At 70.2% G+C, this 57,671-nt stretch carries 50 protein-coding genes and 1 pseudogene (2 of these 51 running past the window's edge); 31 read left to right on the forward strand and 20 right to left on the reverse strand.

The window, feature by feature from the left end; all coding sequences use genetic code 11:
- Positions 1-435 carry the 5' portion of a DUF1775 domain-containing protein gene (locus AB0M35_RS13345; RefSeq protein ID WP_363744891.1) on the reverse strand. 351 nt of this gene lie to the left of the window's left edge, so the window shows 435 of its 786 coding nt (coding positions 1-435); the start codon lies at positions 433-435; its stop codon lies beyond the left edge, outside the window.
- A gap of 187 nt (positions 436-622) precedes the next feature.
- On the opposite strand from AB0M35_RS13345, the gene thrS reads away from it, so the two are divergent.
- The gene (gene thrS, locus AB0M35_RS13350) at positions 623-2,623 is read left to right on the forward strand and encodes a threonine--tRNA ligase (RefSeq protein ID WP_363744892.1); all 2,001 of its coding nucleotides are present in this window, start codon (positions 623-625) and stop codon (positions 2,621-2,623) included.
- A 52-nt stretch (positions 2,624-2,675) separates the two neighbouring features.
- Here the strand turns inward: thrS and AB0M35_RS13355 are convergent, their stop codons facing one another.
- Positions 2,676-3,425: a D-Ala-D-Ala carboxypeptidase family metallohydrolase gene (locus AB0M35_RS13355; protein ID WP_363744893.1), complete on the reverse strand. Its 750-nt coding sequence runs from the start codon at positions 3,423-3,425 to the stop codon at positions 2,676-2,678.
- Between the two features lie 213 nt (positions 3,426-3,638).
- Between AB0M35_RS13355 and AB0M35_RS13360 the strand changes: the two genes are divergently transcribed.
- On the forward strand, positions 3,639-4,151 hold the full coding sequence (locus tag AB0M35_RS13360; protein WP_363745225.1) for an HIT domain-containing protein: 513 nt from the start codon (positions 3,639-3,641) through the stop codon (positions 4,149-4,151).
- A gap of 280 nt (positions 4,152-4,431) precedes the next feature.
- Here the strand turns inward: AB0M35_RS13360 and AB0M35_RS13365 are convergent, their stop codons facing one another.
- Entirely contained in the window at positions 4,432-5,205 is a 774-nt protein-coding gene (locus AB0M35_RS13365; protein ID WP_363744895.1) for an EcsC family protein, read from the reverse strand.
- 200 nt (positions 5,206-5,405) lie between these two features.
- Here AB0M35_RS13365 and AB0M35_RS13370 point away from each other — a divergent pair, with 200 nt between their 5' ends.
- Positions 5,406-6,506 (forward strand): aldo/keto reductase, encoded by a 1,101-nt coding sequence (locus tag AB0M35_RS13370; protein ID WP_363744897.1) that lies wholly within the window; start codon positions 5,406-5,408, stop codon positions 6,504-6,506.
- Between the two features lie 31 nt (positions 6,507-6,537).
- On the opposite strand, the gene AB0M35_RS13375 is transcribed toward AB0M35_RS13370, so the two are convergent.
- On the reverse strand, positions 6,538-8,688 hold the full coding sequence (locus tag AB0M35_RS13375) for an elongation factor G-like protein EF-G2 (RefSeq protein WP_363744899.1): 2,151 nt from the start codon (positions 8,686-8,688) through the stop codon (positions 6,538-6,540).
- Positions 8,689-8,931: 243 nt separating this feature from the next.
- Between AB0M35_RS13375 and pgsA the strand changes: the two genes are divergently transcribed.
- The 6 genes from pgsA (at position 8,932) to pdxT (ending at position 13,925) form a co-directional block, all read left to right on the forward strand.
- Positions 8,932-9,564, forward strand: a complete 633-nt coding sequence (gene pgsA / locus AB0M35_RS13380) for a phosphatidylinositol phosphate synthase (protein ID WP_363744901.1) — start codon at positions 8,932-8,934, stop codon at positions 9,562-9,564.
- Between the two features lie 28 nt (positions 9,565-9,592).
- A complete protein-coding gene (locus AB0M35_RS13385) occupies positions 9,593-10,471 on the forward strand; it encodes a phosphatidylinositol mannoside acyltransferase (protein WP_363744903.1) in 879 nt (292 codons plus the stop codon).
- 13 nt (positions 10,472-10,484) lie between these two features.
- Positions 10,485-11,645, forward strand: coding sequence for a glycosyltransferase family 4 protein (locus AB0M35_RS13390; RefSeq protein WP_363744905.1), 1,161 nt, complete (start codon positions 10,485-10,487; stop codon positions 11,643-11,645).
- 26 nt (positions 11,646-11,671) lie between these two features.
- Positions 11,672-12,178 (forward strand): hypothetical protein, encoded by a 507-nt coding sequence (locus AB0M35_RS13395; protein ID WP_363744907.1) that lies wholly within the window; start codon positions 11,672-11,674, stop codon positions 12,176-12,178.
- A gap of 134 nt (positions 12,179-12,312) precedes the next feature.
- On the forward strand, positions 12,313-13,233 hold the full coding sequence (gene pdxS, locus AB0M35_RS13400; protein WP_363744909.1) for a pyridoxal 5'-phosphate synthase lyase subunit PdxS: 921 nt from the start codon (positions 12,313-12,315) through the stop codon (positions 13,231-13,233).
- Positions 13,234-13,307: 74 nt separating this feature from the next.
- Positions 13,308-13,925 carry a pyridoxal 5'-phosphate synthase glutaminase subunit PdxT gene (gene pdxT, locus AB0M35_RS13405; protein WP_363744911.1) on the forward strand — a complete coding sequence of 206 codons (618 nt, stop codon included), beginning with the start codon at positions 13,308-13,310 and terminating at the stop codon, positions 13,923-13,925.
- A gap of 53 nt (positions 13,926-13,978) precedes the next feature.
- Here pdxT and AB0M35_RS13410 read toward each other — a convergent pair whose 3' ends face one another.
- Positions 13,979-15,376: a hypothetical protein gene (locus AB0M35_RS13410; RefSeq protein WP_363744913.1), complete on the reverse strand. Its 1,398-nt coding sequence runs from the start codon at positions 15,374-15,376 to the stop codon at positions 13,979-13,981.
- A gap of 350 nt (positions 15,377-15,726) precedes the next feature.
- Between AB0M35_RS13410 and AB0M35_RS13415 the strand changes: the two genes are divergently transcribed.
- From AB0M35_RS13415 to AB0M35_RS13435, 5 genes and pseudogenes are all read left to right on the forward strand, one after another.
- Positions 15,727-16,476 carry a YebC/PmpR family DNA-binding transcriptional regulator gene (locus tag AB0M35_RS13415; protein WP_363744915.1) on the forward strand — a complete coding sequence of 250 codons (750 nt, stop codon included), beginning with the start codon at positions 15,727-15,729 and terminating at the stop codon, positions 16,474-16,476.
- Between the two features lie 157 nt (positions 16,477-16,633).
- Positions 16,634-17,252, forward strand: a pseudogene (locus AB0M35_RS13420) (helix-turn-helix domain-containing protein).
- Positions 17,245-18,516 carry an MFS transporter gene (locus AB0M35_RS13425; RefSeq protein WP_363744917.1) on the forward strand — a complete coding sequence of 424 codons (1,272 nt, stop codon included), beginning with the start codon at positions 17,245-17,247 and terminating at the stop codon, positions 18,514-18,516. The pseudogene AB0M35_RS13420 and the gene AB0M35_RS13425 overlap by 8 nt, the downstream one beginning before the upstream one ends.
- A 154-nt stretch (positions 18,517-18,670) precedes the next feature.
- Entirely contained in the window at positions 18,671-18,859 is a 189-nt protein-coding gene (locus tag AB0M35_RS13430) for a hypothetical protein (protein WP_363744919.1), read from the forward strand.
- Positions 18,860-18,871: 12 nt separating this feature from the next.
- Positions 18,872-19,492 (forward strand): DUF402 domain-containing protein, encoded by a 621-nt coding sequence (locus AB0M35_RS13435; protein WP_363744921.1) that lies wholly within the window; start codon positions 18,872-18,874, stop codon positions 19,490-19,492.
- Positions 19,493-19,600: 108 nt separating this feature from the next.
- Here AB0M35_RS13435 and AB0M35_RS13440 read toward each other — a convergent pair whose 3' ends face one another.
- From AB0M35_RS13440 to AB0M35_RS13475, 8 genes are all read right to left on the reverse strand, one after another.
- Positions 19,601-20,662 carry an ABC transporter permease gene (locus tag AB0M35_RS13440; protein WP_363744923.1) on the reverse strand — a complete coding sequence of 354 codons (1,062 nt, stop codon included), beginning with the start codon at positions 20,660-20,662 and terminating at the stop codon, positions 19,601-19,603.
- Entirely contained in the window at positions 20,659-21,552 is an 894-nt protein-coding gene (locus tag AB0M35_RS13445) for an ATP-binding cassette domain-containing protein (protein WP_363744925.1), read from the reverse strand. The genes AB0M35_RS13440 and AB0M35_RS13445 overlap by 4 nt, the downstream gene beginning before the upstream one ends.
- 81 nt (positions 21,553-21,633) lie before the next feature.
- Entirely contained in the window at positions 21,634-22,356 is a 723-nt protein-coding gene (locus AB0M35_RS13450) for a response regulator transcription factor (protein ID WP_363744927.1), read from the reverse strand.
- The gene (locus AB0M35_RS13455; protein WP_363744929.1) at positions 22,353-23,636 is read right to left on the reverse strand and encodes a sensor histidine kinase; all 1,284 of its coding nucleotides are present in this window, start codon (positions 23,634-23,636) and stop codon (positions 22,353-22,355) included. The genes AB0M35_RS13450 and AB0M35_RS13455 overlap by 4 nt, the downstream gene beginning before the upstream one ends.
- 137 nt (positions 23,637-23,773) lie before the next feature.
- Positions 23,774-25,810 carry a M48 family metallopeptidase gene (locus AB0M35_RS13460; RefSeq protein ID WP_363744931.1) on the reverse strand — a complete coding sequence of 679 codons (2,037 nt, stop codon included), beginning with the start codon at positions 25,808-25,810 and terminating at the stop codon, positions 23,774-23,776.
- Positions 25,810-26,406 carry a LemA family protein gene (locus tag AB0M35_RS13465; RefSeq protein ID WP_363744933.1) on the reverse strand — a complete coding sequence of 199 codons (597 nt, stop codon included), beginning with the start codon at positions 26,404-26,406 and terminating at the stop codon, positions 25,810-25,812. Before AB0M35_RS13465 ends, AB0M35_RS13460 begins: the two co-directional genes overlap by 1 nt.
- Before the next feature lie 222 nt (positions 26,407-26,628).
- Positions 26,629-27,573 (reverse strand): permease prefix domain 1-containing protein, encoded by a 945-nt coding sequence (locus AB0M35_RS13470; protein ID WP_363744935.1) that lies wholly within the window; start codon positions 27,571-27,573, stop codon positions 26,629-26,631.
- On the reverse strand, positions 27,570-27,911 hold the full coding sequence (locus AB0M35_RS13475) for a PadR family transcriptional regulator (RefSeq protein ID WP_363744937.1): 342 nt from the start codon (positions 27,909-27,911) through the stop codon (positions 27,570-27,572). The genes AB0M35_RS13470 and AB0M35_RS13475 overlap by 4 nt, the downstream gene beginning before the upstream one ends.
- Positions 27,912-28,051: 140 nt before the next feature.
- On the opposite strand from AB0M35_RS13475, the gene AB0M35_RS13480 reads away from it, so the two are divergent.
- Both AB0M35_RS13480 and AB0M35_RS13485 read left to right on the forward strand, forming a co-directional pair.
- Positions 28,052-28,666, forward strand: coding sequence for a TetR family transcriptional regulator (locus AB0M35_RS13480; protein WP_363744938.1), 615 nt, complete (start codon positions 28,052-28,054; stop codon positions 28,664-28,666).
- A gap of 122 nt (positions 28,667-28,788) precedes the next feature.
- Entirely contained in the window at positions 28,789-30,369 is a 1,581-nt protein-coding gene (locus AB0M35_RS13485) for an MDR family MFS transporter (RefSeq protein ID WP_363744940.1), read from the forward strand.
- Between the two features lie 67 nt (positions 30,370-30,436).
- On the opposite strand, the gene AB0M35_RS13490 is transcribed toward AB0M35_RS13485, so the two are convergent.
- Positions 30,437-31,501 (reverse strand): cobalamin-independent methionine synthase II family protein, encoded by a 1,065-nt coding sequence (locus AB0M35_RS13490; protein WP_363744942.1) that lies wholly within the window; start codon positions 31,499-31,501, stop codon positions 30,437-30,439.
- A 226-nt stretch (positions 31,502-31,727) separates the two neighbouring features.
- Between AB0M35_RS13490 and dnaE the strand changes: the two genes are divergently transcribed.
- The gene (dnaE, locus tag AB0M35_RS13495; protein ID WP_363744944.1) at positions 31,728-35,261 is read left to right on the forward strand and encodes a DNA polymerase III subunit alpha; all 3,534 of its coding nucleotides are present in this window, start codon (positions 31,728-31,730) and stop codon (positions 35,259-35,261) included.
- Between the two features lie 202 nt (positions 35,262-35,463).
- On the forward strand, positions 35,464-36,501 hold the full coding sequence (locus tag AB0M35_RS13500) for an aminotransferase class V-fold PLP-dependent enzyme (protein WP_363744946.1): 1,038 nt from the start codon (positions 35,464-35,466) through the stop codon (positions 36,499-36,501).
- A 59-nt stretch (positions 36,502-36,560) separates the two neighbouring features.
- On the opposite strand, the gene AB0M35_RS13505 is transcribed toward AB0M35_RS13500, so the two are convergent.
- The gene (locus AB0M35_RS13505) at positions 36,561-37,424 is read right to left on the reverse strand and encodes an SPFH domain-containing protein (RefSeq protein ID WP_203224423.1); all 864 of its coding nucleotides are present in this window, start codon (positions 37,422-37,424) and stop codon (positions 36,561-36,563) included.
- Positions 37,425-37,662: 238 nt separating this feature from the next.
- Complete coding sequence (locus AB0M35_RS13510; protein WP_363744948.1) at positions 37,663-38,247, reverse strand: hypothetical protein; 585 nt, start codon at positions 38,245-38,247, stop codon at positions 37,663-37,665.
- 728 nt (positions 38,248-38,975) lie between these two features.
- On the opposite strand from AB0M35_RS13510, the gene AB0M35_RS13515 reads away from it, so the two are divergent.
- From AB0M35_RS13515 to AB0M35_RS13525, 3 genes are all read left to right on the forward strand, one after another.
- The gene (locus AB0M35_RS13515; protein ID WP_363744950.1) at positions 38,976-40,538 is read left to right on the forward strand and encodes an MFS transporter; all 1,563 of its coding nucleotides are present in this window, start codon (positions 38,976-38,978) and stop codon (positions 40,536-40,538) included.
- Between the two features lie 19 nt (positions 40,539-40,557).
- Positions 40,558-41,157, forward strand: coding sequence for a TetR/AcrR family transcriptional regulator (locus AB0M35_RS13520; protein WP_363744952.1), 600 nt, complete (start codon positions 40,558-40,560; stop codon positions 41,155-41,157).
- Positions 41,158-41,281: 124 nt separating this feature from the next.
- Entirely contained in the window at positions 41,282-41,995 is a 714-nt protein-coding gene (locus AB0M35_RS13525) for a VTT domain-containing protein (RefSeq protein ID WP_363744954.1), read from the forward strand.
- Between the two features lie 52 nt (positions 41,996-42,047).
- Here the strand turns inward: AB0M35_RS13525 and AB0M35_RS13530 are convergent, their stop codons facing one another.
- Entirely contained in the window at positions 42,048-43,967 is a 1,920-nt protein-coding gene (locus AB0M35_RS13530) for a helix-turn-helix domain-containing protein (RefSeq protein WP_363744956.1), read from the reverse strand.
- Positions 43,968-43,981: 14 nt separating this feature from the next.
- Complete coding sequence (locus AB0M35_RS13535) at positions 43,982-44,764, reverse strand: 3-hydroxybutyrate dehydrogenase (protein WP_363744957.1); 783 nt, start codon at positions 44,762-44,764, stop codon at positions 43,982-43,984.
- Positions 44,765-44,979: 215 nt separating this feature from the next.
- On the opposite strand from AB0M35_RS13535, the gene ruvC reads away from it, so the two are divergent.
- The 8 genes from ruvC (at position 44,980) to AB0M35_RS13575 (ending at position 54,392) form a co-directional block, all read left to right on the forward strand.
- On the forward strand, positions 44,980-45,507 hold the full coding sequence (gene ruvC, locus AB0M35_RS13540; protein WP_327026794.1) for a crossover junction endodeoxyribonuclease RuvC: 528 nt from the start codon (positions 44,980-44,982) through the stop codon (positions 45,505-45,507).
- Positions 45,504-46,106, forward strand: a complete 603-nt coding sequence (gene ruvA, locus AB0M35_RS13545; protein WP_363744959.1) for a Holliday junction branch migration protein RuvA — start codon at positions 45,504-45,506, stop codon at positions 46,104-46,106. The genes ruvC and ruvA overlap by 4 nt, the downstream gene beginning before the upstream one ends.
- 55 nt (positions 46,107-46,161) lie before the next feature.
- The gene (ruvB, locus tag AB0M35_RS13550; protein WP_363744961.1) at positions 46,162-47,232 is read left to right on the forward strand and encodes a Holliday junction branch migration DNA helicase RuvB; all 1,071 of its coding nucleotides are present in this window, start codon (positions 46,162-46,164) and stop codon (positions 47,230-47,232) included.
- 136 nt (positions 47,233-47,368) lie between these two features.
- Positions 47,369-47,707 (forward strand): preprotein translocase subunit YajC, encoded by a 339-nt coding sequence (gene yajC / locus AB0M35_RS13555; RefSeq protein WP_363744963.1) that lies wholly within the window; start codon positions 47,369-47,371, stop codon positions 47,705-47,707.
- 285 nt (positions 47,708-47,992) lie between these two features.
- A complete protein-coding gene (gene secD, locus AB0M35_RS13560; protein WP_363744965.1) occupies positions 47,993-49,870 on the forward strand; it encodes a protein translocase subunit SecD in 1,878 nt (625 codons plus the stop codon).
- Position 49,871: 1 nt separating this feature from the next.
- Positions 49,872-51,074 carry a protein translocase subunit SecF gene (gene secF, locus AB0M35_RS13565; protein WP_363744967.1) on the forward strand — a complete coding sequence of 401 codons (1,203 nt, stop codon included), beginning with the start codon at positions 49,872-49,874 and terminating at the stop codon, positions 51,072-51,074.
- A gap of 104 nt (positions 51,075-51,178) precedes the next feature.
- Positions 51,179-51,745 (forward strand): adenine phosphoribosyltransferase, encoded by a 567-nt coding sequence (locus tag AB0M35_RS13570; RefSeq protein ID WP_363744969.1) that lies wholly within the window; start codon positions 51,179-51,181, stop codon positions 51,743-51,745.
- A 196-nt stretch (positions 51,746-51,941) separates the two neighbouring features.
- Positions 51,942-54,392, forward strand: a complete 2,451-nt coding sequence (locus tag AB0M35_RS13575; protein ID WP_363745227.1) for a bifunctional (p)ppGpp synthetase/guanosine-3',5'-bis(diphosphate) 3'-pyrophosphohydrolase — start codon at positions 51,942-51,944, stop codon at positions 54,390-54,392.
- Between the two features lie 323 nt (positions 54,393-54,715).
- Here AB0M35_RS13575 and AB0M35_RS13580 read toward each other — a convergent pair whose 3' ends face one another.
- On the reverse strand, positions 54,716-55,543 hold the full coding sequence (locus AB0M35_RS13580; RefSeq protein ID WP_363744971.1) for a peptidylprolyl isomerase: 828 nt from the start codon (positions 55,541-55,543) through the stop codon (positions 54,716-54,718).
- 47 nt (positions 55,544-55,590) lie between these two features.
- On the reverse strand, positions 55,591-56,496 hold the full coding sequence (locus AB0M35_RS13585; protein ID WP_363744973.1) for a peptidylprolyl isomerase: 906 nt from the start codon (positions 56,494-56,496) through the stop codon (positions 55,591-55,593).
- 244 nt (positions 56,497-56,740) lie between these two features.
- On the opposite strand from AB0M35_RS13585, the gene AB0M35_RS13590 reads away from it, so the two are divergent.
- Both AB0M35_RS13590 and hisS read left to right on the forward strand, forming a co-directional pair.
- Positions 56,741-57,460 (forward strand): MBL fold metallo-hydrolase, encoded by a 720-nt coding sequence (locus AB0M35_RS13590; RefSeq protein WP_363744975.1) that lies wholly within the window; start codon positions 56,741-56,743, stop codon positions 57,458-57,460.
- Positions 57,461-57,514: 54 nt separating this feature from the next.
- Positions 57,515-57,671: the beginning of a histidine--tRNA ligase gene (gene hisS, locus AB0M35_RS13595; RefSeq protein ID WP_363744977.1), read on the forward strand. It continues 1,172 nt past the right edge of the window; the window shows 157 of its 1,329 coding nt (coding positions 1-157); its start codon is at positions 57,515-57,517; the stop codon falls past the right edge of the window.

Here is a 57,671-nt window from a genome sequence, read left to right on the forward strand (position 1 = left end):
CAACTGCTCGGTCTGGGGCAGCGGGGCCATCGAGAAGACCAGGCGGGCCGGGCCTGCATCCGCCGGGCCCAGGGCGCGGGACCAGGTCAGTGCGGCGGTGACGACGTCGGTGGCCGGGCCGTGCATACCCGCTACCGGCACGTCCAGCTTGCGGGTGGTGATCGCCGGTGCCCACCCCGGCACCGACAGCGGGTAGACCTCGGCGATCGGCGGGTCCACCGGCATCCGGATCTCGATCCGTTCGGTACGCACCCCCGGCCGTTCGTCCGGCACGGTGAACTCCATCTTCACCGAGTTGCCCTGCTGTGCCTCGGTCGGGGTGAAGGTGACCCCGTCGGCCCACGCCGTCGCGGGCCAGAGCAGCACCGTGGCGGTGGCCAGCACGGCCACCAGCCCACCCCGGTGTCGACGACTCCCGCCGCGCGTCATCGCCATCTGGCCCCCATCCGGTGTCGACAGGACCGGAACGAACTCCGGCCACACCTGGTAGTTCGGATGCCGGGCCGGAAAGGTTCAACGCCGGCCGGCGCTCGGGCGGCGGCGGTGGCCGACGGGGCGACCGATAGCATCGCAGTGAGCCGACATCGGCACCTACCGTCACATCTGCTGCGAGGAGTCTCCCGTGTCCGCACCCCGTACCCCCGCCGTGGCCGACCCCGTCGTCGTTGCCGCCGGGACGACGGCGGCCGACGCGGTGGCCGCGGCCGAACTGCCCACCAGCGGGCCGAAGGCGATCGTGGTGGTCCGCGACCCGCAGGGCGTGCTGCGTGACCTGGACTGGCGTCCGTCCGAGGACACCGTCGTCGAGCCGGTCGCCCTCGACTCCCCGGACGGGCTCAACGTGCTGCGGCACTCGACCGCGCACGTGCTCGCCCAGGCGGTGCAGGACGTCTTCCCCGAGGCGAAGCTCGGCATCGGCCCGCCGATCGACAACGGCTTCTACTACGACTTCGCCGTCGACAAGCCGTTCCAGCCCGACGACCTCGCCAAGCTCGAGAAGCGGATGCAGGAGATCGTCAAGTCCGGCCAGCGGTTCCGGCGGCGGCGCTTCGCCAGCCTCGACGAGGCCAAGGCCGAGCTGGCCGCCGAGCCGTTCAAGCTGGAACTCATCGACGTCAAGGGCGAAGGGCTGGACTCCTCCGAGGTGATGGAGGTCGGCGGGGGCGAGCTGACCATCTACGACAACCTGGCCGCCGACTCCGACAAGGTCTGCTGGTCGGACCTGTGCCGGGGCCCGCACCTGCCCAACACCCGGCTGATCGGCGCGTTCAAGCTGATGCGCTCGGCCGCCGCGTACTGGCGGGGCAGTGAGAAGAACCCGCAGTTGCAGCGGGTGTACGGCACCGCCTGGCCGACCCGCGACGCGCTCAAGGCGTACCTGAAGCTGCTGGAGGAGGCGGCTCGGCGCGACCACCGCAAGCTCGGCGCGGACCTCGACCTGTTCAGCTTCCCCGACGAGCTCGGCTCCGGCCTGGCGGTCTTTCACCCCAAGGGCGGCATCATCCGCCGGGAGATGGAGAACTACTCGCGGCTCAAGCACGAGCAGGCCGGGTACGAGTTCGTCAACACCCCGCACATCACCAAGGGACACCTGTACGAGGTCTCCGGGCACCTCGACTGGTACGCCGACGGCATGTTCCCCCCCATGGAGATGGAGGGGGTCAGTTACTACCTCAAGCCGATGAACTGCCCGATGCACGACCTGATCTTCCGCTCCCGTGGTCGCTCCTACCGGGAGCTGCCGCTGCGGATGTTCGAGTTCGGCACGGTCTACCGGTACGAGAAGTCCGGTGTGGTGCACGGCCTGACCCGGGTGCGCGGCATGACCCAGGACGATGCGCACATCTTCTGCACCGAGGAGCAGATGGCCGGCGAGCTGAAGTCGCTGCTGGCCTTCGTGCTCGAACTGCTGCGCGACTACGGCCTGGACGACTTCTACCTGGAGCTGTCCACCCGTAACCCGGAGAAGTCGGTCGGCACCGACGAGAACTGGGAGCGGGCCACCGAGGCACTGCGCTCAGCCGCCGAGGAGTCCGGGCTGGACCTGGTGCCGGACCCGGGCGGCGCGGCCTTCTACGGGCCGAAGATCTCCGTGCAGGTCAAGGACGCCATCGGCCGAACCTGGCAGATGTCCACCATCCAGGTCGACTTCAACCTGCCGGAGCGCTTCGGCCTGGAATACCAGGCCGCCGACGGCACCCGGCAGCGGCCGGTGATGATCCACCGGGCGCTGTTCGGTTCGATCGAGCGGTTCTTCGGGGTGCTCACCGAGCACTACGCGGGCGCGTTCCCGGCCTGGCTGGCCCCGGTGCAGGTGGTCGGCATCCCGATCCGCGACGACCACGCGGACTACCTGCACGGCTTCGTCGCCGCGCTGCGCGCCGAGGGCATCCGGGCCCAGGTCGACTCAGGTGACGATCGGATGCAGAAGAAGATCCGTACCGCCCAGCAGCAGAAGATCCCGTTCATGGTGATCGCCGGGGACGACGACGTGGCCGCCGGCACCGTCTCGTTCCGCTACCGGGACGGCTCGCAGCGCAACGGCGTACCGCTGGCCGAGGCGGTCACCCACGTGCTCGACGTGGTCAAGTCCCGCACCAACACCGGCCCGTCCGCCGCCTGACCCGCCGCGACGGCAGCCCTGCGTTCGGCGGGGCTGCCGTCGCGTGGGTGCGTCAGATCCCGCAGCTCGGTGCCGACCAGGAACGGCTGGGCGTGTTGCCCAGGTGGGTGTGGTCGTTGTGTCCGGGATATCCCGGGCCGAGGATGTTGGTGAACCCGTGGTTGCGGGCCCGCTGGGCGAGCGCGCAGAAGGAGTGCGACCCGACCAGGTCGATTCCGTCGCCGTAGAGGTGCCGGCTGTTGCTGGCGCCGCCGACCGCGCTGTTGCAGGAGTAGCTGCGGAATCCGCTGCTCAAATAGAGCGGGGCGTTGCCCATGGCCCGGCGCATCGCCTGGAGCTTCCACATCGAGACCAGGGCGTTGAACCGGGCGGTGCTCGCCGAGACCGCGCCGCCGGACCAGTCGCTGTTGCACCGGTTCCACTCGGCGTAGCTGAAGCTGACCGGGGTGCAGTCCGGGTCCTGCAACGCGTAGATCTGGTTGAACGTCTGCGGGCCGGCCACCCCGTCGGCGGCCAGGCCGTAGGCCTGCTGGAAGCGGATCACCGCTGACCGGGTGGCGGGGCCGTACGCCCCGTCGAGGGTGAGCACCGCGCCGTAGCCGGGGTAGCCGGAGACGCGGATCTGCAACTGGCGTACGTCCTCGCCGGTCATCCCGGAGGAGAGGGCTCGACCCCAGGTGTAGCAGGCGTCGGCCTGCGCGGGGGTGCCGGTGGCGGTCACCGTCGCCAGGCTCGCCAGCGCGGCCAGTACGCAGGCGGTGAGGGCACTGACCAGACGTCGCCGGACGGTACGTCGTTCCACAGCCACTCCAATCGACGATCTTCGAATTGCGAGGAGTGAAAGTTTCATCGACATAGATGTAATAGTCAAGAAATCCTTGTCGCATTCTGCAAGTGGGCGTCACCCGGTGGCCGCGGTCGCCGGACGTCTGCGGTACGGGGTGGCGGACTGGCTCCGTGCGGTACGTAGGATCGCCGTGTGACTGGGGCGGACGAGCAGCACATCGACAGGGACATGGCAGACGGGCTGGACCGGCTCTGGACCCCCCACCGGATGACGTACATCTCCGGCGAGGACCGGCCCGAGGGTGGCTACGAGAAGCCGTCCGGGTGCCCGTTCTGCCTTGCCCCGGGCCGGCCCCACGACGAGAGCCTGGTGGTCGCCCGGGGCGAGCACGTGTTCGTGGTGCTCAACCTGTATCCGTACAATCCGGGCCACCTGCTGGTCTGCCCGTACCGGCACGTGGCCGACTACACCGACCTGGACGGGCCGGAGACGGTCGAGCTGGCCTCGTTCACCCAGACCGCCATGCGGGTGATCCGTAAGGTCAGCAACGCGCACGGTTTCAACCTCGGGATGAACCAGGGTGGGGTGGCCGGCGCCGGCATCGCCGCTCACCTGCACCAGCACGTGGTGCCACGGTGGGGCGGGGACGCCAACTTCATGCCGGTGATCGGCCGTACCAAGGTCCTGCCGCAACTGCTCGGCGACACCCGCGACCTGCTCGTCCGCGCCTGGCCCAGCTGACCCGACCACCACCTGTCGTCCCGCACAGGCGGGTTCAGGTGAGCTGCTCCAGCGGGCCGGTGCGCGGGTCGGTGAGGGCCCGGAAGTGCGCGACGAGCCGCCCGCGGCGGACCGATGCTCACCTTCGACGCCTCCGCCTGGGCCGGTTTCCTGACCGGGCTCAAGGCCGACTCAGCGGGCTAGCCCGGCCGTCCTGGACCCGCCACCCTCTCCGGTTCCGGCGGTCAGCACGGCAGCCGTCGCTGGTCGGACTGCCCTCCCCCGGAGGACCGGGGTGGCGTCAGATGGATGCCGGGAAGTTCGCCTTGGCTGCCTTACCGACCAGAGCGGTCAGGGTGGCATCCACCCCGGCACCGACGAGGCCACCGGCGATCGGGATGCCCTTGGCCAAGGTGATCACGGACCGCTGCGTCCCGTACTTGGTGAGAAGCGCGAAGCCGACTCGCGCGTTGATCTGTCGGATGGCAGTGACCGGGATCGCCTTAATCATTTGCGCGGTCAGCTTCGTTCCGATCTTGACCCCGACCCCGTGGAGGCTGCTCGCCAGCGTCCCGCCTGCCGTGGTGAGCATGATGATGGTCTGGACGTGCGGGTCCGAGATGTCGTAGCCCCGCAGGTGCGCGATCGACCCGACGAGTCGAGCGTTGATCACCAGTGACCCGGCGATGTTCGCGGGGATCGTGACGGGCATGGCCACGAAACCGCCCAGGCCAGTGACGAACCCGTTCGTCGAAGACGCTGCCACCGACTCCATGATCAGTCGATCGATCACCCGCTCGACTGCTGCTTCCCGCGCCTTACCGTCCAGGGCTTGGCCGTCGGAGTCGATGATCGAGCCCTCTGTGGCCGGGAGGGCCTTGCTGAGCCGGTCCTGCGCGTAGGTGACCGATCCGGTGATCGGGCCGACCCCATCTCGGACGACCTTGACGGTCATGTCCTGGAAGAAGCGAACCATGGCATTGGACTTGTCCTCACCACGTTCGCCCGGGTCGCCTTCGTTTGCTTCCATGATTCTCCGTTTCACTAGCTGGAAGAGTGCGTCGGGCGGGGCCAAGCAAGCCATCGAATAGTCAGCATCGAGCGATCCGCAGCAACGGATGCGTGCCTGGGCGAGTAAAGGTGCAGAGTAGGCGACCGTCCATGGAAGATCTACATAAGACGGATGTCCGACGCCGGCCACTCACCGTGGTCGCACGGGGTGCTTTCCACGGAGGATTGATCCGCGAGGCCCGGTCCCTCGTACGGATGATCGTGATGAATATCTGCCCAGCACCGCCCTCCGGATGGCACGATGCGCCGGTGGCGGAGTCGAGACGGACGCTGGGTCGCAGCGGCATCGGGGTCAGCGCCCTGGGCATGGGCTGCTGGGCGATAGCCGGTCCCTGGGCGGAGGGGCGTACCCCCCTGGGCTGGGGGGCGGTCGACGACGCCGAATCGGTACGGGCGATCCGCCGGGCCCTGGACCTGAGGGTGACCCTCTTCGACACCGCGGACACCTACGGTGCCGGGCACGGCGAGCGCCTCCTCGGGCGGGCCCTGGCCCGGCGGCGGGACGCAGCCGTCATCGCCACCAAGTGGGGCTACACCTTCGACGAGCAGACCCGGCAGGCCACCGGTACGGACGCCTCACCGGCCTACCTGCACCGGGCCGTCCGGGCCTCGCTGCGGCGGCTGGGCACCGACCGGATCGACCTCTACCAACTGCACCTGGCCGACCTGCCGGTGGCCCGGGCCCAGGCCCTGATCGGCACCCTGGAGGAGTTGGTCACCGACGGCCTGATCCGGGCGTACGGCTGGAGCACCGACCGCACCGACCGGGCCGCCGCCTTCGGTGACGCCCCGCACGCTGCCGCCGTGCAGCACGGCCTGTCGGTGCTGCGCGACGCCCCGGAACTGCTCGACCTGTGCGAGAAGTACGACCTGGCCAGCGTCAACCGGGGGCCGCTGGGCATGGGGCTGCTGACCGGCAAGTACCACCCCGCCTCGACCCTGCCCCACGACGACATCCGGGGCATGACCTCAGGCTGGTTGGAGTGGTTCCGGGGTGGCCGTCCCGCCCCGGAGTGGCTGCGCCGGGTGGAGGCCGTCCGGGAGGCGTTGACGGCCGACGGCCGTACCCTGGCCCAGGGGGCGCTGGGTTGGATCTGGGCCCGCAGCGACCGGACCATCCCGATCCCGGGCTGCCGCACGGTGGCCCAGGTGGAGGAGAACGCCGCCGCGCTGACCCTGGGCCCGCTGGCCCCGGACCACTTCGCCGAGGTCGAACACCGACTGGCCGCCCTGCGCGCCGCCGCCCTGCGGGCGGCCGACCGCCCCTACTGGCCCAGCCCCATGCTCCCCACCGCCCGCCCCTGACCGCGCCGGCCGTCGGGGTGGGCGGCGGGCCTCAGGCGTGCTCCTTGCGGATCTGGTCGGCCAGGTGCTCCGGCATGGCGTCGTAGCGGACGAAGTGGCGGCGGAAGGTGCCGGCCCCGGCGGTCAGCGCACGTAGTTCGACGGCGTAGCGCAGCAACTCCGTGGCGGGCACCTCGGCCCGCACCAGGGTGCGTCCCTCCGACTCCGGGTCCGGCTCCGTGCCGAGCACCCGGGCACGCCGGCCGGACAGGTCACCCAGCACCGTGCCCACGCTGCCGTCAGGCACCCGTACGGTCACCTCGTCGACCGGTTCCAGCAACGCCGGCCGTCCCTTGGTCGCGGCGTCGCGTAGGGCCAGCGCCCCGGCGGTCTGGAACGCCGCATCGGAGGAGTCGACGCTGTGCGCCTTGCCGTCGACCAGCGTCACCCGCAGGTCCACCACCGGGTACCCGGCGAGCAGGCCGCGTTCCAGCTGGGCGCGTACCCCCTTCTCCACCGACGGGATGTAGTTGTGGGGGACCGCCCCGCCGACCACCCGGTCGACGAACTCGAAGCCGGCGCCGCGCGGCAACGGCTCCACCTCGATGTCGCAGACCGCATACTGGCCGTGCCCGCCGGACTGCTTGACGTGCCGGCCGTGTCCGGCGGCCGGCGCCGTCAACGTCTCCCGCAGCGCCACCTTGACCGGCTCGGTGTCCAGCTCGACCCCGCCGGCGCGCAGCCGGTCGAGGATCACGTCGGCGTGCGCCTCGCCCATGCACCACAGCACCAGCTGATGGGTCTGCGGGTTGCGCTCCAGCCGCATCGTCGGGTCACCGGCCACCAGGCGGGCCAGATTGCGGGCCAGGGCGTCCTCGTCGGACCGGGACCGGGCCACGATCGCCACCGGCAGCAGCGGCTCCGGCATCTCCCACGGGGCGATCAGCAGCGGATCCTCCTTGGCGGAGATGGTGTCGCCGGTTTCCGCGCTGCCGGACTTGGTGATCGCACAGATGTCACCCGCCACCGCGACACCGACCTCGCGCAGGGTGGCGCCCAGCGGGCTGTACAGGTGCGCGATCCGCTCGTCGGCGTCGTGATCGGGGTGACCGCGTTCGGCCAGCCCGTGCCCGGCGATGTGCACCGTCTGGTCAGGGCGCAGCGTGCCGGAGAAGACCCGGACCACGCAGACCCGACCGACGTGCCGGTCGATCGTGGTCTTGACCACCTCGGCGACCAGCGGACCGTCCGGATCGCAGGTCAGCGGCGGGCGGGGCGAGCCGTCCACCCCGGTGACCGCCGGAAGCGCGTGCTCCGGCGGCGACGGGAAGCCGGCGGTGAGCACCTCCAGCAGCGCGTCCACCCCGACCCCGGTCGCCGCGCAGACCGGCACCACCGGATAGAAGTGCCCCCGGGCCACGGCCTTCTCCAGGTCCTCGACCAGCAGGTCGGCGTCGATCTCCTCGCCGCCGAGGTAGCGGTCCATCAGGGTCTCGTCCTCGCTCTCGGCGATGATCCCCTCGATGAGTTCGTTGCGGGACTCCGCGATGGCCGGCAGGTGCTCCGGGTCGGGCTCGCGTACCTGCGCCGGCAGGCCGTCGGTGTAGTCGAAGACCCGCCGGGTGATCAGCCCGAGCAGGCCGGCGGTGGAAACCCCGTCGTCGCCGAGCATCGGCAGGTAGAGCGGCAGCACATTGTCGCCGAAGACCCGCTGGCACAGCGCCACCGCCTCGTCGAAGTCGGCACGTGGGTGATCCAGTCGGGCGACGGCGACCGCGCGGGGCATGTCGACGGCGGCGCACTCCTCCCACAGCGCGGCGGTGGCGGCGTCCATCCCGTCCACGGCGGAGACCACGAACAGTGCGGCGTCGGCGGCCCGCAGGCCGGCCCGCAACTCGCCGACGAAGTCGGCGTAGCCGGGCGTGTCCAGCAGGTTGACCTTGATGCCGTCGTGCACCAGCGGCGCGCAGGCCAACGAGACCGAGCGCTGTTGGCGTACGGCCGCCGGGTCGTGGTCGCAGACGGTGTTGCCGTCGGTGACGGAGCCGGCGCGGGCGATCGTGCCGGTCGCCGCGAGCAGCGCCTCGACCAGCGTCGTCTTGCCCGCGCCGGAATGTCCGACGAGCACCACGTTGCGGATCTTCGTCGGATCGGTCACCACCGGTACCCCGGTGGCTTGCTTGTCCTGACTCCTCTGCGCCATCGGGCGCACCTCCCTCAGCCGGTGGTGGTGACGACCGCCGCGCGCGACGGGGATGCGGCCCGGACGGGGCACCGCGGCGATATCCTCCGGTGGCCCGCCCCGAACCGGGCAGTCAACGGGCGGTCGGGTGAGATGGGTCACCCTCCCGACCCGATCCCACACCCGATGGCCGACCGGCACAACCCTGCCTGCTCGGACCGGCGTTGTCGCCGAGGCTGGGCCGACCGTTATCGTGGGACCGCCATGGCGAAGATCTTCCAAGTGTCGGTCCGCGCGGGGATGACCCGCGTCGTCGAACCGATTGCCCGCAGCCTGCTGCGCGCGGGCGTGTCCCCCAACGCGGTCACCGTCGCGGGCACCCTCGGGGTGCTCGTCGGCGCACTCGGCTTCGGCGCCCGCGGCGACCTGGTCGCCGGTGCGCTGATCGTGACGGTCTTCGCGCTCACCGACCTGCTCGACGGGACGATGGCCCGGATGAGCGGCGGGTCGACCCGATTCGGTGCATTCCTCGACTCCAGCATGGATCGGGTCGCCGACAGCGCGGTGTTCGGCGCGGTCGCGTTCTACCTGGCCGGTCAGGGCGACCGCGCGGGCGTGGCCGCCGCGCTGATCTGTCTGGCCGCCGGTGGGCTCGTCTCGTATGTCAAGGCCCGCGCCGAAGGGCTCGGCATGAGCGGCAACGTGGGCATTGCCGAGCGTACCGAGCGGTTGCTGATCGTCGGTGTTGGTGGCCTGCTCACCGGCCTGGGCGTCGAGCCGGCGCTGCCGATCGCGCTGTGGCTGCTCGCCGCGGTGTCGCTGTTCACCGTGGGACAGCGGATGCGGTACGTGTACCGGCAGGCCCAGCAGGTCGACGTGCCGGGTGGCCGCGGGTGAGCGGCACAGCCCGGCGACGGGGGCGCCGGTGAACCTCACCGAACTCGGCTACGTCGCCGGCTGGCGGCTGGTCCGCGCACTGCCCCGCCCGGTCGCCGCGGCGGCGTTCACCGCCGGCGCCGACCGGGCCCACCGTCATCGGGGCGCCGGGGCCACCCGGCTGCGTGCCAACCTGCGCCGGGTGGTCGGCCCCGACCTGCCCGAGGCCGAGCTGGACGACCTGGTCCGCGCCGGTCTGCGCTCGTACGCCCGCTATTGGTTGGAGGCGTTCCGGCTGCCGTCGTTGAGCCGGGAGCAGGTGCTCGCCAATTTCCGGCTGGACGGCACCGAGCTGCTCGCCGCCGACGTGGCAGCCGGGCGGGGCGCGGTGGTGGCGCTGCCGCACGCCGGCAACTGGGACCTGGCCGGTGCCTGGGTGGTCGCCAACGGCTGGCCCCTGTCCACCGTTGCCGAGCGGCTCAAGCCGGAGGCCGTCTACGAGCGGTTCGTGGCCTTCCGGGAGGGCCTGGGCATGGAGATCCTGCCCACCAGCGGTGGCCGGCGACCACCGCTGGACGTGCTGACCGAGCGGCTCGCCGCCGGGGCGGTGGTGCCGCTGCTCGCCGACCGGGACCTGTCCGCCCGGGGCGTGGAGGTGGACTTCTTCGCCGGCCGGACCCGGATGCCGGCCGGTCCGGCCCTGCTGGCGTTGCGTACCGGTGCGCCGCTCTACGTGGCCTCGATGTGGTACGAACCGGATGCGGCGTGCGCCTCGCTCGAGGGGCCGCTGCCACTACCGGGCCCGGAAGAAGGCACGCTGGACAGGCGCGTCCGGTCGCTGACCCAGCTGATCGCCGACAGTCTCGCGGCGGGCATCGCCCGGCATCCGCAAGACTGGCATATGTTGCAGCGGATGTGGCTGGACTGAGGGGACGGGCGCAATGCGGATCGGCATCGTCTGTCCGTACTCCTTCGACGTGCCGGGCGGGGTGCAGAACCACGTCATGGACCTCGCCGAGGCACTGATCGGGCTTGGGCACGAGGTGAGCGTCCTCGCCCCCGCGGACGAGGACTCCCCCCTGCCGTCGTACGTGGTGTCGGCCGGTCGGTCGGTGCCGCTGCCGTACAACGGCTCGGTGGCCCGGATCGCGTTCGGCCCGGTCTCCACCGCCCGGGTACGCCGGTGGATCACCCGCGGCGACTTCGACGTGCTGCACGTGCACGAGCCGCTGACGCTGAGCGTGTCCATGCTCGCCGTGCTCTCCGCCCGAGGGCCGGTGGTAGCGACCTTCCACACCGCGATGACCCGTTCCCGGGTACTCTCCGCAGCTCAGGGGGCTCTCCAGATCGTGCTGGAGCGGATCACCGCCCGGATCGCGGTGAGCGCGCTGGCCCGCAAGGTGCAGGTCGAGCACCTCGACGGCGGTGCGGTGGAGATCCCCAACGGGGTGGCGGTGGCCAAGTTCGCCGGCATCGAGCCGCTGCCCGGCTGGCCGGGGGAGTGCTCGGCGGGTACCGGCGGCACGCTCGGCTTCCTGGGCCGGTTCACCGAGCCGCGCAAGGGCTTCCCGATCCTGCGTGACGCCTTCGTCGAGCTGGCCGCGCGGCGTCCCGGGCTGCGTCTGCTGGTCGCCGGCCCCGGTGACCCGGACGACCTCTTCGACCGCTTTCCACCCGAGCTTCGCGATCGGGTGACCTTCCTCGGCCTGGTGCCCGAGGCGGAGAAGGCCCGGATGCTGCGCAGCGTGCACCTCTACGTGGCGCCGAACACCGGGGGTGAGTCGTTCGGCATGATCCTCACCGAGGCGCTGGCCGCCGGCACCACGGTGGTCGCCAGCGATCTGGACGCCTTCCGGCGGGTGCTGGACAACGGCCGGGCCGGACGGCTGTTTCCCACCGGCGACGCCGGGGCGCTGGGGGAGACCCTCGCCGAACTGCTCGATGATCCGGCGGCCCGGGCGGAACTGACCGCCTGCGGTGACCAGGTGGTGGCGAATTTCGACTGGCCCGTGGTTGCCCGCCGCGTTCTGGAGGTATACGCAGCAGCGATCGAGGCGACCGACGGGCGGGTGATCGACCAGGAGTGGGTGGGGTTGGACTGACCGGGAGGAACGGGAGCAGCACTACGATGCCGGGCATGTGGTGGGTGGTGGGCGCGACGCTGGTCGTCGCCCTGGTGGCGGCGTACCTGATCTGGACCGCCGGCCGGGTCGAGCGGCTGCAGTCCCGCGCGCAGCTCGCGGCCCGCGCCCTCGATGCTCACCTGCTGCGCCGAGCCGCCGCTGCGGCAGTGCTGGCCGAACGCCGCTACGGCGTGGAGCTGTACGCGGCGGCGCGGATCGCGCTCGACGCGGAGCCGGAGGAGCGGGAGGCCGCCGAGAACGACCTGACCCGGCAGCTGCGGGCGGTCCAGCTCGACCCCACCGACCCGGACTGCGAGGCGGTCATCGCGGCCAGCCGGCGACTCGCCCTGGCCCGGCAGGTGCACACCGATCTGGTCCGCGACGCCCGTACGGCGCGCAGTCGACGCCTGGTCCGCCTGTTCCGGATGGGACGCGCGCACACCTGGCCGCGCTACTTCGACATCGACGACCCGACCCTCACGGTGCCCGCCGCCGACGTCTCCACCCGGTGACCCGGGCCGGGCCGCGCCCGAGGTGACGGCGGCCACATGCCAGGCCACCACGGGTCTGATTGGCTGTCGGAACGGTGTCGCGCCGGTCGTAGCATTTCGCTGCCCCGCCCGTGCGCCTCAAGGAGCGACGACCCGTGTCCGAGACGATTTCCCCGAACACCGACGGCAACACCCCGGTCGTCGGCACCGCCCGCGTGAAGCGGGGCATGGCCGAGATGCTCAAGGGCGGCGTGATCATGGACGTGGTCACCCCCGAGCAAGCCAAGATCGCTGAGGACGCCGGCGCGGTCGCGGTGATGGCGCTGGAGCGGGTACCCGCCGACATCCGTGCCCAGGGCGGGGTCTCCCGGATGAGCGATCCGGACATGATCGACGGGATCATCAACGCCGTCTCCATCCCGGTGATGGCCAAGGCCCGCATCGGCCACTTCGTCGAGGCGCAGATCCTTCAGGCGCTCGGCGTCGACTACGTCGACGAGTCGGAGGTGCTCACCCCGGCCGACTACGCCAACCACATCGACAAGTGGGCCTTCACCGTCCCGTTCGTCTGCGGGGCGACCAACCTGGGCGAGGCGCTGCGCCGGATCACCGAGGGCGCCGCGATGATCCGTTCGAAGGGTGAGGCCGGCACCGGGGACGTCTCCAACGCCACCACGCACATGCGCAAGATCCGTCAGGAGATCCGCCGGCTGTCCTCGCTGCCCACCGACGAGCTGTTCGTCGCGGCGAAGGAGTTGCAGGCGCCGTACGAGCTGGTCAAGGAGGTGGCCACCACCGGCAAGCTGCCGGTGGTGCTGTTCACCGCCGGTGGCATCGCCACCCCGGCGGACGCGGCGATGATGATGCAGCTCGGCGCCGAAGGTGTCTTCGTCGGCTCCGGCATCTTCAAGTCCGGCAACCCGGCCCAGCGGGCCGCCGCGATCGTCAAGGCGACCACCTTCCACGACGACCCGGACGTGCTGGCCAAGGTCTCCCGTGGCCTGGGCGAGGCGATGGTCGGCATCAACGTCGACGACATCCCCGTCCCGCACCGCCTGGCCGACCGCGGCTGGTGACGTGCAATGAAGGGCCCCTGTCAACGCCTCCGGTAGAGCAGGGGCCCCTTCTTGACACCTCGGAAGGAGCCCACGTGCCCGCACCCGTGATCGGCGTGCTCGCCCTCCAGGGCGACGTCCGCGAACATCTCACCGCCCTGACCGCTGTGGGCGCGTACGCCTGCCCGGTACGCCGAACCTCGGAACTGGACGCCGTCGACGGCCTGGTCATCCCCGGTGGGGAGTCGACCACGATCAGCAAACTGGTCGACATCTTCGAGCTGCGGGATCCGATCGACAAGCGGATCGCCGCCGGCCTGCCGGTCTACGGCTCCTGCGCCGGCATGATCATGCTGGCTGCGGAGGTCCTCGACGGCCGGCCCGACCAGCGTGGTTTCGACGGCATCGCGATGACCGTCCGGCGTAACGCCTTCGGTCGGCAGGTCGACTCGTTCGAGGCGCCCGTGGAGATCACCGGCATCGACGGGGGCCCGCTGCACGCGGTCTTCATCCGGGCACCCTGGGTGGAGCGGGTCGGTGCTGAGGTCGAGGTGCTCGGTACCGTCGCCGACGCCACGCCGTCCGCTGCGACCGACACCCGGATCGTGGCGGTGCGGCAAGGCAACCTGCTCGCCACGTCGTTCCATCCGGAACTCACCGGCGACCTGCGGCTGCACCGCTACTTCGTACGCATGGTCGCTGCCGTGAGCTGAACTGGTCCGATCGCTGCGGCTGCCCGCCCGCGCCGGCTACCCGCCCGCGCCGGCTACACCCGCAGCGGCCCCGCGCCGCGACGGCCCGCTATGTCGTGGCGGGTATTGCCGTTCGCGACAACCTGCTCCGGCACGGGCGCCGACCGGCGGTGGGTAGCCGCAGTCGATGCCTGGGCGATCTCGTGGCGACCGACCGTGGGTCGGATCAGCAGCAGTGCGATGAGCAGCCACACCACGGTGGTGACCCGGTTCGAGGTCAGGGTCGGCAGCCCCAGCGATCCGGCGACCGCCACGATGACCACGCCGAGGCCGAACCGTGCGGCCGTAGGCTCAGCCCAGCTGCGCGCCCGCAGCCAGCAGACGACGAGCACCGCCATGACGGCGCCCTGTAGGAGCAGCCCGAACACGCCGAGCATCACCAGTGCTTCCACCCAGGAACTGTCGTAGGCGATGCGGATGCCGTCGATGCCGAATCCGAACCACGGGGAGTGGTGGAGCACAAGGTCGGCGGCGTCGGCGAGGGTGGAGTTCTCGCCGAAGCGGGAGGCGGTGTAGAACGACAGCAGGCTGCCACTGCGACCCTGTGGGTTGAATCGGGCGGCGAGGAGCACCCCGCCGATCGGGGTGTCCGGCGATCGGGCCTGGTAGTCGAACACGACCAACACGCCACCGAGGGCGAGCACGGAGCCGAGCCGGCTGCGCCACGATGAATCCCGCCAGGTCTGCCACAGGGCGACCGGTAGCCCGATCAGCAGGAAGATCTTCGACGCCGTGAGCAGGCCGCCGACGGTGAGAATGACGCCGACCACGGCGAGGCGCAACGAGTGGCGGCGCAGCAGGTACACCGCGGCGATCAGCCCGAGGGAGTACATGACGCCGGCTTCGGCCGGCTGGTTGAAGATCCCCGAGTGTCGTCCCATCGTGGCCGCACGTTGGGCGGTGCTGGTCTGGCCACTGCTCCACCACTGCGGTAGCAGCTCGTCCAACGGGCTCGGCCCCAGCAGTGTCAGGTAGGCGATCACCGTGTTCAGCGCCAAGAGGATGACCAGGGTCGCCGCCGCGGCGCGAACGAGTCGGGTGCGGTCGGCCGCACCGGCGACGATGAAATACCCGGCGACGAGTACGGCAATCGGTAGCAGCAGGTTGTCGAGGCCGGCCCACATCCCGACGGGCTCGTATCCGGTGCCGGCGGTGGGGTCGCCCAGGGACGCCAGCACCGCGAGCGTGACATAGGTGGCAGTGAGGGCGACGAGCAGCACGACCAGCGGCGGAATCGAGCCGACAAGGTGGGGATGGGCGAGAATCGCCAGCCCGGCGATGACGATGACAGCGATCTGCTCGGTGCGTACGCCCGGCCCGAGGTAGGGGCCGAAGGCGGCGAGGATGAGCAGGACCACCGCCAGTTCGGAGGTTCGCTGACGTGCGGTGAGCTTCTGGCGGTGGGCCGGCATGTCGCCCCTTGGTCGTCTGGTACCAAATCGAGCTTCAACAAGGTGCACCATTCATACCAACTTCTCCCTCTGTCGATCGGTGGTTTCCGACTTCTGGCCGTCTGCTGGTGCAGCGGGCGACCACGGGAGTTTTGGTCTGCTACGCGATGCGGTGGGTGGTCCGCCGGTCGGTCGGCGTGCGGCGGGTGACGGGCGCCGGTGGTACGTCGGTAGGATTGTCGAGATTCGGCAGGGCCATCTGGCCGCCACGGCTTCCACCAGAGCTGACCGGCACCACCGCGTGCGCGGGTGCGGAGCAGGGCGTGCGCGGTGCGGTCGAGGCAGACGGCGGGTAGCAACGGAGGTAACAGATGTCCGGCCACTCAAAGTGGGCGACGACCAAGCACAAGAAGGCGGTCATCGACGCCAAGCGCGGCAAGATGTTCGCCAAGCTGATCAAGAACGTCGAGGTCGCGGCGCGGACCGGCGGTGGCGACCCCGCCGGCAACCCGACCCTCTACGACGCGATCCAGAAGGCCAAGAAGAACTCGGTCCCCAACGACAACATCGACCGCGCGGTCAAGCGCGGCTCCGGCCTGGAGGCCGGCGGTGCCGACTACCAGACGATCATGTATGAGGGGTACGGCCCGAACGGCGTCGCACTGCTGATCGAGTGCCTGACCGACAACCGCAACCGCGCCGCCACCGAGGTGCGTACCGCGCTGACCCGCAACGGCGGCTCGTTCGCCGACGCCGGTTCGGTGTCGTACATGTTCTCCCGCAAGGGTGTGGTGATCGTGCCGAAGGCCGGCAGCACCGAGGACGACGTGATGATGGCCGTCCTGGATGCGGGGGCCGAGGAGGTCAACGACCTGGGCGAGGCGTTCGAGGTGGTCTCCGAGCCGGGTGACCTGATCGCGGTGCGGACCGCGTTGCAGGACGCCGGCATCGAGTACGAGTCGGCCGAGTCCTCCCTCATCCCCAGCGTCAACGTGCCGCTGGACGAGGAAGGCGCGCGCAAGGTCTTCAAGCTGATCGACGTCCTGGAGGACTGCGACGACGTGCAGAACGTCTACGCCAACTTCGATGTCAGCGACGACGTCATGGAGGCCGTCGGCTGAGCCGACCCCGACACTGACGCGACGTCAGGGCGTGTGCGCGAGCCTCGGGCTTGTGTGCACGCCCTGAGTCGTCCCGGACCCCGGTCGAAACTGATCGGCGCCTTGGATCGAGCCCCAGGTATTGCTAGAGATAGCTTTCTAAAGCATTCTCTACTGTATGACCCAGGAGTTGCCTCAGCGAGCCGTCAAAGTCACCGACCCACGCGCCCTGCGGGCGTACGCGCATCCGCTGCGGATGCGGCTGATCGGGCTGCTTCGCGGCGAAGGCCCGATGACCGCGACGCAGGCCGCCGCTCGGCTCGACGACAACGTGCCGAACTGTTCGTTCCACCTGCGGCAACTCGCCAAGTACGGCTTCGCCGAACGGGTGCCCGGGGCGGACGGTCGGGAACGGCCCTGGCGGGCCACCACGTTGTACACGTCCTGGGACGACGACTCCGACGATCCGGCCATGCGGGCCGCCACGGACCAGATCAACAGCGTGATGGTCGACATCTACCTGCAACGGGCGCAGAACTACCTGGCAATCCGTGCCGACGAGCCCGTCGAGTGGCGGATCGCGGCCGGCTTCGGCGACACGCTGCTGCACGTCACCGCCGCCGAGTTGCGCGAACTCACGGCCAAGGTCGACGCGCTGCTGGCCCGGTACGACGAACGGATCGCCGACCCGGCGAAGCGTCCGCCCGGCTCCCGTCCGGTGACGTTCGTCCAGATGGCGCTACCGCGTGCTGTCGTACCTCCACAAGGGCCGGCGAGCGGGGTCTGACCGTGACTGAACCCCTGGTATTGGCCGACCCGGCATCGCCGCGCCGGCCGCGAATCCCACGCCTGCTGCGGGAGACGGCCTTCCGCCGCTACTGGTCCGCACAGACCGTCTCGCTCTTCGGCGACCAAGTCACCATGCTCGCGGTGCCGCTGCTGGCCCTGCTCGCAGTCGGCGCCGGCCCGGCCGAGATGGGCTACCTGACCGCCGCCTCGCTGCTGCCGAACCTGTTCTTCTCCCTGCCGGCCGGTGCCTGGGTGGACAGGTACCCGCGCCGACGCCAGGTAATGATCATTGCCGACCTCGGCCGGGCGGCTCTGCTGCTGCTCGTACCGCTGCTGTGGTGGGCGGACGCCCTGAACCTGCTGCTGCTCTGCGCCGTGGCCTTTCTGATCGGGTGCCTCTCGGTCTTCTTCGAGGTGGCGCACAGCAGCCTGTTCGCCGCACTGGTCCGCCGACCGGATTACGTGGACGCAAACAGCCTGGTCAACGGCAGCAGAGCCATGTCGCACGTGGCCGGCCCGAGCGTCGGTGGCGTGCTCGTACAGGTGCTCACCGCCCCGGTCGCACTCTTCTCCGGAGTGCTGACCTATCTGGCGTCGGCGGTCTTCCTGGCCGGGACAAGGGTCACCGAGAGTGCCGCGCCGAGCGGCACCGCCCGGGGCATGACGGCGGGCATGCAGTACGTGGCCCGCTCTGCGGTACTGCGGGCGACACTGCTTGGCACCACCACGCTCAACCTGTTCAACTACATGTTCGCGGCGCTTTTCGTGCTGTACGTGACCACCGAACTGGGCATCACACCCGGCATTCTGGGCCTGGTCATCGGGGCCGGCGCCGTCGGCGGACTACTCGGCGCGGCGGTCACCGGCGCGATCAGTCGCCGGATCGGCATCGGCCCCGCCGTGCTCCTCGGCTTCGTCGCCTTCCCGGCCCCACTGGTCCTCGTACCGCTGGCCATGGGACCGGAGCCGGTGGTGCTCGCGCTGCTGTTCACCGCCGAGTTCGTCTCCGCACTGGGCGTGATGGTCCTCGACATCACGGTCGGATCAGTGCAGATCGCGGCCACGCCGGTGGCGATGCTCGCCGTGATATCCGGTTTCAGGCGCACCGTCAACCACGGCATCCGACCGATCGGCGCGCTCATCGGCGGGACGCTCGGCGCCGCGATCGGAGTACGTCCCGCGCTCTGGATCGCCAGTGTCGGTGCCCTGCTCGGGGTGCTCTGGATTGGTTTCTCCCCGCTGCGCAGCATGCGCAAGCTGCCCGAAGAGTGACACCCCACCGCGCTTTCGGTCGGCAGACCGTCAGTCGAAGATGCCGGCCGGTGGCGGGAACCTGCCCTCCCGGGTGTGCCCTGCTCTGTTGTCTACGTCAATAAACTCCGTAGTTGTCTGAGTCGAGTGGGGTTGACGCTGTCATTGTCAACTCATGGAGTTGGTGGGCGTGTCGGAGATCCGGGAGATGCTGGGAAACGTCTCCCGGCAGCGCGCGTCCGTCATCGCCAACCAGCGGAACTTCCCCGAGCCGATCGCCGTGCTGGCGATGGGCAAGGTGTGGCGGAAGTCGGATGTGGAGGCTTGGATCAGGGAGCATCGGCCGGAGTCGGCGCAGGACTGACCAGGGGGAGTAGTGGCGGTCGAACGCTTCAGGCCGGGTGACGTGGTGACCCGGCGGGAGATCCTGCACGGTGAGGTCTGGTTCGCCTGCCCGACGATCTGCGTCGAGGACAGCCCCGATCTGCTGGCGCTCTACCTGCCGCCGGGCGCGGAGTTCGGCTTTCCGGTCGAGGGCAGCTTCCCGTGCGGCCGGCATCCCTGGCAGGTGGCGGGCCACCGGGCCTGGAGCGGGCACGGCAAGCTGATGCTCCAGCGTCCCGGCGAGGCACACGCCGTCGACGTCTTCTGGTCCGGCCCGCAGCGCGCCTTCGCCGGTTGGTACTTCAACCTCCAGGACCCGTTCCGGCGTACGCCCATCGGGGTGGACACCCTCGACCACGAGCTTGACCTGTGGTGGGCGGCGGACGCCGACCGGTACGTCTTCAAGGACGTGGAACTGTTCGCCCAGCGGCTGGTGGAGGGGCGCTATCCCGGCATGGGTGAGGCGATCCGGGCCGAGGGTGACCGGATCGCCGCCCTGCTCGACGCGGGCCAGCGCTGGTGGGACGAATCCTGGGCGACCTGGCGACCCGACCCGGCCTGGCCCGTCCCCCGCCTGCCCGCCAACTGGTCAACCATCCCGTTCCACTGTTGACCGTCTGCGCCGTGTCGGGCAGCAACTTCGGGGAAGTTGCTGCCCGACGTCCGCCCCGACCCAGCACCTTCCGGGAAGTTGCTGCCTCACGGGCCGGGGCGGTGCCGGTCAGCTCAGCGTCTCGCGCTCCCGCCAGGCGGTGCGGATCGAGGTGCGGCCGTTGGTGCGCAGCAGCGAACCTTCGTACACCCGGGAACCGGCGAGCAGGAAGCCGACCGCCGCCACCAGCAGCAGGGCCAGTGAGGCGAACAGTTCCCAGACGGCGGCGTCCCCGTTGAACAACCGCAGCGGCATCGCCGTCGGCGACGAGAACGGTAGGTAGGACAGCACCCGCATGGCACCGGCGTTGTCGTTGAGGAAGATCACCGCGAAGAACGGCAGCATCACCGCGAGTTGCACCGGCATGGACACTCCGCCGATGTCCTCCAGCCGGTTGACCAGCGCGCCGGCCGCCGCCCACATCGAGGCGATCAGCACGAAGCCGAGCAGGAAGAACGGTACGAACCAGCCGATCGCCGGGCCGAGCAGGGAGAGTAGTTGGTTGCTGTCGCCGAACGCCATGCCGGCCACCGCGACGAGGGCGACCAGCCCGATCTGCCCCAGCGCGAGCAGGGTGCCGGCGAGCATCTTGCCGGCCAGCAGTGCGCGGACCGGCACCGCGGCGACGAGGATCTCCACGATCCGGGTCTGCTTCTCCTCGATGATGCTCTGCGCGATCTGCACGCCGAAGGTCTGCGAGGTGATGAAGAAGATGAAGGCGAAGGCGAACGGCACCAGGAAGGCCACCACCGGCTCCACCGCGTCGGGGTTCAACAGCCGCACCGGGGGCGCGCTGCTCAACGCGGACACCACGTCGTTGGGGGCGTCGTTCATGGCCAGCACGACCGGGCCGGCGACCACCGCCGCGTCCGCGTCGCCGTCACGGACCGCCTGCTCGGCGGCGGCGTCGTCGGCCACGACCCGCACCTCCAGCCCCGCCTGGCGCAGCGGGCCGGCGGCCGCCTCGGTCACCGCCACGGTGGACGGCCCACCGGAGAGCATGGGCGGCAGGATGGTCGCCGCCGCGGCGATGAGCAGGAAGAACAGCGTACTGATCAGGAAGGTGCGGTCGCGCAGCTTGACCCGGATCTCCCGGGCGGCGACCAGCCGGGTGGCCTCGAAGGTGTTCACTGGGTGACCTCTCGGAAGATCTCGGCGAGGGACGGGGTGACCGGACGGAACGCGCGCACCGGGCCACGGGCCAGCGCGGCGTGCAGGACCGGCTGCTCGTCGGTGTCGGCGGCGAGGTCGAAGACGGCCCGGGCGCCGTCCAGGTCCACCAGACTGACCCCGGGATGGTCCCGCAGCCACCCGGCGTCGGTGTCCACCACCAGTTCGAAGCGGCGGGTGGCGGACGACGCGCGCAGCTGCTCCCGACTGCCGGCGGCGCGGATCGCACCGTCAGCGATGATCACCAGGTCGTCGCAGAGTCGCTCCACCACGTCCAGTTGGTGACTGGAGAACAGCACCGGGGCGCCGGCGGCGGCCCGCTCCCGCAGCACCGCCAGGATGGTGTCCACGGCCAGCGGGTCCAGCCCGGAGAACGGCTCGTCGAGCACCAGCACCTCAGGGTCGTGCACCAGCGCGGCGGCGATCTGGGCGCGCTGCTGGTTGCCCAGCGACAGCGTCTCCAGCAGGTCGTCGCCCCGCTCGCCGAGTCCGATCCGTTCCAGCAGCGTGTCGGTGGCACGCCGGGCGCCCTCGGCGCTCATCCCGTGCAGTCGACCCAGGTAGACCACCTGTTCGCGGACGCTCATCTTCGGGTAGAGCCCGCGCTCCTCCGGCATGTAGCCGAAGCGTCCCCGGATCGAGCGGTTCAACGGCTGGGCGCCCCAGGTCACCCGACCCGCGTCGGCGGCCAGTACGCCGAGGATGATCCGCATGGTGGTGGTCTTGCCGGCGCCGTTGCCGCCGACGAAGCCGGTCATCCGACCGGCGACGACATCGAAGGACACGTTCTTGAGCACCTGACGGTCGCCGAAACTGCGGTCGATGCCGTCGAGGCGAAGGACTGTGGTCACGCGTCCACGTTAGATCTTTGATGATCGACTGCCGTCCGTCCCGGGACGGAAATCAACGCTCCCCCTCGCGGCGGAGTCCGCTCACCCGCCGGGGCGGACCACCCCCTGCTCGTACGCGAAGACCACCGCCTGTACCCGGTCACGCAGCTCCAGCTTGGCCAGCACCCGGCTGACGTGCGACTTGACGGTCGCCTCGCCGAGGTGCAGCGCGGTGGCGATCTCGGCGTTGCTGGCACCCCCGGCGACCAGGACCAGGACCTCCCGCTCCCGGGGAGTGAGGTCACGCAGAGCCGCCTGCGGATCCGTCCCACCGGTGCTCGGCCCGCCCGGCCGGGCGAAGGTGGCGATCACCCGGCGGGTGATCTCCGGGGCGAGCAGACCGTCGCCTCGGGCCACCACCCGGATCGCCTCGATCAGCGCCTCCGGCGTGCCGTTCTTGAGCAGGAAGCCGCTGGCTCCGGCGCGCAGCGCGGCGAACAGGTAGTCGTCGCGGTCGAAGGTGGTGAGGATCAGTACGGCGGGCCCCGGCTGATCCTGCTCGGCGCGGATCCGTCGGGTCGCCGCCAGCCCGTCGACCTCGGGCATCTCCACGTCCATCAGCACCACGTCCGGGCGTAGGGCCCGGGTCATGCTGACCGCCCGTTCCCCGTTGGCGGCCTCGCCGACCACCTCGATGTCGTCCTCAATCTCCAGGATGACCCGGAAACCGGTACGCACCAGATGGTGGTCGTCGGCCAGCAGTACCCGGATCGGCCGGTCGAGCCCGGACCCGTGCTCGTCGGCGCTGCCCGCAGCGGTGCTCACGCCGATCGTCCTGCCGCCACCGGCAGCGGAAACCGCACCCGTACCCGCCAGCCACCGCTGGTCCGCGTCCCGACCTCCAACTCGCCGCCGTGGGTGGCGGCCCGTTCGCGCATCCCGATCAGGCCCAGCCCGTCGGCGTTCGGCGCTCGGCTGGCCTGGCCGTCGTCGGTCACCTCGACCTCCACCTCCTGTGTCAGATAGCGGATCCGCACGTCGAGCGTCCGTGCTCCGACGGCGTGCTTCAACACGTTGGTGACCGCCTCCTGCACCACCCGGTAAACGGCCTGGGAGACCGACTCGGGCAGTGGCGTCGGGTCACCGTACACCCCGAGGGTGGCGTGCAGGCCGGCCTCGCGCGCCCGGGTGACCACCGCCTCGACCTGCGCGATCCCGGCGGCCTGGTGTTGTGCGTCGGTCGGTTCGCCGTCGCGGGCGCGCAGCACACCGAGCATTCGGCGCAGCTCGTCCACCGCGGTACGGGCGGACTCCTCGATCGAGGCCAGCGCGGTCCGGGCCTTGGCCGGGTCCTTGTCGAAGACCCGACGACAGGCCGCCGCCTGCACGCCCATCACCGACACGTGGTGGGCGACCACGTCGTGCAGCTCACGGGCGATGCGGACCCGTTCGCCGACCACCGCGTGCTCGCGCGCCTCGGCCTGCGACCGGCGTAGGGCTTCGGCCTGCTCGGCCAGCTCGTGCTGCCGGCGGGCGGCGACCCAGGCGATCTCGCCGAAGAAGTACGCGAAACCGAAGAACAGCGCGTTGACCAGGACACCGGTGACGATCGCGGCGAGGATCGGCGGCACCGGCCCGATCGCGTCCGCGAAGGCGTCCGGGGACAGACTGCCGAAATGGATCCCGTAGGAGACCGCCATCCACAGGAACATGGCGACGATCACGCCGATCCGCACCCGGCGGGACAGCCGGCGGTCGCGTCCCCAGGCGCCGAGGGTGAAGATCGCGGCGAACAGCGCCCACTGGGAAAGCTGCCACTCGGGTACGGCCCGCGCCTGCGATCCGATGAACGCGGCGGAGATGAGCAGCGCGGTGACGGTGGGGTAGCGGCGCCGCCAGATCAGCGGCAGCGGCACGGCGACGGTCCAGAGGAGCTGTTCGAGGCCGGACGGTGGCGGCCCGAGCAGGAACGCCCCGGTGCTGTTGGCCAGGGTGAGGCTGAGCAGGGCCAGGACCGTCGCCGCCAGACCCGCGTAGAGGTCCACCCGTTGCTGTTCGGGGGTGGGTCCTGGCCGCCGCCACCCGTCGGCTTGCTCGCTGGTCACGCGGGCCAGGATGCCAGCCCGGCGGCCGGTGTCCCAACCTGCGCCGACGTGATGCTCGCCCGAACGCCCGGACAGGCGAGGCGCTCGACCGCCCGCCTGTCCGGTTCGCGGCTGCGCCGCCGACCCGGTGGGTGCGGTCAACCGATCCCGGCGCCGGCCATCGGTGGCAGCGGGCAGTGCAGCAGGCCGCAGATCGTACGCAGCAGTTCGATCTCGGCCACGGTCATCATCCCGTCGTGGCTGATCACCGCCACCACGGCCGCGACCAGCCGCTCCTTGTCCGCCGGGCGTAGCCCGTCCAACACCGGCCAGGCGGTCTCCAGGGCCAGTACGCCGTTCTCCGGTGGCGCGTACGCCCAGGCGGTGCCGGGCAGCAGGGTGGTGATGCCGGCCTGGAAGGCGCGTTCGGCGTCGGCCCGCTCGGCATGCCCCACCTGGGCGAGCGTGGCCAGCAGGAAGCCCGCCGCGGAGCGGGCGTCGGTGAGCGTCCGCCGGTCGGTGCGCCAGCGGGAGTCCGGCCGCAGTGACTCCTGGATCTCGGCCAGCAGCAGCCGGGAGAGGCAGTACTCGGAGACGTTGATCGCGCCGTCGGCGTGGATCAGCGTGAACACGGCCGCGACGATCGACTCCAGTTCCGCAGCCGACCGGTCGCGCAGGGCCGGGAAGGTCAGCTCGGCCAGCGGCAGCACGAGCATCGGGTGCAGCCCGTCGAGCGCCTGCGCCTGACCGATCGCGGCGTCGGCCAACTCGCGCCCGTGCCGTTCGGCCAGGGCTGCGTACTGGTGCTGCCGGACCTCGGGCTCGGCGCTGAGCAGCAGGCCGAGCAGCAGCGGCACGGCGGTCGCCCGGTCGCGGGCCCGGTCGAGCAGCGGGTCCGGAATCTGGTCGAGCAGGGCCGCGGCGTGCTGGTAGGCGCTCTCGGTGGGCGCGGCCACCCGCCCGAGCACCTCGGTCGGCGCGAGACGTACCCGGGTCCCCGCCACCGGCAACGCCGACGCGCTCGGCCGTACCCCACCGGCCGGGCCGGGTGCTGCCGGGACGGGCGCCGGGTGATCGGGCGCGGCCTGGCCCGGTGCGGGCTGGTTCGGTGTGGGCTGGGGTGGTGCGGACGGGGCCAGGCCCAGTGCGACGTCCTCCTGCCGGCCCGACGGCGGTGCCGCCGCCCACTGCCGGGACAGCCGTTGCAGTTCGGCCGGGTCGAAGGACGGCTCCAGCGCGCGGATCCGGTCGGCCAGCGGCGGGTGGGTGGCGAACCACGAGGTCCGGGCCGCCTCGCCGAAGAGCATGTGGCCCACCTCGTCGCGCTTGGGCGACTTCAGTTCGGAGCCGTCGGACAGGCCACCGATCTTCTTCAGCGCCCCGGCGATGCCCCGGGTCTGCCGGGTGTACTGCACGGCGGAGGCGTCGGCGAGGTACTCGCGTTGCCGGGACACCGAGGCCTGGATGAGCCGTCCGGCGAGCACGCCGACGTAGCCGGCGACCAGCAGCGCCAGCCCCACCAGCACCAGCGGGTTGACCCCACCGCCACCGTTGTTGCCGCGTTGCCGGTTGCCGCCGCTGATCAGCCCGGAGCGGGCCAGACCCCGGCCGATCACGGTCAGGAACAGGATGCCGAACAGCAGGCCCATCAGCCGGATGTTGAGCCGCATGTCCCCGTTGACCACGTGCGCGAACTCGTGGGCGATGACCCCTTGGAGCTCGTCGCGGTTGAGCCGCTGCAACGCGCCCCGGGTCACCGCGACGGCGGCGTCCGACGGGCCCCAGCCGGCGGCGAAGGCGTTGATCGCCGTCTCCTCCGGCAGGACGTAGACCTCGGGCACGGGGACCCCGGAGGCCAGCGCCATCTCCTCGACGACGTTGCGCAGTCGCCGCAGCTCCGGGTCGGTGGTGTTCGGCGGCACCGGCACCCCGCCCAGCTCACGGGCCACCTTCCCGCCACCGCCGCGCAACGCGAGGGTACGCACCAGCGCGGCCAGCCCGATCGCCGCCACGGTCGCCACGGTCACCATGGCCACGAAGCCGGCGAGCTGCCCCGGATCGGCGGCGGTGGCGTTGAACGCGAGGATCGCCGCGACGTTCACCACCACCACGATGCCGATCACGGCCAGTACGAACAGCAGCACCAACCGGGTCGACAGCCGGCGTACCTGGCGCTGCCGTTCGAAGAAGTTCATCAGAAGGAGACCTGCGGGGCCTGGCGCTGCTGCGGGTCGTCCGGCTCGAACAGCGCGGCCGGGCCGAAGGAGAACATCCCCGCGATCAGGCTGGACGGGAAGACCTCACGCTTGTTGTTGTAGGCCATCACCGCGTCGTTGTAGGCCTGCCGGGCGAAGGCGACCCGGTTCTCCGTCGAGGTCAGCTCCTCCGACAGCTGCATCATGTTCTGGTTGGCCTTGAGGTCCGGGTACGCCTCGGAGAGCGCGAACAGCCGACCCAGCGTGGCGGTGAGCGCGTTCTCCGCGCCGCTGAGCTGCTGCATCGCCGCCGGGTCACCGGGCGCTGCGGCGGCCGTGGCCTGCGCGTTGACCGCGGCGTTGCGGGCCTTGATCACCGCCTCCAAGGTCTCCCGCTCGTGCTTCAGATAGCCCTTGGCGGTCTCCACCAGGTTGGGGATCAGGTCGTGCCGGCGGACCAGCTGCACGTCGATCTGGGCGAAGGCGTTGCGGTACGTGTTGCGGGCCCGAACCAGCCCGTTGTAGATCGAGACGCCGAAGCCGACCACCGCCACGACGATCAAGACCAGGCACACCAATCCGATGATCACTTCCACGGCAGCTCCCTGGGTACGCATCAGATCCGTCGCAGGCCAGCGTACTTTCGCCAGGCCAGCTCTGCCGCCGGCCCAGCCCTCGCCCCACCCCGCCGCCCACCCCGCCGCCCACCCCGCCGCCCAGCCCAGCCCTCGCCCCGCAGCGTTGATCATGAGGTTGGCGGCAGTGGTTGATCTTCATACCGCCGTCAACCTCATGATCAACGGAGCCGGGGTGGGGTGTCAGCGGGCGGCGCGACGGGCCTTGATGGCGCTGTCGGCGATGTCCCAGAGGGTGGTGGCGGCGATGACCACGATGGTGATCCGGGCGACGGTGTCGATGCCACCGTCGCGCAGCCAGGCGAAGCGGGCGACGAAGTCGGGGTTGAACAACTTGTCGTTCGCCAGCAGCCAGATCATCGGCACCGCGTACGCCAGGTTGAGCACGGCGTTGACGGCGACCAGCGGGCCGGTCCACCGGCGGGCCCGGTACTTGGCGATCTCCAGCCCGATGCTGGCGACCAGGACGACGAGCAGCGCCGGCAGCCAGGAGTTCCAGAGCGCCGGGTCGAGGATCGGCAACCGGTCACCGTCGCCGACGACCGTCTGGAAGTGCTGCCACGGCAGGGCGGCGATGAACAGGACCAGGAAGACGATCGAGGCGCACACGTCGGTGAGACTGACGTCCCGTTCGACGGGCTCGTCCGGGAGCTGGTCGATGCTCCACTGTGGCTGGTTCAGTGGGGTGCCCACCCGCTCCATGATCGCGAAGACCAGGGTCACCCAGAAGGCGATCTGCACCGCGACGTTGAACGCCGCGACGATGCCTTTGCCGATGGCGCCGGCGGCGTTGTCGGCGACGGTGGCCTCCAGCACACCCATCAGCACACCGATGATGGCGGGGATGGTGCTCAGCAGCCCGATCATCAGTCGTTGCCAGGCCAGGTAGTACGTCGGGCCGATGAGCTGCAGTCGCCGGTCGGCGTACCGGGCGGCGAGCTCGGCGGGGTTGCCCAGCTCGGTGAGCACCTCGCGCTCGGCCGTCGCGGCGTCGAGCCCGTCGGCGGTCCGGCCGTCGATCATGTCGCCGATCGAGGCGCGCAGTTCGTCGGCGATCTCCGCGCGGCGCGCCGTCGGCACCGAGCGCAGGGTGGCGGCGAGATATCTGTCGGTCAGGGAGGTTGTCATCGGGGGTCTCCTTCGATCAGGGCGGTCAGGGAGGTCTGCACGGCGGCGAGGTCGTCGAGCAGGCGGTTCAGCAGCTGCTCGCCGGCCTCGCTGGTGCGGTAGAACTTGCGCGGCCGGCTTTCCTCGGTGTTCCACTCGCTGGTCAGCAGCCCCTGCTCCTCAAGCCGGCGCAGCAGCGGGTAAAGGGTGTTGGCGTCGACCGGGAAGCCGTGCCCGGTGAGCCGTTGCAGCAGCGCGTACCCGTAGCCGGGTTGGCGCAGGGCCACCAGGCTGGCCATCACTACCGTCCCCCGGCGTAACTCCTGCAGATGCGTCCGCAACACGTCGTCACTGCCCATGCGTCACACCATACTGTGTGTCGCACACTGTTGTCCAACGCACTGCGGTGTCCGCTGCCCTATATGGTGTCGGTCAGGGAAAGTCGTGTCACAAAATAAAACTTTGCAGAGAGTGCATCTTTGGCCGTACGGTTTCTGCCGTGACGGTGGACGAGACGACGACGCTGGGTCGGCGAGACCGCAAGAAGCAGCAGACCCGGGCCGCCCTGGCCGCCGCCGCGCTGCGACTGGTCGCCGAACGCGGGCTCGACCAGGTGACGGTCGAGGAGATCAGCGAGGCGGTCGACGTCTCCGCCCGGACGTTCTTCAACTACTTCCCGACCAAGGACGACGCCCTGGTGGGCGACAGCGAGGGCGACCGGGACAGAGTGCTGCGGGCGCTCGCCGCCGTGCCCACTGAGCAACCCGCGCTGGAAGCGCTGCACCGCGCCTTCACCGAGGTCGTCGAGGACATGCAGGGTGACGCCGAGCTGTGGCAGCTCCGGTTGCGGGTGGTCACGCAGCATCCCGTGCTGCTGGCCCGCCTGGTCACCGGCAATGCCACCACCGAACGGGCCCTCATCGAGGCGATCGCCGCGCGTACCCGGCTGTCGGCAGACGACGCGTACCCCGCCCTGGTCGTGGCGGTCGCCGGGGCTGCCCTGCGGGCCGCGATGATCCGCTGGGCGGCCGGCGGGGGCGGCCGCTTGACCGCGCTGCTCGACGAGTCGTTCGCCGCCGTCGCCGCCGGCCTGCCCGACCCCCGCACCGGCTGACCCTTCCCGCACTGATCCCCGCGGCCCTCGCCGGTCGAGCGGGGCCACGGCACCCACACCAGCAGTACCACTCGACTGGCGCGACCGCGCCGGGACCAGAACCACGCGTGAGGAAAAGTGCCATGACAACTCCGACCGAGCCGATCGAGGCCCCCGAGGCAGGGGAGGGCCGGATGTCCCGCAGGGAGATCCTCCAGGCCCTCTCCGGGCTGATGGTGGGGATGTTCGTGGCGATCCTCGCCTCGACGGTGGTCGCGAACGCGTTGCCGCGCATCATCGCCGACCTCAACGGGAGCCAGACGGTCTACACCTGGATCGTCACCAGCGAACTGCTGGCCATGACCGCCACCGTGCCGCTGTGGGGCAAGATGGCCGACCTCTACAGCAAGAAACTGCTGATCCAGCTCTCCCTCGGGTTGTTCGTGCTCGGCTCGCTGATCGCCGGACTCACCCCGAACGTCGAGGTGCTGCTGGTCAGCCGGGTGGTGCAGGGCATCGGCGCCGGTGGCATGACCGCCCTGGCGATGATCGTGATGGCGGCGATGATCCCGCCGCGCGAACTGGGCCGCTACGCCGGCATCTTCGGCGCGGTGTTCGGTGTCGGCACCATCGCCGGCCCGCTGATCGGCGGCGTCCTGGTGGACACCTCCTGGCTGGGTTGGCGCTGGTGCTTCCTGATCGGGGTGCCGTTCAGCCTCGTCTCCATCTTCCTGCTCCAGCGCACCCTGCACCTGCCGGTCATCTGCCGGAAGGCACGCATCGACTGGGCCGGCGCGGCGCTGATCACCGCCGGCGTCTGCACCCTGCTGATCTGGTCCTCGCTGGCCGGGCACAAGTTCGCCTGGGCCTCCGGCTGGACCGCCCTGATGGTCGTCGGTGGCCTGGCGCTGCTGGTGGCGGCCGTCTGGGTCGAGTCCCGGGCAGCCGAGCCGATCATTCCGCTGGAGATCTTCCGCAGCCGTACGGTCACGCTGACCACCGTCGCCAGCATGCTGGTCGGTGTCGCTCTCTTCGGCGGGACGGTCTTCCTTTCCCAGTACTTCCAGACCTCACTGGGTAAGTCGCCGACCGTCGCCGGCCTGATGAGCCTGCCGATGATCCTCGGCCTGCTGGTCTCCTCCACGGTCGCCGGCCAGCTCATCACGAAGTACGGCCGGTGGAAGGCGTACCTGGTGGCCGGGGCCGCGGTGATGGTCGCCGGGATGCTGTTGCTGTCGACCATCGACATCGACACCCCGCTGCCGCTGCTGTTCAGCTACATGGCGCTGCTCGGCATCGGCGTCGGCATGCTCATGCAGAACCTGGTGCTGGCGGCACAGAACGACGTGCCCGCCCACGAACTGGGTGCGGCCACCTCGGTGCTCACCTTCTTCCGCAGCATGGGCGGCGCGATCGGCGTCAGCGCCCTCGGCGCGGTGCTGGCCAACCGGGTCACCAGCCTGATGACCGGGCAGCTCGGACCGGCCGCCGGTGCGGCCGACGGCGGCACCACCGAGGTGCCCGACCTGTCCACCCTGCCTGAGCCGGTGCTGATGATCGTGCGGGACGCCTACGCCACCGCCACCTCGGAACTGTTCCTGATCGGCGCGCCGATCGCGTTCCTCGCCCTGGTGGCGGTGCTGTTCGTCCGGGAGAAGCCGCTGCACACCCTCAGCGGCGACGAGCGGGCCCGCCAGGAGGCGACGCTGACGTCCACACACTGACCGAGATTCAGATCCGACGTGGGGGCGCCCGACATCCGGGCGCCCCCACGCGATGTGTGCCACTGTCTCACGCTCCTAGGCGCTCGGCGGCCATTGCGGTGCCCTCGATGCGAGCTTGGATCTTCGCCCAGGCGGTGTCTCTGGAGGTGGAACGGTCGTCGCTGAACGGCGCGAAGCCGCAGTCGTCGCAGCTACCCAACCGCTCCGGGGCGATGTACTCGGCGGCCCGGAGCACCCGGTCGCGGACCTGCTCCGGGGTTTCCACGACCGGGTCGACCGGGTCGGTCACCCCGACGAAGATCCGCTGGTCTGGCTGCGAGTGGGCGGCGACCTGGCGGAGTACCCGGTCCGGGTCGGCCTCGCTGGCGAGTTGGAGATAGAACACCCCAGCGTGCAGCGCGAACAGGCTCGGCAGCAGTTCGGCGTAGTCGACGTCGAGGCTGTGCGTGGAGTCCTGGTCGCCGCCGGGACAGGTGTGCACGCCGATCCGGGCCCGCTCCTGCTCGGTGAACCGGTCGAGCACCCGATTGTTCAGCGCCACGAACGAGTCGAGTAGTCCCTTGGAGGGGTCAAGCTTGACCGCCAGGCGCCCCTCGGTGAAGTCGAGCTGCACGCTGCTGGCCCCGGCGTCCAACGCACCCCGGATATCCGCCTCGGCCTCGTTCACCAGGTCGTCGAGGAACGCCTCCCGGTCGTACCCGTCGATGCCCTCAGGTGGGTAGAGCAGGCTCAGCGCGGATGGCGCGATCACCGACTGCTTGACCGGTACGGTCGCGTACCGCTGCGCGGCCCGCAGGTAGTCGACGGAGCGGGCCGCGTAGCGGAACGGGCCGGCGGTCAGCTTGGGCAACTGCCGCGAATGGCCGTCGGCGAACGGGATCTCCACCCCGTCGGCCGCCAGGTGATCAAGGCCATGCACGGGGTACGTCGCGAAGCTGGGCTTGCGCTGTTCGCCGTCGGTGACCACGGGCGAGCCGAGCGCTTCGAAGCGGGCGATGGTGTCGCGTACGGCGTCGTCGTACCGGGATTGGAGGGTGTCCGATTCGAGTCTGCCGGCCTCGTGTTCCGCGATGCCGGCGAGGAGTTGCGGGGGGCGGGGGATGCTTCCGATCGGTTCCGTCGGGAGACTCATGCCACGAACCTAGCGGCACCCATCGATCAACTCAACGTGACCGCTCCGGTGCGCGTAGCAGTTGCCGCACGTCGCCAGACGCATGGTCAACCCAGGTGGAGTGGGGGCGGGAGCGTGATCCAGGGATGCCGCACCGGTCGGTGGTGCGCGGCGCGCTGGAGCAGCTCCAGCGGCGGCGATAGGGTGGGCCGACCGACTCGATCATCCGACCCGGGGGGCCCTTCGCATGAGCGATTCGTTCGCGCATCTGCACGTGCACACGGAGTACTCGATGCTCGACGGGGCGGCCCGGCTCAAGGACCTGTTCGCCGAGGTCAAGCGGCAGGGGATGCCGGCGGTCGCGATGACCGACCACGGCAACATGCACGGCGCGAACGACTTCTACAAGCAGGCCATGGCCGCCGGGGTGACGCCCGTGCTGGGCATCGAGGCGTACGTGGCGCCGGAGTCGCGGTTCCACAAGTCTCGGGTGCGGTGGGGCCGTCCGGAGCAGAAGAGCGACGACGTCTCGGGTAGCGGTGGTTACACCCACATGACCATCTGGGCGCGCAACCGGGATGGCCTGCACAACCTGTTCAAGCTCACCAGCAAGGCATACACCGAGGGCTACTTCGTGAAGTGGCCCCGGATGGACGCGGAACTGCTCGCCGAATACGCCGACGGACTGATGGCCACCACCGGCTGCCCCTCCGGCGAGGTGCAGACCCGGCTGCGGCTGGGCCACGACGCGCAGGCCCTCGAAGCGGCGGCGAAATACCAGGACATCTTCGGCAAGGAGAACTACTTCCTGGAGCTGATGGATCACGGCCTGGACATCGAGAAGCAGGTCCGAGACGGGCTGCTGGAGATCGGCCGCAAACTGAACATCCCGCCGGTGGTCACCAACGACTCGCACTACACGCACGAGGCTCAGTCAGAGGCGCACGACGTGCTGCTCTGCGTGCAGACCGGCAGCAACGTCGCCGACCCGAACCGGTTCAAGTTCGGCGGCAGCGGCTACTACATCAAGTCCGCCGACGAGATGCGCGGCGTGGACAGCTCCGACGTGTGGCTGGAGGGGTGCCGGAACACCCTGCTGGTGGCCGAGAAGGTCGACCCGGCGGGGATGTTCGAGTTCCACAACCTGATGCCGCGCTTCCCGGTGCCCGAGGGCGAGACCGAGGAGTCGTGGTTCCGCAAGGAGACCTTCAAGGGCTTGGCCCGCCGCTTCCCGAACGGCATCCCCGAGGGGCACGTGGTGCAGGCCGAGTACGAACTCGGCGTCATCATCCAGATGGGCTTCCCGTCGTACTTCCTCGTGGTCGCCGACTTCATCCAGTGGGCCAAGAACCAGGGCATCGCGGTCGGTCCGGGCCGTGGCTCGGCGGCCGGCTCGCTGGTCGCGTACGCCCTGGGCATCACGGACCTGGATCCGATCCCGCACGGGCTGATCTTCGAGCGGTTCCTCAACCCCGAGCGGGTCTCCATGCCCGATGTCGACATCGACTTCGACGAGCGTCGGCGCGGTGAGGTGATCAAGTACGTCACCGACAAGTGGGGTGAGGACAAGGTCGCCCAGATCGCCACCTTCGGCACCATCAAGGCGAAGGCCGCGATCAAGGACTCGGCGCGGGTGCTCGGCTACCCGTACGCGGTCGGCGACCGGATCACCAAGGCCATGCCGCCGGCCGTGATGGGCAAGGACATCCCGCTCGAAGGCATCTTCGACCCGAAGCATCCGCGCTACGCCGAGGCCGGCGAGATCCGCGGCATGTACGAGTCGGAGGCCGACGTCAAGAAGGTCATCGACACCGCCCGGGGCATCGAGGGGCTGATCCGGCAGACCGGCGTGCACGCCGCCGGTGTCATCATGTCCGCCGAGCCGATCATCGAGCACATCCCGCTGATGCGTCGGGACTCCGACGGGGTGATCATCACCCAGTTCGACTACCCGACGTGCGAGTCGCTCGGGCTGTTGAAGATGGACTTCCTCGGCCTGCGCAACCTGACCATCATCGATGACGCGGTGAAGAACATCCAGCTCAATCACGGCAAGGAACTGGACCTGCTGGGGTTGCAGCTGGACGACAAGGGCGCGTACGAGCTGCTGGCCCGGGGCGACACCCTGGGCGTGTTCCAGCTCGACGGCGGGCCGATGCGCTCGCTGCTGCGGATGATGAAGCCGGACAACTTCGAGGACATCTCGGCCGTCCTCGCGCTGTACCGCCCCGGCCCGATGGGTGTGGACTCGCACACCAACTACGCGCTGCGCAAGAACGGCCTCCAGGAGATCACCCCGATCCATCCGGAGCTGGAGGAGCCGCTACGGGAGATCCTGGCACCCACCTACGGCCTGATCGTCTACCAGGAGCAGGTGCAGCGCGCCGCGCAGATCCTCGCCGGGTACACCCTCGGCCAGGCCGACCTGTTGCGCCGGGCGATGGGCAAGAAGAAGAAGGAGATCCTGGACAAGGAGTTCATCCCGTTCCGGGACGGCTGCCGCGAGCACGGCTACTCCGACGAGGCGATCCAGAAGGTCTGGGACGTGCTGGTCCCGTTCGCCGGGTACGCCTTCAACAAGGCGCACTCGGCCGCGTACGGACTGGTGTCGTACTGGACGGCGTACCTGAAGGCGCACTATCCGGCCGAGTACATGGCGGCGCTGCTCACCTCCGTCGGCGACGACAAGGACAAGATGGCGCTCTACCTGTCGGAATGTCGGCGGATGGGCATCCAGGTGCTGCCGCCGGACGTGAACACCTCGGCCGGTCCGTTCACCCCGGTCGGCAAGGAGATCCGCTTCGGCCTCGGCGCGATCCGCAACGTCGGCGCGAACGTGGTCACCTCGATCATGCGTTGCCGTGAGGAGAAGGGCGAGTACGCCGACTTCTACGACTTCCTGTCCAAGGTGGACGCGGTGGTCTGCAACAAGAAGACCATCGAATCGCTGATCAAGGCCGGGGCGTTCGACTCGATGAGGCACCCGCGCAAGGGGTTGCTCACCGTGCACGCCGACGCCATCGACGCGTACGCCGACGTCAAGCGCAAGGAGGCGGTCGGGCAGTACGACCTGTTCGGTGCGGGCTTCGGCGACACCGAGACCGCCACCAACACCACGGTCATGCCGACCATCGCCGAGGGCGAGTGGGACAAGCGCGACAAGCTCGCCTTCGAACGCGAGATGCTCGGCCTGTACGTCTCCGACCACCCGCTGTTCGGCCTGGAACACATCCTCGGCGCGGCGGCCGACTGCACCATCGCCGCGCTCTCCGAGGAGGGCACCGTGCCCGACGGTGCGGTGGTCACCCTCGCCGGGATCCTCTCCGGGGTGCAGCGGAGAGTCACCAAGCAGGGTCGGGCGTGGGCCTCGGCCACCCTGGAGGATCTCGCCGGTGGGGTGGAGACGCTGTTCTTCCCGAACACCTACGAGGTGATCGGCCAGTACATCGCCGAGGACGCGATCGTGGTGGTCAAGGGCCGGGTGGACCGGCGCGACGACATCCCCCGCATCATGGCGATGGACATGTCCATGCCCGACATCTCCACCAGCACGACCAACAAGCCGGTCACCCTCACCATCCCGGTGACCCGGTGCACCCCGCCGCTGGTGGAACGGCTCAAGGAGACCCTGGTGCTGCACCCGGGCGACGCGGAGGTGCACGTCAAGCTGCTCAACGGCAGCCGGACCACGCTCCTGCGGCTCGGCCCGGTGCGGGTGGCGGCGACCACCGCGCTGATGGCCGACCTCAAGAGCGTCCTCGGCCCGGCCAACGTCAGCTGACCTCGCCCGATGGCTGAGCGCCGTTTCGGCGGTGTGGCGGTGACCGGCCCGTCGGGACCCCGCCACAACGCCGAAACGGTGTCGATCTTCGTCAGGGCCGACGGGCTAGGGGCGGTGGTGTCGGTCTTCGCTGCCGTCGAGGGCCAGGGGGTGCGGATTGGCGCTGCGCACCGGCTGGCAGCGACGACTAGCGTCGGTTGGCGTGGAGCTTGAGCAGGCACAGAAGCTGTGGCAACCGCAACCCGGATGGCTGAACACCGCCAGCTACGGTCTACCGCCCGACCCGGCCTGGGACGCGTTGCAGGAGGCCCTCGCCGGCTGGCGGGCGGGAGCCGCCTCCTGGGAGAGTTGGAACACGGCGACCGGCCGGTCGCGGGAGGCGTTCGCCCGCCTGACCGCAGTGCCGGTGGCCGACGTCGCGATCGGCGTCAACGTCTCGCAGTTGCTGGCACCGATCGCCGCCGCACTGCCCACCGGTGCCCGGGTCGTCGTCCCCGAGGTGGAGTTCACCTCCAACCTCTTCCCCTGGCTGGTGCAGCAGGACCGGGGGGTCGAGGTACGCATGGTGCCGCTGGCCGAGTTGGCCACCTCGATCGACGCCGACACCGACCTGGTGGCGTTCAGCCTGGTGCAGTCCGCCGACGGCGCGGTGGCCGCGTACGACGACATCGTCGCGGCGGCCCGGGCGCACGACGCGCTGGTCGTGGTCGACGCCACCCAGGCCTGCGGTTGGCTGCCGTTCGACGCGGCTCGGGCCGACGCGGTGGTGGCCGGTGGCTACAAGTGGCTGATGGGTCCTCGGGGCACCGCGTTCGCCTACCTGGCGCCGGAACTGCGGGACCGGTTGCGGCCGGATGCCGCCGGCTGGTTCGCCGGGCGTGACCCGCACGGCTCCTACTACGGTCCACCGCTGCGGCTGGCCGACGACGCCCGCCGCTTCGACATCTCGCCGGCCTGGTTCAGCTGGGTCGGCGCGGCCCCGGCGTTGGAGTTGCTGCTGGAGATCGGGGTGCCGGCGGTGCACGCGCACGATGTGGCGCTGGCCAACCGGTTCCTCGCCGGGCTGGGCCAGCCACCGGGGCACAGCGCGATCGTCACCGTGCAGGTGCCCGGCGCACAGGAGAAACTCGAACGGGCCGGGATCCGTGCCGCGGTCCGTGCCGGCAACGTCCGCGCCTCCTTCCACCTCTACTCGACCCAGCACGACGTCGACCTCGCCCTGGAAGCCTTGACCAGCTGATCACACGCCCTCGCCGGACTCCCCGCACGACTCATCACCGCCCGGCGAGGGGTGTCAGCTCACTTCGCGGTGCCGGTGACGATGCCCGGGTTGATGCACAGGCCCGGCGAGCTGCCGTTCTTCTCGGCGATCTCCAGGCAGCGGGTCACCTTGTCGACCTTGGCGTTGGTCTCGGTGATCTCCTTCTGGATCTCGGCGTTGCGGCGGTCCTGTTCGAGGTTGCGGGTCTGGGCGAGCTTGTCCTGGAAGGCCTTGATGTTGCCCTCGGTCTTGTCGTCGTGGTTGACCCGGGTGATGGTCACCGACAGGATGTCGACGTCGCTGCCCAGCCGGCCCTCGGCGCTGGACTTGATGCTCTCGGCGAATGGCTTGAGGTCGACGTTCAGGTTGCCGGTCTTCGCGTCGATGCGCTCCAGCGGGTTGTAGGAGGCGAAGGCGTCGTTGACCGCGCTGTCGAGCTGCACACCGACCCGCTGACCCCGGAAGCTGTCGAAGTCGCCCTTGTAATCCATGAACTGCTGCGGCGCGTTCTCCGGCTGGACCTGCCACTCGATCAGCACCTCGACGCAGGCGTCGGCGAGCGTGCCGGTACGCACCCGTACGCAGGCGTCGCTGCCGATGTGGTCGTACTTCTGCCGGCCGGCGTCCCATTCGCCGACCCGCTGCCACGGCGCGACCCACTTCAGGCCGGAGCCGGTGACCTCACCGGTCGGCTTGCCGAAGCTGGTGACGATCCCGACCGAGCGGATCGGTACCGAGTGGGCGCTCGATGCGACGGTGAGCAGGAGCGTCGCGACCAGTGCGGAGACCGCCGTCAGGGCGCCGACCTGTCGTACGCTCCGGTGTCCGCCGAGCAGTGCGACGGCGACGGCGACGGCCGCGATGACCGCGCCGACGATCGCAAGGATGAAACCGATGGGCATGGGTTAGGTACCTTCCGGAGCGACCTGCTGAGTGGATCATCAACCTATCGGCCCTGCACAAGCCCTCTTCGGAACCCCGCCTGCACGACGCCGCCCGCTCGTGTTGCAGACGCCCGTCAGCAGAAGGCCGTCGTGTGGAGGGCCGGCGTGCGGAAGGTGAAGACACCGATGGCCGGCACCCGGATGCGGGTGCCGGCCATCGGCTTCTTGTTCCCCCTGTACGAGGAAGGTCTTCGGGTCAGCTGTTCCAGTGTTCGGCGACGAGGTCGGCGGCCTGCTGTTCCCACTGGGCGTAGTGGAAGGGGTAGGCGGAGACCTGGACGGTCTGGGCGGCCTTGGTCAGCGGCATGTCCTGCCAGCCGTCGACCTGCTTCAAACCCTTCAGGAACGCGGTGGTGGAGTACTCGGGGTCGGTGATCTGCTCGACCGTGCCCCAGCCGCTGGACGGACGCTGCTGGAACAGGCCCTGCGAGTCGTGGTCGTTACGGTCGCCGAGGTGGCCGAGGTTTTCCAGCTTCGACTCCTGCAACGCGGTGGCGATGGACACGACGGCGGCACGCTCGTCCATACCGGCCTGCTTCGTCGCCGCGATGATCGCCTTGGTGTTGTCGACCTGCTCGTCGTTCAGGTCGATGTGCGACTGCGCACCCTGCACGCCGTGGGGGATGAGCTTGGCGGTGTCGGGCTTGGTGGCCTGCGCGGCGGCGGTGGTGTTCGTGGTGGTGGTGTCGGTGGTGGCGTGGTTGAGCGGTCCGGCGGCGAGACCGCCTGCGGCGGTGAGACCGGCGATGGCGAGGACGCTCTTACGCAGCATGGTGTTCATGATCAAAGCTCCATTCGGGGGTGATGTCCGCGCGGGGGGATGGGCGCGGGGAGGTACGCGCCGGTAAGGGCGCGGAGGATCAGGGGCGCGGCGCGAAGAGTCCAGAAGCGCAGGTACGGCGTTCTGCGATGCGCTGGGGGAAGCGTCGCCGACGCGTACGGTGCACGCCCGTCGTGGTGCCGGGTCCAGGTGTAACGAACGGGCGGGCCGGCCCATTCCCTGGGCGGTCGGTCGAGGGCCGTGGGGGAGGATCGCGCTGGTCACCGTGGTACTCGGGTGACTGGCGCCTACATGGCCCCTACTTCGTCAGCCATGGGTTACAACGCCACCCACCCGCCGGGGATTCCGTCCACGGGCCCGTGAGCGCCAACCATTTCCGGACAAAAGCCCCAAGTTGGCATCTGGCGCCGGGTGGGCTGGCCAAGTGAAGCGGTTTTGGGTGCATCTGTTGCTGCCCTGGCAACAACAGATGCACCCAAAGCGCCGCAGGATGCACCCGCACTGGTGGGTGTCGCGCCCGACGGGCGTCGCAGGTTGCCCGCAGCAGGGGCAGGGCATCGAAAGCGCTGCACGGGTTGCGCGAGCAGGTGGGGTGGTGGCCGGCCTGTCGGGCGCCTAGTGTGACGGCAGTCACATTAGATACGAAACGGTTCCGTATCGATACTGTCGAGCCTACGCTCAGATGCGATTACGGACGCGACCGTATCGAAAAGCGGGGGGTGTGGGGAATGCCGCCGAATGCGAACACTGGACACCCGAGGAGATGGGCGATCCTCGGGGTGTTGGTGATCAGCCTGCTCGTGGTCGTCCTGGACAACACCATCCTCAACGTCGCGCTGCGTACGCTCGCCGACCCGGTGCACGGTCTCGAGGCCAGCCATGGCGAGCTCGAATGGTTCATCAACTCCTACACGCTGGTCTTCGCCGGGCTGCTGTTCACCTTCGGCGTGCTCGGCGACCGGGCCGGCCGGCGCCGCCTGCTGCTCATCGGCCTGGTGCTGTTCGGTGTGGCCTCGCTGCTCTCCGCGTATGCGCAGAACCCCGCGCAGTTGATCGCGGCCCGCGCGTTGATGGGGGTCGGGGGTGCGGCCATCATGCCGGCCACTCTGTCGATCATCACCAACGTCTTCGATCCGCGCGAACGGGGACGCGCCATCGGGATCTGGGCCGGCGCGGTCGGCTTGGCGATGGCGATCGGCCCGATCCTCGGCGGCCTGCTGCTGGAGCACTACTGGTGGGGCTCGATCTTCCTGATCAACGTGCCGGTCGTCGGGCTCGGCGTGGTCCTGGTGGTGCTGTTGGTGCCCGAGTCACGGGACCCGAACCCGGGCCGGATCGACGCCTTCGGCGTACTGCTCTCGGTGATCGGTCTGGTCACCCTGACCTACGGCATCATCGACGGCGGCGAGCACGGCTTCGGTCGGCCACTGGTCTGGGCCGCCATCGTCGGCGGGCTCGCGGTGCTGGCCTGGTTCGTCGCCCACGAACGGCGCAGCAGCCATCCCTCGCTGGACGTACAGCTGTTCCGGGTGCCGCGCTTCGCCGTACCGGTGGCGCTGATCGGGTTGGTCTTCTTCGCTGCCATGGGCGTGATGTTCTTCAGTTCGTTCTACCTGCAACTGGTGCGCGGCTACAGCCCGTTGCAGACCGGCCTGATCTTCCTGCCCTTCGCGGTCGCCCAGCTCGTCTTCGCCCCGCGCAGCGCCACCATGGTGCGTCGGTACGGCGCCCGGGCGGTCGCGGTGGTGGGGCTGGTGCTGGCCGCCGTGTCGCTGGGCGGGTTCGCCTTCGTCGACGCGGTCACCCCCATCTGGGTGGTGCTGGTCTTCTTCTTCCTGCTGGGTGCCGGGATGGCCAACATCATGCCGCCGGCCACCGAGTCGATCATGTCGGCGTTGCCTCGGGAGAAGGCCGGCGCCGGGTCTGCGGTCAGCCACACCATCCGGCAGATGGCCGCCGCGCTGGGCGTGGCGGTGCTCGGCTCGGTGCTGGCCGCGGGCTACCGCAGCGGCATCACCCCGGCCCTGGCCGAGCTGCCACCGGACGCCCGCGCGGCAGCCGGCGAGTCGATCTCCGGGGCGTACGCCGCCGCCGATCAGCTCGGGCCGGCGGCGCCGCAGCTGATCACGGCGGCCAATGACGCCTTCGTCTCGGCGATGCACTGGTCGGCGGCGCTGGCCGCACTGGTCACGGCGGCTGGCATCCTGGTGGCGCTGCGCTGGATGCCTGCCCGGTCCGGCACCGGGACGCCGGCCACGGTCGGTGAACCCGAGTTGGCTGGCACCGCGTAGCGTCGGGAACAATGCGCGCATGACTAGCACGGCAGATGCTCCGCGGCCGCCCGGCCGGCCGCGCAGCGTCCGCGCGGCCGAAGCGATCATCGAGGCCACGCTGGACCTCCTCGCGGAGGGCAGCACGATCGAGGCGATCTCGGTGGAGGCGATCGCCGCGCGGGCCGGGGTCGGCAAGGCCACCATCTACCGTCGTTGGGCGGGCAAGGACGCCCTGCTGTACGACGCGCTGCGTACCCTCAAGGGCGATCCGCCGCAGCCGGCCGGCCGGTCCGTCCGGGAGGACCTGATCACGCTGGTCGGCGCGGTCGGGCAGAACATCGACCCGCGTGCGGCGCAGATCATGCCCTGCCTGGTGCCCGAGGTGAAACGCAATCCCGAGCGCTACGCGCTGTACCAGAGCATCGTCGAGCCCCGCCGAGCGGTGATGCGCGAGGTGCTGCGCCGCGGCATCCGCGACGGCGAACTCCGCGCCGACCTCGACATCGAGGTGACCCTGGCCATGATCACCGGTCCGATGCTCATTCAGCGGGTGATGAACTGGAACCCTGACCTCGACGAGACGACGCTCCCCGCGAAGGTCGTCGACCAGGTGCTGGCGGGCATCCGGGCCCGCTGAGGGCGGAATTCGCTCGCGGCTCGCCGCCGAGTGGGTCGGTGTCGGCTCCCTGGCCCACCGGGAGCGGCCTAGACTACGGGCGTCCCGCAGTCATCGGGATCGTTCCCAGCCATCGGAGGTCTTCGTGCCGTCGCCCGTCACCCACCTGGCCCTCGGGCCGGACTGGCTCGATCCGGAGTGGCTGATCTCGACCTTCGGGCTGATCGGCATTCTGGTGATCGTCTTCGCCGAGTCCGGGCTGCTGATCGGCTTCTTCCTGCCGGGTGACTCGCTGCTGTTCACCACCGGGCTGCTGGTCGCCGACGGCCAGTACCTCAAATATCCGCTGTGGCTGGTGTGTCTGCTCATCACCATCGCCGCGATCGCCGGTGACCAGGTCGGTTACCTGTTCGGCCGCAAGGTCGGCCCGGCCCTGTTCCGGCGACCGAACTCACGACTGTTCAAGCAGGAGAACCTGCTCAAGGCGCATGACTTCTTCGAGAAGTACGGCGCGCGGTCGATCGTGCTGGCCCGGTTCGTGCCGATCGTGCGGACGTTCACCCCGATCGTGGCCGGGGTCAGCCGGATGAACTACCGCACCTTCGTCATCTACAACGTCGTCGGCGGCATCCTCTGGGGCACCGGCGTGACCGTGCTGGGTTACTTCCTGGGGCAGATCCCGTTCGTCAAGGCCAACATCGAGTTCATCCTGATCGGCATCGTGGGGATCTCGGTCCTGCCGATCGCGGTGGAACTGCTGCGGGCCTGGCTGGCCGCCAGGCGGGGCGTCACCCCGCAGGAGCGCGCCGCCGCCGAGGAGGCGATCCGGGAGACCCGGCAGCACTACGGCAAGCACTGAGCCGCGCCGCGCGATCGTCGCGGGCCGGCAGCCCGGTGGTTGAGCAGCCGGCTCAACCACCGGGGGTACGCAGCCGGTGCAGCCGCAGGGCGAGCTGCACCTCCAAAGCCCGCTCGGGTTTCTGCCAGTCCGCGCCGAGCAACTGCCCGACCCGCTCCAGCCGTTGGGTCACCGTGTTGACGTGCACGTGCAGCAACTCGGCGGCCCGGGCCAGGCTGCCGCCCACCCCGAAGTAGGACTCCAGCGTCCGCACCAGAGCGGTACCCCGGCGGGCGTCATAGTCGACGACCGGGCCGATGGTGGTGGCGAGGAACCGGCTCACGTCGGCGTCACCGCCACCGGAGACGGTCCCCAGCAGCAACCCGACGAAGCCCAGCTCGGCGGTGCTCGCACCCTGACCGGCCCGGCCCAACGCGCCGAGCGCGGTCAGGCAGCGGTCGGCCTCCCGGAAGGCGGTGGCCAGCGACGTCGGCCCGGCGACCGGGCCGCTCGCCCCGGCGGTCACCGGTCGTCCGGTGACCCGGGCCAGATCCCGCGCCACCGCCCGAGCGCTGCCGCCCGCGTCCTGCCCGGGCAGCATCAGCACCACCCGCCCGTCGCGCGCCGCAGCCAGCCCGCCCCGGGTCGAGGCGTACGTGGTGGCCCAGGAGAGCACCCGTTGGCGGGCCGAGCCGGTGGCCGCGATCGCGTCGTCGTCGACCGCCACCAGCACGTGCGGGGCGTCCAGGTCCACCCCGAGGCGACGGGCCCGGCCACGCAGCGCGTCGGTGTCGCGCAACGGCCGCGCGATCAGGTCGTCGAGCAGCTCGCCCCGGACCCGGCCCTCCGCCTCGGCCACGGTGCGCCGGAACAGCAGCAGCAACGCGGTCACCAACGCGGCCCGTTCCAGGATCCGCTGATCGGCGTCGGCCAGTTCCCCTTCGGTGTGCAACACCAGCGCACCCAGGTTCTCCGCGCCGGCCACCACGGCGGCGTACCACAACTCGCCCCGGCGTACGCTGCGTCCCTCGGTCCGGGACGCGGCCACCGCCTCGACGATGTCCGCCCGGTCCGGCTCGTCGAGCTCACCGACCCGGGCCAGCAGGCGACCCTCGGTGTCCAGTGCCAGCAGCGTCCCGCCCAGCACCTCGGTGACCGCCGCCGTCACGTCCTCCACCCCGCCACCGCGCAGCACCAGCGCGGTCATCCGGTCATGGGCCGCCGCGGCGCGTTCGACCGAGGCGCTGTGCGCCCGGATGGTGGTGTTGGCCGACGACAGCTCCGCCAACGCTGCCCGGGTCTCGGCCAGCAGCCGGGCGGTGTCGATCGCCACCGCGGCGTGTGCGGCCAGCGAGAGCAGCAGCGCCACCTCCTCGCGGGCGAACGGCCGGGCCGAGCGGTTCGCCGCGTAGAGCACGCCGATGCTGGTGGAGCCGAGCCGCAGCGGCACCCCGAGGATGGCCACCAATCCCTCTTCACCCACCCCGGCGTCGATCTCCCGGGTGTGGTGGAAGCGCTCGTCCTGCGGGTAGTTCGCGGTGACGTACGGGGCGCCCGACTGGGCCACCAGCCCGCCGAGGCCGGCACCCATCGGCAGCCGCAGCTGCTGGAAACGGGCCGAGACCGAGCCGTCGGTGACCCGCATGTAGGTGTCGCCGCGCTCGGCGTCGTTGAGGGTCATGTAGGCCACGTCGGCACCGAGCAGGTGCCGGGCCCGGTGCACGATCGCCCGCAGCACGTCATCCAGGTCCCGTAGCCCGGCCAGGTCGCTGACCGTGTCGTACAGGCTGAGCAGTTCGCTTTCCCGGCGGCGGCGCCGCTCCAGCAGCGCGCGGACCCGCAGCGCCACCGACTTGGCCTGGTCCAGCTCGGCGATCCGGTCGGCGGACAGCCCGGCCGAGCGGGCGGCGACCAGTGGTCCCTCGAACTCGACCGCGGCGGCTTCCCGGGCGAGCAGTTCCAGGAACTCCAGCGGCGACGACATGACCGACATTGTGCGGGGGGACTCTAGTTCGCCGTCCAGCCCCCGTCGAGCGCGATCGAGGCGCCGGTGAGGAACGCGGCCGGCGGTGAGCAGAGGTAGGCCAGCAGTTCCGCCACCTCGTCCGGTTCGATCAGGCGCTTGATCGCGGCGCGGGCCAGCATGATCTTCTCGACCACCTCGTTCTCCGCGACACCGTGGGTGGCGGCCTGGTCGGCGATCTGGCTCTCCACCAGGGCGGTACGCACGTACGCGGGGTTGATGCAGTTGGCGGTGACGCCGTACGCCGCGCCCTCCAGCGCCACCACCTTGGACAGTCCTTCCAGCGCGTGTTTCGCCGCGACGTACGCCGCCTTGTAGGGCGAGGCGCGCAGTCCGTGCACCGAGGAGATGTTGATGATCCGGCCCCAGCCCCGGGCGTACATGTGCGGCAACGCCCGCCGGATCAGCAGGAACGGCGCCTGCACCATCACCCGCTGGAGGTGCTCGAAGCGTTCGACGGGAAAGTCCTGGAGCGGGGCGACGTGCTGTAGGCCGGCGTTGTTGACCACGATGTCCACGTCGACGTCGAGTCGGTCCACCGCGGCGGCGTCGGCCAGGTCCAGGCCGACGGCGTGACCGCCGGCCTCGGCCGCCACCAGCTTCGCCGCCTCGACGTTACGGTCGACCACCAGCACGTTGGCGCCGGCCTCGGCCAGTCGCAGGGCGCAGGCCCGACCGATGCCGCTGCCACCCCCGGTCACCAGAGCGGTACGGCCGGCGAGGTCGACGTTCACGACATGGGGGACCGCCACGGGTTCTGCCGTCATGGCGCATGAAACTACGAGCTGGGCGGCCGGTCGCACATGGCGTCGGCGCACATACTCCTGGGGGATCGGGTGGCCGTGGCCTACATCCCGTCGCCGTTGACGTCATCGGCGTGCCGGCGGTGCAGCCGCGCCGGGCGTGTCCCATGGCGCGGCCGTGCGGCGGCATCGGTAGGGTGTCGAACACACGTACTGCTCGGCGGCTGGGAGGGGGAGGCGTGCGGGTGCTCGGCGTCGACCCGGGGCTTACCCGGTGCGGGGTCGGCGTGGTCGAGGGGGTGCCCGGGCGGCCCTGCACGCTGGTCGCCTACTACGTGATCTACACCGATCCGGCCGACGAACTGCCGACCCGCCTGCTGCACCTGGACCGGTCGCTCACCGACCTGGTCGCCGAGCACCGGCCGGACAGCGTGGCCGTGGAGCGGGTGTTCAGCCAGCACAACGTGCGTACGGTGATGGGCACCGCGCAGGCCAGCGGGATTGCCGTGCTCGCCGGGGCCCGGGCCGGGCTGCCGGTGCAGACGTACACCCCGAGTGAGGTGAAGGCGGCCGTGACCGGCTCCGGTCAGGCGGACAAGGCGCAGATGACCGCGATGGTGACCCGACTGCTGCGGCTGCCCGAGCCACCCCGGCCGGCCGACGCCGCGGACGCCCTCGCGCTGGCCATCTGCCACGTGTGGCGGGGTGGTACGCGTTCGAAGCTGGCCGCCGCCGCGGACCGGGCGAGACGAGGAGGAGCGAGATGATCGCCAGTGTGCGTGGCGTGGTGACCGCCACCGGTCCGGACCATGCGGTCATCGAGGTCGGCGGGGTCGGCCTGGCCGTGCAGTGCGCCCCCGGCACCATCGCCGACCTGCGGGTCGGCCAGCCCGCCCGACTGGCCACCAGCCTGGTCGTCCGGGAGGATTCGCTGACCCTCTACGGCTTCGCCGACGACGACGCGAAGTCGCTGTTCGAGCTGTTGCAGACCGCGAGCGGGGTCGGTCCCCGCCTGGCCCAGGCGGTGCTCGCCGTGCACACCCCCGACGCGGTACGCAAGGCCATCGCCAATGCTGACACCGCCGCGCTGACCCGGGTCCCCGGCATCGGTAAAAAGGGTGCCGAACGGTTGGTGCTGGAGCTGCGCGACCGGATCGGCCCGGTCGCGGTGGGCGCCGACGGCGCGGCCGGGGTCACCGGCGGTGCCTGGCCGGAGCAGGTCCGCCAGGCGTTGATCGGGCTCGGCTGGACTGCGAGTCAGGCCGACCAGGCGGTCGCGGCGGTCGCGGAGACCGTCGACGGGGCCACCCCGCCGGTGCCGGTGCTGCTCAAGCAGGCCATCCGGCTGCTGGGCCGGACCCGATGAGCGCGCGGAGTGAGCCGGGTTTGCGAGCCCCGCAGTCGCGAATGAGGATGATCCCGTGACCGGCCCGGACGGCGGCTTGGTCTCGGCGTACGTCAACGATGCGGAGCGGGACGCGGAGGTCAGCGTCCGCCCGAAGCGCCTCGACGAGTTCATCGCCCAGCACCGGGTCCGTGACCAGCTCGACCTGCTGTTGCAGGGCGCGATGCGGCGCGGCTCGCCCCCCGACCACATCCTGCTGTCGGGGCCGCCCGGCCTCGGCAAGACCACCCTGGCCAACATCGTCGCCGCGGAGCTGGGCGCGGGCATCCGGGTGACCAGCGGCCCGGCGATCGAGCGTTCCGGTGACCTGGCCGCGATCCTGACCAGCCTCGCCGAGGGCGACGTGCTGTTCATCGACGAGATCCACCGCATCGCCAAGCCGGCCGAGGAACTGCTCTACAGCGCGATGGAGGACTTCCGGGTCGACGTGGTGGTCGGCAAGGGTCCCGGCGCCACCGCCATCCCGTTGGACGTCGAGCCGTTCACCCTGGTCGGCGCGACCACCCGCTCCGGCCTGCTGACCGGGCCGATGCGTGACCGGTTCGGGTTCGTCGCGCACCTGGACTTCTACTCCCCGGCCGACCTGGAGACGCTGCTGCACCGCTCGGCGCGCATCCTCGGCGTGCCGATCACCGACGACGGTGCGGCGGAGATCGCCGGTCGCTCCCGGGGCACCCCCCGGATCGCCAACCGCCTGCTGCGCCGGGTGCGTGACTTCGCCGAGGTACGCGCCGACGGCGTGGTCACCCTCGATACCGCCCGCTCGGCATTGACGGTCTACGATGTGGATGCGCTCGGGCTGGACCGGCTGGACCGGGCGGTGCTCACCGCGCTGGTCGACTCGTTCCGGGGTGGTCCGGTCGGCCTGTCCACGCTCGCGGTGGCGGTGGGGGAGCAGCCGGACACGGTCGAGGAGGTGTGCGAGCCGTTCCTGGTGCGGGCCGGATTGTTGGCCCGTACGCCGCGGGGCCGGGTGGCGACGGAGGCCGCCTGGCGGCACCTTGGCCGCACTCCGCCAAATGGTACATTTGCTGCCGAAGTTCCCCTTGCGCCTGATCTGTTTTCGGTGGACACCAGCGAGCCGTGATCTGTTCGTGATCTGCGACGCGTTCGGCGTTCCCAGATACAGCGACTAGACTCGCCGCGGTCTGTACAGGATGTGAAAATCCGCCTCCGCTCCGGCGCCATGTGCCGGATCGGGGCCAATGGGAAGGTCGACAACCGTGTTTCACGCAGCAGAAGGCAGCGGAGCGGGTAGCTTCACGCCGATCCTCATGATCGCGCTGCTCTTCGGCGTCATGTACTTCATGATGATCCGCCCCCAGCAGAAGCGCCGCCGTGAGGCCGAGGCGATGCAGACCGGTCTCTCCGTCGGCGACGAGGTGGTGACCATCGGCGGGCTGTACGGCACGGTCTCCGGAGTCGAGGACGACAGCGTCCTGCTCGAGGTCGCTCCCGGAGTGCAGACCCGATACGCCCGGCCGGCGATCGCCCGCGTGGTGACCAAGGCGGAGCGTCCCGTAGAGCCGGCGGCCGAGGAAACCGACGCCGTCAAGGAGTGAGTACCGCACCCACCTGGTCTGCCGGTGCGCTGGTCGGCCGGGTGGGGACCACCCGCACGCGTCCCCGGGCGGGTGACCGCCGACGTGGCGGTGCAACAACTGGATAGCAGGCCGACGCCGGGCGTCGGCGCGCCGGTTCGGTCCGGTCCACGCTGCCCGCGTTGACCACCCGAGGCGGCGGCGTCAGCCCCGGGCGCCGTCGGAAGGCAGATCGTCGGCCGGGAAACCGGCAGACCCCGCCGTCGCGCCTGCGGCGGCGCGACCGTACAGGGAGACAGGACAGCCGTGGCACCACCTCAGGGACAGATGCGCCCGGGACGGCAGTTGGCCGTACTGGGCGGCATCCTCGTCGTCCTCTATCTTTTGGTGTTCTTCGCGGGCGGTGCCAGCGGAGGCTGGAAGGACCGGCTCGAACCCCGCCTCGGTCTTGACCTTGTCGGTGGTACCCGGCTCACGTTGGAGGCGACGAACACCCTCGACGGCCGGGCTCCGACGGCGGACAACCTCGAACAGGCCCGCCAGATCATCGAGAGCCGGGTCAACGCGTACGGCGTTGCCGAGGCCGAGGTGGTCACCGAGGGCGACCGCAACATCGTCGTCTCCCTGCCCGGCGAGAACCGCGACCTGACCGAGATCGGTAGCGCCGCCGAGCTGCGCTTCCGCAAGGTCTTGAAGATCGCCGACGGCAGCGGCGCGCTTCCCTCGCCGGCGCCGAGCCCGAGCGGCAGCGCCGAGCCGAACGCCACCCCGAGCCCGTCCGGCAGCGCCAGCGCCACCCCGAACGCCGAGGCCACGGCATCGCCGTCCGGCGGTCAGGGTGGTGGGGCCCCCACGCCGGCCCCGTCGGAGAGCCCGAGCACCGCACCTTCGCCGAGCGCCAGCGAGGAGCCGGTGCCGCAGAGCCTCGAGGAGCAGCGCAAGGCCGTCGAGGCGAAGGTCGGCGCGGAGGCCTGGGCCGCCGCGAGCGGGCTCCAGTCGCCGGCCGACCTGAGCGCCGACCCGACGCTGGCCGAGAAGCTCAAGCCCTTCGCCGAGCTGACCGGCCGCGAGGTCGCGGTGCTCCCCGCCCAGATGCAGTTCAACGTGCCGTCCATCGGCTGCCTCCAGCTCGACGACCGGCCGCCGGCGTCCGTCTCGGCCGCGGATCAGCAGGTCGTCGCCTGTGAGGGCGGCTACGCCAAGAACCTGCTGGACCAGGCGAAGGTGCTCGGCACCGACGTCGACTCGGCCAGCGCGGTGCGCGACCAGACCAGCCAGTGGGTGGTCAGCCTGAACTTCACCCGGGACGGCCAGGAGAAGTGGACCGCGCTGACCCGCGAGGCGTTCAACAACGAGGGTCAGGCGTGTGACGCCTCCGCGCTCGGTGACGAGGGCAAGTGCCGCGTCGCCGTGGTGCTGGACAACCAGATCATCTCGTCGCCGCAGATCCAGGGCGTGCTCACCGGCAACTCGCAGATCACCGGCAACTTCAGCAACGCCGAGGCCAGTGAGCTGGCCGGCTACCTGAACTACGGCGCCCTGCCGGTCACCTTCGAGGCGCAGGAGCAGCAGAACGTCACCGCCACCCTGGGCGCCAGCTACCTGCGGGCCGGTCTGCTCGCGGCCGGCATCGGCATGCTGCTGGTCATCATCTACTCGTTCTTCTACTACCGGCTGCTCGGCACGGTGATCTTCGCGAGCCTGGTGCTGTCGGCGCTGCTGCTCTTCGGCGCCCTGGTGGTGCTCGGCCGGCAGATCGGCTTCACCCTCACCCTCGCCGGCATCTCCGGCATCATCGTCTCGCTCGGTGTGGCGGCGGACTCGTTCGTCATCTACTTCGAGCGACTCAAGGACGAGATCCGTGAGGGCCGCAGCCCGCGCAGCGCGGTCTCCCGCGCCTGGGTCCGCGCCCGCCGTACGATCATCTCGGCGAACGCCATCACGATCATGTCGGCGGTGGTCCTCTATATCGTCTCGGTCGGTACGGTCAAGGGATTCGCCTTCGCCCTCGGTCTGGCCACCGTGCTGGACTTGGTGGTGGTCTTCCTCTTCCGGCACCCGATGATGACGATGCTCGCCCGGAGCCGGGCGTTCCTGTCCCCACGGGTCAGTGGTCTCGGCCGGGTGCTGCCGGCCAAGTCGGAGCAGGCCCAGTCCCGCAACCCGCGTGTCAAGGAGGCCTGAGATGGCTGCTGAGAACTCTCTGGCAAGCCGCCTCTACCGGGGCGAGGCCGGCCTCAACGTCGTCGGCCGGCGCAAGATGTGGTTCACTGCGGCGGCCGTCCTGGTGCTGATGGCGTTGGGCAGCATCCTCATCAAGGGGTTCAACCCGGGCATCGAGTTCGCCGGTGGCAACTCGTTCCAGATCCCCACCAGTGTCGGCACCATGCAGCAGGCCGAGGACACTGCGGGCCAGTCGCTGAGCGCTGCGGGTGACGGCGCCCACGTGGTCACCGCCCAGCAGGTCGGTGGAGCCGGCGGCTCGTTCTACGAGTTGCGCACCACCCAACTCGACCCGCAGCAGGCCGAGGCGGTCCGGCTCGACATGGCCGAGCGGTTCAGCATCGACCCGAACGAGATCAGCGCCAACCGGGTCAGTGAGGCCTGGGGTAGCCAGGTGACCAACCGGGCTGTGCTCGGTCTGGTCATCTTCATCGCCCTGGTGACGGTCTACCTGGTCATGCGCTTCGAGTGGCAGATGGCGGTCGCGGCCATCTTCTCGCTGGTGATGAACCTGGCGCTCACCGCCGGCATCTACTCGATCGTCGGGTTCGAGGTGACCCCGTCGACGATCATCGGTTTCCTCACCATTTTGGGCTTCGCGCTCTACGACGTGGTGGTGGTCTTCGACAAGGTGCAGGAAAACGCCAGAGGCATCACTGCGAACAACAACCAGACCTATGGCGAGGCCGCCAACCTGGCGGTCAACCAGAGCCTGATGCGGTCGGTCAACACCTCGGTGGTGGCGCTGCTGCCGGTCGGCGGCATCCTCTTCATCGGTGCCGGTCTGCTGGGTGCGGGCACCCTGAAGGACCTGGGTCTGGTGCTGTTCGTCGGTATGGCCATGGCGTTCGTCACCTCGATCACGCTGGCCACCCCGCTGCTGGTGGTGCTGAAGAACCGCGACCCGCGGATCCAGGCGCACAACAAGCGGGTGGAGGCGCGCCGGGCCAACCCGGTGCCGGCGAAGGAGGCCCGTACCAAGGCGGCCCCCGCCGCCGCGGTCGAGCGGGACGACGAGGAGGAGGTGCCGGCGGAGGCCGGTGCGGCTATGGCCGGGGCGGCAGCCCCGAAGGTGGGTGCCCGGCCGGCTGGCAAGCGTTCCGGCGGTGCCCGCGGTGGACGGCCCGGCGGCGGCAACCGCCCGGGCGGTGGAAAGCGACGTTGAGCGACAACTGCGCAACTGACAGGAATTGATCCGGGCGGCGTCCGGCATGCTGTGCGAGCAGCGTGCCGGACGCCGCTGTCATGTGGAAGGGGAGGGGAACTACCGTGACGGAGACCCACAGCAGCAGGGTACGGGGAGACAGTGGCCCGGAGGTTGCCCGGCTGGTGGCCAGCCGGGCGCTCGACGTGCCCGACTTTCCCAAGCCCGGCGTCATGTTCAAGGACCTCATGCCGTTGTTCGCCGACGGCGAGGCCTTCCGTGACGTGATCGACGGGATCGTCGCGCACCACGGGCGGGAGTCCTTCGACACCGTGGTCGGCATCGAGGCGCGGGGCTTCGTCGTCGCCGCCGCCATCGCGTACGCGACCGGAGTCGGTGTGGTGCCGGTACGCAAGGCCGGCAAGCTTCCCCGACCCGCCTACGCCGCCTCCTACGCCCTGGAGTACGGCGAGGCCACGCTGGAGGTGCACCAGGACGCCTTCACCGCCGGCCACCGGGTCCTGGTGGTGGACGACGTGCTGGCCACCGGGGGCACCGCCGCGGCGACGCTGGACCTGGTCGAGCGGGCGGGTGGCACGGTGGCCGGGTTCTCCGTACTGCTGGAGTTGTCCTTCCTGGGGGGACGGGAGCGGCTGGCTCCGCGTCCCGTCCATGCCCTGCTGACTGTTTGAGGTGTGGTCGCCGCCGGGCGGAGTCGGCACGGTCCGTCCGGCGGAGCGGCAGGGCACTGCGGGTGCGGGTAGCATTGCCCATTGCTGAGCGGACGGTGACCCGTCCGAGCGGCACGAGACCAGGCCGACCGGCGCACGGTCGGTTCACTTCCGGCGAGCGGTGAGGAGGCCGGTGTCCCACGATGTCGCCCCTCCGGTGGAGGGCACGGTGCACCCGACAGGCGACGCGGACGGCTCGGTGACCGATCGCAACAGCGCCGCTGCGGCGCCGGGCGGTGGCCCCGGTACGGTGCTGCCCACCGGCGATGTGGCCCGTACGAGTGTCGGTGCCGATGTCGCACCCGTCGACACCGCGGCTGAACCCATGCCGAGCAGTGGCTTCGGGCTGTCCAACGCGCCCACCGGGCGTCGGGTCCGGGCGCGGCTGGCCCGGTTCAACGCACCCTGGCAGTCGTCACAGGTCAGCGAGGTGCTGGAGCCGCTGATCTCGTCGCACCGGGAGAATCACCCCAAGGCTGACGCGCGGCTGTTGCAGCGGGCCTTCGACACGGCGGCGCGCTGGCACTCCGGCCAGTACCGCAAGTCCGGCGACCCGTACATCACCCATCCGCTCGCGGTGGCGACGATTCTCGCCAACCTGGGCATGGACACCACCACCCTGGTCGCTGCGCTGTTGCACGACACCATCGAGGACACGGAATACTCCCTCGACCAGATGCGTACGGACTTCGGTGGTGAGGTCGCCCTGCTCGTCGACGGGGTCACCAAGCTGGACAAGGTCAAGCTCGGTGACGCGGCGAAGGCGGAGACGATCCGCAAGATGGTCGTCGCGATGGCCAAGGACCCGCGGGTTCTGGTGATCAAGCTGGCCGACCGGCTGCACAACATGCGTACGCTGACCTTCCTGCCCCGGCCCAAGCAGGAACAGAAGGCCAAGGAGACGCTGGAGATCCTCGCCCCACTCGCGCACCGCCTCGGTATGAACACCATCAAGTGGGAGCTGGAGGATCTGGCCTTCGGCACGCTGTTCCCGAAGCGGTTCGAGGAGATCAACCGGCTGATCGGGGAGCACCAGCCGCAGCGGGAGGCGTTGCTGCGGCAGGTGACTCAGAAGGTGCAGACCGACCTCAAGGCCGCCAAGATCAAGGCGGAGACGACCGGTCGGCCGAAGCACCTCTACTCGATCTACCAGAAGATGATCGTGCGGGGTCGGGATTTCAACGACATCTACGACCTGGTGGGTGTGCGGATCCTGGTCGACACGGTGCGGGACTGCTACGCGGCGTTGGGCGTGATCCACGCGAACTGGCAGCCGGTGCCGGGTCGGTTCAAGGACTACATCGCGATGCCCAAGTTCAACATGTACCAGTCGTTGCATACCACCGTGATCGGCCCGACCGGCAAGCCGGTGGAGATGCAGATCCGCACGTACGCGATGCACCGTACGGCGGAGTTCGGCATCGCGGCGCACTGGAAGTACAAGGAGCACAAGGGCACCCAGATCGTCGGCCCGCCGGCGCACATCGACGAGATGACCTGGCTGCGGCAGTTGCTGGACTGGCAGCGCGAGGCCGCCGACCCGAGCGAGTTCCTGGACGCGCTGCGGTTCGACCTGTCCAGCCAGGAGGTGTACGTCTTCACCCCGAAGGGTGACGTCATCCCGCTGCCGACCGGGTCGACGCCGGTGGACTTCGCGTACGCGGTGCACACCGAGGTCGGGCACAAGTGCATCGGGGCGCGGGTCAACGGCAAGCTGGTGCCGTTGGAGTCGACGCTGTCTAACGGTGACGTGATCGAGATCTTCACCTCGAAGTCCGACACTGCCGGCCCGACGCAGGACTGGCTGGGCTTCGTTAAGAGCCCTCGGGCGCGGACGAAGATCCGGCAGTACTTCAACAAGGAGCGCCGCGAGGAGGCGATCGAGGAGGGCAAGGACGCGATCGTCAAGGCGATGCGCAAGCAGGGCATGCCGTTGCAGCGGATGCTCACCTCCGACAACCTGATGGCGATCGCCCGGGACCTGCACCTGGCCGACGTGGCGTCGCTGTACGCGGCGGTCGGCGACAGTCAGGTCTCCGCGCAGTCAGTGGTGCAGAAGCTGATGGCCACCTACGGTGGCGAGGAGGGCGCGGCCGAGGACATCGCCGAGACCGCGGTGGCCACCCGGCCGCCGCGCAGCCGGGTGGCCAGCCACGATCCGGGTGTGGTGGTACGCGGGGTCAGCGACGTGTGGATCAAGCTGGCCCGCTGCTGCACCCCGGTCCCGCCGGATTCGGTCTTCGGTTTCGTGACCCGCTCCGGTGGGGTCAGCGTGCACCGCGACGACTGCGCCAACGCCGAGGACCTGCGCGCCCAGGGTGAACGGGTGGTCGAGGTGAGCTGGAAGCTCACCTCCGCCTCGACCTTCCTGGTCGCCATCCAGGTGGAGGCCCTCGACCGGCACAAGCTGCTCGCCGACGTCACCCGGGTGCTCTCCGACGAGCGGGTCAACATCCTCTCCGCCACCGTCACCACCACCCGCGACCGGGTGGCGGTGAGCCGGTTCAGCTTCGAGATGGCCGACCCCAAACACCTCGGGCACCTGCTCGCCGCCGTCCGCAAGGTCGACGGCGTCTTCGACGCCTACCGCGTAACCTCCGGCTCCTAACCCACCCCCACCCCGCCACCCCCGCGCACCCCCACCCCGCGCGGGGGGCGGGGACGCGCGTCGATCTTGCACTTTCGGTCCCCGTATACCGGGATGGACGGTGCATATAGGCGACACAAAGTGCAAGATCGACGCGTGCGCGTGGTGCAGGTGCCCGAGGGTCGGCACGCGGGCCCTGTGCGCGTCGATCTTGCACTTTTGGTCGTCACATAGCGGAATGAATGGCGCATAAAGGCGACACGAAGTGCAAGATCGCGGGGTGTGGGGGTGGGATAGCGAAGCGCCCGCCGGTGGACCGGCGGGCGCTTCGAGGTTGGGCTGGGTCAGCTCATCGTCAGGTCGGTGATGACGACTTCCTTCTTGGGGTGGCCGCCCCCGGCCTGCTGGGCGAACGCACCGTCGTCGCCGGCCTTGGCGACGTCCTCGACGATGTCCATGCCATCGGTGATGGTGCCGAGCACGGTGTAGTTCGGGTCCAGCGGCGAGTCGCCGTAGACGATGAAGAACTGGCTGCCGCTGCTGGCCGGCTGGCCCGAGTTGGCCATCGCGATGACACCAGCGGGGTACGGCGGACGCTTGTCGGTCGGCAGGTTCTCCTCGGCCATCCGGTAGCTCGGGCCGCCGGTGCCGTCGCTGTCCCGCCAGCCCTCGCCGGCGGCGCTCGGGTCGCCGCACTGGAGCACCTTGATGCCCTCGGTCACCAGGCGGTGGCACTTGGTGTTGTCGAAGAAGTTCTGCTCGGCCAAGTGGATGAAGCTGCCCGAGGTGCAGGGCACCGCCGACCGGTCGATCCGCGCGGTGATCGGACCGAGGTTTGTGGTGATCGTCATGGTCTGGCTGCCGACCCGGCTCTGCTCGACGGGCGGCAGTCCGACGTCCTTGGTCGTCGGGGACCGCTCACCGGCCGGGAGTTCGACCCAGTCACACTGCACCGTGTCCGCGCTCTGGGCGGTGGTGTCGGTGCCGCTGTCGTCGCCGATCAGGCTGCTGGCCAGCCAGACCGTACCGGCGACCACCAGCAGCAGGACCACGCCACCGCCCACGACGGCCTGCGTCTGGCGGCGCTTGCGGGCCCGGGCCGCCCGCTCGGCCATCTCCTTCTCGAGCCGGGCGCGGGCCGCCGCGCGCTGCCGCTCTCTGGTGGACGTCACGCCTCGATCCTCCTGGACTGTCTGTGGATGCCGCTGCCCGTAGCGGGTCAGCCGGCGTTCGGGCTGGCCTCGGTCGAGCCGGAGACCGCCGGGGTCGGTTGACCCGTGGGGTCGGTGGGCGATGCCGGATCCAGCACCGGCTCACCGACGGTCAGGCTCTGGATGACCACGTCGTCCTTCTCCGGCTTGACCTTCTGCCCAGCCCCATTGTCCACGGTCGGCAGGGCACCGATCTTCTCCACCACGTCGAGGCCGCCGGTGACCCGACCGATGATCGGGTACGCCGGATCGTCGTGGGTGGTGAAGTCCTTGAAGAAGATCAGGAACTGGCTGCTGTTCGCGCCCGGCGGGTTCGAGATCATCGCGACCGTGCCCTTGGGGTACGTCGGCGGCTCGCTCGGCGGGGCCGGGCTGCTCTCCGGCGGGGTCGGCACGTTCTCGCTGTAGAACGAGTACGCCGGGCCGCCCAGACCGGTGCCGCTCGGGTCACCGCAGCGCACCGCGCCCTCGGCCGTGATCTCGTGGCACTTGGTGTTGTCGTAGAACGACTGGCTCGCCAGGTGGGCGATGCTCGCGGCGGCGCACGGCGCCTTCGCGAGATCCAGTTCGATGTTGATCGGCGCACCCTGGTTGGTGGTCACCGTCATGGGGCGCGTACCGGTGGTCGGCAGCCCGGTGGTGGCCGGCTCGCCGACGTCCTTGAGGTTGCTGTTGCCCGCAGTGTTCTGCGGGGTCCAGAGGCAGACCTCGTTGGCGGCGGTGTCCTCGGTCGTTTCCCGGTCGAAGGCACCCAACGCCCAGGCTGAGCCGGCGACGACAAGTACGAGGATCAGGGCGGTACCGACGCCGGCGCGAATCTGCCGACGCCGTTTGACGGCGGCGGCCCGACGAGCCATCTGCCGGTCGAGTTTGGCCCGCGCCAGTTTGCGCTGCCGGTCCCTGCTGGAAGCCACCCGTGCTCCCCTTCCTCTACCCTGATCGTCAGCCGGTGGTCGCGTACCCGTCGGGCGGCAGGTGCGCCACGCCACACGCCCGCCAGAGTGTACGGGTACTGGCTGGAAAAGTCGTGTACGAGGTCGGTGCTCGGGCCCATCGGGACATCTCGGTGTCCGTTGGGCTGCTGTGCCGACGGGGAAAATGTCGTGAGCCGCCGGTTAGGCTGCGATTGACGGACAGTTCGACGGAAGGGGAGCGGACGTGCTCGTTGCCGGCTTTCCCGCCGACGCCTTCGGCACCAACTGCTATGTGGTCGCCACCGCGCCGGGGGAACAGTGCGTGGTGGTCGATCCCGGCATCGGAGTGATCGACCGGCTCGACGCGCTGCTGGCCGAGCATCGCCTGCATCCGGCCGCGGTGCTGCTCACCCACGGGCACCTGGACCACACCTTCTCCGTGACGCCGGTCTGCGGGGCGCGAGGGATCACCGCCTACGTGCACCCCGGGGACCGGGAGATGCTGGCCGACCCGGCCAAGGGGCTGTCGGTGGACCTGACCCAGATGTTCGGCGGGCGGCTGCCGTACGCCGAACCGGAGGACGTGGCCGAGTTGGCTGACGGTATGACGCTCACCCTCGCCGGGTTGGAGATCACCGTCGACCACGCGCCCGGCCATACCGGCGGGTCGGTGCTGTTCCGGCTGCCCGGCGCCGGTTCGCCCTGGGAGGCCGACCAGGTCTGCCTCTCCGGTGACGTGCTGTTCGCCGGCTCGATCGGCCGCACCGACCTGCCGGGCGGCAGTATGCCGACGATGCTGACCAGCCTGCGGGACAAGATCCTCCCGCTGGCCGACGACACCGTCGTACTGCCCGGCCACGGCCCCGCGACCACCATCGGCCGCGAACGCGCCACCAACCCGTACCTCGCCGAGGTGGCCGGGATGGGCGGCGCGCGACCGGCGGCCCCCACCCGCGGCCTGTAGCGGCCGCGCCCACGCTGACCCGCGCGGAGCGTGCGGGTTTCCGAACGGAGCATCATGAGCAAGCCCACGCCCATCTCCGGCTTCCCGGAGTGGACGCCCGCCCAGCGGATGATCGAGCAGTACGTCCTGGACCGGATCCGGTCGACCTTCGAGCTGTACGGCTTCGCGCCCCTGGAGACCCGGGCGGTCGAGCCGCTGGACCAGTTGCTGC

It is taken from the genome of Micromonospora sp. NPDC051196, from assembly GCF_040682415.1.
Taxonomy (GTDB): domain Bacteria; phylum Actinomycetota; class Actinomycetes; order Mycobacteriales; family Micromonosporaceae; genus Micromonospora.

Excerpts from the sequence above, each read along its gene's own strand:
- AB0M35_RS13485 (WP_363744940.1), top strand. The coding sequence starts at position 28,789 with ATGACAACTCCGACCGAGCCGATCGAGGCCCCCGAGGCAGGGGAGGGC.
- pgsA (WP_363744901.1), top strand. The coding sequence starts at position 8,932 with ATGGCGAAGATCTTCCAAGTGTCGGTCCGCGCGGGGATGACCCGCGTC.
- AB0M35_RS13475 (WP_363744937.1), bottom strand. The coding sequence starts at position 27,911 with ATGGGCAGTGACGACGTGTTGCGGACGCATCTGCAGGAGTTACGCCGG.
- AB0M35_RS13395 (WP_363744907.1), top strand. The coding sequence starts at position 11,672 with ATGCCGGGCATGTGGTGGGTGGTGGGCGCGACGCTGGTCGTCGCCCTG.
- AB0M35_RS13490 (WP_363744942.1), bottom strand. The coding sequence starts at position 31,501 with ATGAGTCTCCCGACGGAACCGATCGGAAGCATCCCCCGCCCCCCGCAA.
- AB0M35_RS13530 (WP_363744956.1), bottom strand. The coding sequence starts at position 43,967 with ATGTCGGTCATGTCGTCGCCGCTGGAGTTCCTGGAACTGCTCGCCCGG.
- ruvA (WP_363744959.1), top strand. The coding sequence starts at position 45,504 with ATGATCGCCAGTGTGCGTGGCGTGGTGACCGCCACCGGTCCGGACCAT.
- dnaE (WP_363744944.1), top strand. The coding sequence starts at position 31,728 with ATGAGCGATTCGTTCGCGCATCTGCACGTGCACACGGAGTACTCGATG.
- AB0M35_RS13430 (WP_363744919.1), top strand. The coding sequence starts at position 18,671 with ATGGAGTTGGTGGGCGTGTCGGAGATCCGGGAGATGCTGGGAAACGTC.
- AB0M35_RS13515 (WP_363744950.1), top strand. The coding sequence starts at position 38,976 with ATGCCGCCGAATGCGAACACTGGACACCCGAGGAGATGGGCGATCCTC.
- AB0M35_RS13535 (WP_363744957.1), bottom strand. The coding sequence starts at position 44,764 with ATGACGGCAGAACCCGTGGCGGTCCCCCATGTCGTGAACGTCGACCTC.
- AB0M35_RS13505 (WP_203224423.1), bottom strand. The coding sequence starts at position 37,424 with ATGCCCATCGGTTTCATCCTTGCGATCGTCGGCGCGGTCATCGCGGCC.
- secF (WP_363744967.1), top strand. The coding sequence starts at position 49,872 with ATGGCTGCTGAGAACTCTCTGGCAAGCCGCCTCTACCGGGGCGAGGCC.
- AB0M35_RS13510 (WP_363744948.1), bottom strand. The coding sequence starts at position 38,247 with ATGAACACCATGCTGCGTAAGAGCGTCCTCGCCATCGCCGGTCTCACC.
- AB0M35_RS13410 (WP_363744913.1), bottom strand. The coding sequence starts at position 15,376 with ATGCCGGCCCACCGCCAGAAGCTCACCGCACGTCAGCGAACCTCCGAA.
- AB0M35_RS13370 (WP_363744897.1), top strand. The coding sequence starts at position 5,406 with ATGAATATCTGCCCAGCACCGCCCTCCGGATGGCACGATGCGCCGGTG.
- AB0M35_RS13390 (WP_363744905.1), top strand. The coding sequence starts at position 10,485 with ATGCGGATCGGCATCGTCTGTCCGTACTCCTTCGACGTGCCGGGCGGG.
- AB0M35_RS13460 (WP_363744931.1), bottom strand. The coding sequence starts at position 25,810 with ATGAACTTCTTCGAACGGCAGCGCCAGGTACGCCGGCTGTCGACCCGG.
- AB0M35_RS13375 (WP_363744899.1), bottom strand. The coding sequence starts at position 8,688 with ATGGCGCAGAGGAGTCAGGACAAGCAAGCCACCGGGGTACCGGTGGTG.
- AB0M35_RS13360 (WP_363745225.1), top strand. The coding sequence starts at position 3,639 with ATGGCAGACGGGCTGGACCGGCTCTGGACCCCCCACCGGATGACGTAC.
- AB0M35_RS13415 (WP_363744915.1), top strand. The coding sequence starts at position 15,727 with ATGTCCGGCCACTCAAAGTGGGCGACGACCAAGCACAAGAAGGCGGTC.
- AB0M35_RS13520 (WP_363744952.1), top strand. The coding sequence starts at position 40,558 with ATGACTAGCACGGCAGATGCTCCGCGGCCGCCCGGCCGGCCGCGCAGC.
- AB0M35_RS13470 (WP_363744935.1), bottom strand. The coding sequence starts at position 27,573 with ATGACAACCTCCCTGACCGACAGATATCTCGCCGCCACCCTGCGCTCG.